This window comes from Geomonas propionica (genome assembly GCF_016458235.1).
GTDB lineage: Bacteria > Desulfobacterota > Desulfuromonadia > Geobacterales > Geobacteraceae > Geomonas > Geomonas propionica.
This window is the reverse complement of record NZ_JAEMHK010000002.1, coordinates 402,771-456,951: the sequence shown is the minus strand read 5'-3', so window position 1 is coordinate 456,951 and position 54,181 is coordinate 402,771. Positions and strand designations below refer to the sequence as shown.

General features: G+C 60.5%; 55 protein-coding genes, 2 riboswitches and 1 other annotated feature (1 of these 58 running past the window's edge). Of the genes, 39 read left to right on the top strand and 16 right to left on the bottom strand.

Annotated features, from left to right (window positions below; all coding sequences use genetic code 11):
* The coding region (locus tag JFN90_RS22140; RefSeq protein ID WP_215906678.1) for a hypothetical protein at window positions 1-263 on the top strand (263 nt) is incomplete at its 5' end.
* Between the two features lie 195 nt (window positions 264-458).
* Here JFN90_RS22140 and JFN90_RS04650 read toward each other — a convergent pair.
* The 5 genes from JFN90_RS04650 to JFN90_RS04630 all read right to left on the bottom strand — a co-directional run bounded on the left by JFN90_RS04650 (window position 459) and on the right by JFN90_RS04630 (window position 3,781).
* Entirely contained in the window at window positions 459-827 is a 369-nt protein-coding gene (locus JFN90_RS04650) for a hypothetical protein (RefSeq protein WP_199393927.1), read from the bottom strand.
* Between the two features lie 242 nt (window positions 828-1,069).
* Window positions 1,070-1,735 (bottom strand): lipid-binding SYLF domain-containing protein, encoded by a 666-nt coding sequence (locus JFN90_RS04645; protein ID WP_199393926.1) that lies wholly within the window; start codon window positions 1,733-1,735, stop codon window positions 1,070-1,072.
* Window positions 1,736-1,965: 230 nt separating this feature from the next.
* Window positions 1,966-2,042, bottom strand: a riboswitch (cyclic di-GMP riboswitch).
* 8 nt (window positions 2,043-2,050) lie between these two features.
* Window positions 2,051-2,452, bottom strand: coding sequence for a bacteriohemerythrin (locus tag JFN90_RS04640; RefSeq protein WP_199393925.1), 402 nt, complete (start codon window positions 2,450-2,452; stop codon window positions 2,051-2,053).
* A gap of 73 nt (window positions 2,453-2,525) precedes the next feature.
* A complete protein-coding gene (locus tag JFN90_RS04635) occupies window positions 2,526-3,470 on the bottom strand; it encodes a DUF4382 domain-containing protein (RefSeq protein WP_199393924.1) in 945 nt (314 codons plus the stop codon).
* Between the two features lie 32 nt (window positions 3,471-3,502).
* A complete protein-coding gene (locus JFN90_RS04630; protein WP_215906677.1) occupies window positions 3,503-3,781 on the bottom strand; it encodes a hypothetical protein in 279 nt (92 codons plus the stop codon).
* Between the two features lie 116 nt (window positions 3,782-3,897).
* A riboswitch (cyclic di-GMP riboswitch) is annotated at window positions 3,898-3,974 on the bottom strand.
* Window positions 3,975-4,192: 218 nt separating this feature from the next.
* On the opposite strand from JFN90_RS04630, the gene JFN90_RS04625 reads away from it, so the two are divergent.
* Window positions 4,193-4,564 carry a hypothetical protein gene (locus tag JFN90_RS04625; protein WP_199393923.1) on the top strand — a complete coding sequence of 124 codons (372 nt, stop codon included), beginning with the start codon at window positions 4,193-4,195 and terminating at the stop codon, window positions 4,562-4,564.
* Window positions 4,565-4,586: 22 nt separating this feature from the next.
* Here the strand turns inward: JFN90_RS04625 and JFN90_RS04620 are convergent, their stop codons facing one another.
* Window positions 4,587-5,000, bottom strand: coding sequence for a PilZ domain-containing protein (locus tag JFN90_RS04620; RefSeq protein ID WP_199393922.1), 414 nt, complete (start codon window positions 4,998-5,000; stop codon window positions 4,587-4,589).
* Between the two features lie 314 nt (window positions 5,001-5,314).
* Here JFN90_RS04620 and JFN90_RS04615 point away from each other — a divergent pair, with 314 nt between their 5' ends.
* From JFN90_RS04615 to JFN90_RS04575, 9 genes are all read left to right on the top strand, one after another.
* Complete coding sequence (locus JFN90_RS04615; RefSeq protein WP_199393921.1) at window positions 5,315-6,265, top strand: ribose-phosphate pyrophosphokinase; 951 nt, start codon at window positions 5,315-5,317, stop codon at window positions 6,263-6,265.
* 57 nt (window positions 6,266-6,322) lie between these two features.
* The gene (locus JFN90_RS04610) at window positions 6,323-6,910 is read left to right on the top strand and encodes a 50S ribosomal protein L25 (RefSeq protein ID WP_199393920.1); all 588 of its coding nucleotides are present in this window, start codon (window positions 6,323-6,325) and stop codon (window positions 6,908-6,910) included.
* 12 nt (window positions 6,911-6,922) lie between these two features.
* Entirely contained in the window at window positions 6,923-7,489 is a 567-nt protein-coding gene (gene pth, locus JFN90_RS04605) for an aminoacyl-tRNA hydrolase (protein ID WP_199393919.1), read from the top strand.
* Between the two features lie 18 nt (window positions 7,490-7,507).
* Window positions 7,508-8,602 carry a redox-regulated ATPase YchF gene (gene ychF, locus JFN90_RS04600; protein WP_199393918.1) on the top strand — a complete coding sequence of 365 codons (1,095 nt, stop codon included), beginning with the start codon at window positions 7,508-7,510 and terminating at the stop codon, window positions 8,600-8,602.
* 238 nt (window positions 8,603-8,840) lie between these two features.
* Complete coding sequence (gene rpsF / locus JFN90_RS04595) at window positions 8,841-9,242, top strand: 30S ribosomal protein S6 (RefSeq protein ID WP_199393917.1); 402 nt, start codon at window positions 8,841-8,843, stop codon at window positions 9,240-9,242.
* Between the two features lie 3 nt (window positions 9,243-9,245).
* A complete protein-coding gene (gene rpsR / locus JFN90_RS04590; protein ID WP_135871425.1) occupies window positions 9,246-9,524 on the top strand; it encodes a 30S ribosomal protein S18 in 279 nt (92 codons plus the stop codon).
* Between the two features lie 12 nt (window positions 9,525-9,536).
* Complete coding sequence (locus JFN90_RS04585; protein WP_328755335.1) at window positions 9,537-10,478, top strand: YybS family protein; 942 nt, start codon at window positions 9,537-9,539, stop codon at window positions 10,476-10,478.
* 23 nt (window positions 10,479-10,501) lie between these two features.
* Window positions 10,502-10,945 (top strand): 50S ribosomal protein L9, encoded by a 444-nt coding sequence (rplI, locus tag JFN90_RS04580; protein ID WP_199393915.1) that lies wholly within the window; start codon window positions 10,502-10,504, stop codon window positions 10,943-10,945.
* Between the two features lie 103 nt (window positions 10,946-11,048).
* Window positions 11,049-11,438 carry a hypothetical protein gene (locus tag JFN90_RS04575; protein WP_199393914.1) on the top strand — a complete coding sequence of 130 codons (390 nt, stop codon included), beginning with the start codon at window positions 11,049-11,051 and terminating at the stop codon, window positions 11,436-11,438.
* 106 nt (window positions 11,439-11,544) lie between these two features.
* Here JFN90_RS04575 and JFN90_RS04570 read toward each other — a convergent pair whose 3' ends face one another.
* The gene (locus tag JFN90_RS04570) at window positions 11,545-12,327 is read right to left on the bottom strand and encodes a DNA-binding protein (protein WP_199393913.1); all 783 of its coding nucleotides are present in this window, start codon (window positions 12,325-12,327) and stop codon (window positions 11,545-11,547) included.
* Window positions 12,328-12,596: 269 nt separating this feature from the next.
* Between JFN90_RS04570 and JFN90_RS04565 the strand changes: the two genes are divergently transcribed.
* On the top strand, window positions 12,597-13,469 hold the full coding sequence (locus JFN90_RS04565; RefSeq protein ID WP_199393912.1) for a hypothetical protein: 873 nt from the start codon (window positions 12,597-12,599) through the stop codon (window positions 13,467-13,469).
* 177 nt (window positions 13,470-13,646) lie between these two features.
* Here JFN90_RS04565 and ilvC read toward each other — a convergent pair whose 3' ends face one another.
* Window positions 13,647-15,119 (bottom strand): ketol-acid reductoisomerase, encoded by a 1,473-nt coding sequence (gene ilvC, locus JFN90_RS04560; RefSeq protein WP_199393911.1) that lies wholly within the window; start codon window positions 15,117-15,119, stop codon window positions 13,647-13,649.
* A gap of 312 nt (window positions 15,120-15,431) precedes the next feature.
* Here ilvC and ilvY point away from each other — a divergent pair, with 312 nt between their 5' ends.
* From ilvY to JFN90_RS04470, 18 genes are all read left to right on the top strand, one after another.
* Window positions 15,432-16,370 (top strand): HTH-type transcriptional activator IlvY, encoded by a 939-nt coding sequence (ilvY, locus tag JFN90_RS04555; protein ID WP_199393910.1) that lies wholly within the window; start codon window positions 15,432-15,434, stop codon window positions 16,368-16,370.
* Window positions 16,371-16,611: 241 nt separating this feature from the next.
* A complete protein-coding gene (rpsB, locus tag JFN90_RS04550; protein ID WP_199393909.1) occupies window positions 16,612-17,379 on the top strand; it encodes a 30S ribosomal protein S2 in 768 nt (255 codons plus the stop codon).
* 91 nt (window positions 17,380-17,470) lie between these two features.
* Complete coding sequence (gene tsf / locus JFN90_RS04545) at window positions 17,471-18,121, top strand: translation elongation factor Ts (RefSeq protein WP_199393908.1); 651 nt, start codon at window positions 17,471-17,473, stop codon at window positions 18,119-18,121.
* 176 nt (window positions 18,122-18,297) lie between these two features.
* Window positions 18,298-19,020: a UMP kinase gene (pyrH, locus tag JFN90_RS04540; RefSeq protein ID WP_199393907.1), complete on the top strand. Its 723-nt coding sequence runs from the start codon at window positions 18,298-18,300 to the stop codon at window positions 19,018-19,020.
* Between the two features lies 1 nt (window position 19,021).
* Window positions 19,022-19,579: a ribosome recycling factor gene (frr, locus tag JFN90_RS04535; protein WP_199393906.1), complete on the top strand. Its 558-nt coding sequence runs from the start codon at window positions 19,022-19,024 to the stop codon at window positions 19,577-19,579.
* Between the two features lie 117 nt (window positions 19,580-19,696).
* On the top strand, window positions 19,697-20,443 hold the full coding sequence (locus JFN90_RS04530) for an isoprenyl transferase (RefSeq protein WP_199393905.1): 747 nt from the start codon (window positions 19,697-19,699) through the stop codon (window positions 20,441-20,443).
* 34 nt (window positions 20,444-20,477) lie between these two features.
* Entirely contained in the window at window positions 20,478-21,266 is a 789-nt protein-coding gene (locus JFN90_RS04525) for a phosphatidate cytidylyltransferase (protein WP_199393947.1), read from the top strand.
* Window positions 21,267-21,379: 113 nt separating this feature from the next.
* Window positions 21,380-22,537 (top strand): 1-deoxy-D-xylulose-5-phosphate reductoisomerase, encoded by a 1,158-nt coding sequence (locus JFN90_RS04520; RefSeq protein ID WP_199393904.1) that lies wholly within the window; start codon window positions 21,380-21,382, stop codon window positions 22,535-22,537.
* Between the two features lie 80 nt (window positions 22,538-22,617).
* On the top strand, window positions 22,618-23,685 hold the full coding sequence (rseP, locus tag JFN90_RS04515; RefSeq protein WP_199393903.1) for an RIP metalloprotease RseP: 1,068 nt from the start codon (window positions 22,618-22,620) through the stop codon (window positions 23,683-23,685).
* 5 nt (window positions 23,686-23,690) lie between these two features.
* On the top strand, window positions 23,691-24,383 hold the full coding sequence (tsaB, locus tag JFN90_RS04510) for a tRNA (adenosine(37)-N6)-threonylcarbamoyltransferase complex dimerization subunit type 1 TsaB (protein WP_199393902.1): 693 nt from the start codon (window positions 23,691-23,693) through the stop codon (window positions 24,381-24,383).
* Between the two features lie 154 nt (window positions 24,384-24,537).
* The gene (gene ilvD, locus JFN90_RS04505; RefSeq protein WP_199393901.1) at window positions 24,538-26,199 is read left to right on the top strand and encodes a dihydroxy-acid dehydratase; all 1,662 of its coding nucleotides are present in this window, start codon (window positions 24,538-24,540) and stop codon (window positions 26,197-26,199) included.
* A gap of 153 nt (window positions 26,200-26,352) precedes the next feature.
* Window positions 26,353-28,053: a biosynthetic-type acetolactate synthase large subunit gene (ilvB, locus tag JFN90_RS04500; protein WP_199393900.1), complete on the top strand. Its 1,701-nt coding sequence runs from the start codon at window positions 26,353-26,355 to the stop codon at window positions 28,051-28,053.
* Window positions 28,054-28,078: 25 nt separating this feature from the next.
* Window positions 28,079-28,570, top strand: coding sequence for an acetolactate synthase small subunit (ilvN, locus tag JFN90_RS04495; RefSeq protein WP_199393899.1), 492 nt, complete (start codon window positions 28,079-28,081; stop codon window positions 28,568-28,570).
* Between the two features lie 150 nt (window positions 28,571-28,720).
* Window positions 28,721-29,380, top strand: a complete 660-nt coding sequence (locus tag JFN90_RS04490) for a phosphatidylserine decarboxylase family protein (protein ID WP_199393898.1) — start codon at window positions 28,721-28,723, stop codon at window positions 29,378-29,380.
* Window positions 29,381-29,412: 32 nt separating this feature from the next.
* Window positions 29,413-30,165 (top strand): CDP-diacylglycerol--serine O-phosphatidyltransferase, encoded by a 753-nt coding sequence (gene pssA, locus JFN90_RS04485; protein WP_199393946.1) that lies wholly within the window; start codon window positions 29,413-29,415, stop codon window positions 30,163-30,165.
* A 193-nt stretch (window positions 30,166-30,358) separates the two neighbouring features.
* Window positions 30,359-30,609, top strand: a binding site (T-box leader).
* A gap of 127 nt (window positions 30,610-30,736) precedes the next feature.
* Window positions 30,737-32,275 carry a 2-isopropylmalate synthase gene (locus tag JFN90_RS04480; RefSeq protein ID WP_199393945.1) on the top strand — a complete coding sequence of 513 codons (1,539 nt, stop codon included), beginning with the start codon at window positions 30,737-30,739 and terminating at the stop codon, window positions 32,273-32,275.
* Between the two features lie 322 nt (window positions 32,276-32,597).
* On the top strand, window positions 32,598-33,107 hold the full coding sequence (locus tag JFN90_RS04475; RefSeq protein ID WP_199393897.1) for a hypothetical protein: 510 nt from the start codon (window positions 32,598-32,600) through the stop codon (window positions 33,105-33,107).
* Window positions 33,107-34,930 carry an MXAN_6640 family putative metalloprotease gene (locus tag JFN90_RS04470; protein WP_199393896.1) on the top strand — a complete coding sequence of 608 codons (1,824 nt, stop codon included), beginning with the start codon at window positions 33,107-33,109 and terminating at the stop codon, window positions 34,928-34,930. Before JFN90_RS04475 ends, JFN90_RS04470 begins: the two co-directional genes overlap by 1 nt.
* Window positions 34,931-35,131: 201 nt before the next feature.
* On the opposite strand, the gene JFN90_RS04465 is transcribed toward JFN90_RS04470, so the two are convergent.
* Together JFN90_RS04465 and JFN90_RS04460 are read right to left on the bottom strand one after the other, a co-directional pair.
* Window positions 35,132-35,335 (bottom strand): cold-shock protein, encoded by a 204-nt coding sequence (locus tag JFN90_RS04465; RefSeq protein WP_199393895.1) that lies wholly within the window; start codon window positions 35,333-35,335, stop codon window positions 35,132-35,134.
* A 221-nt stretch (window positions 35,336-35,556) separates the two neighbouring features.
* Window positions 35,557-36,585 carry an LOG family protein gene (locus JFN90_RS04460; protein WP_199393894.1) on the bottom strand — a complete coding sequence of 343 codons (1,029 nt, stop codon included), beginning with the start codon at window positions 36,583-36,585 and terminating at the stop codon, window positions 35,557-35,559.
* A gap of 161 nt (window positions 36,586-36,746) precedes the next feature.
* On the opposite strand from JFN90_RS04460, the gene JFN90_RS04455 reads away from it, so the two are divergent.
* The 8 genes from JFN90_RS04455 (at window position 36,747) to JFN90_RS04420 (ending at window position 45,360) form a co-directional block, all read left to right on the top strand.
* Entirely contained in the window at window positions 36,747-38,030 is a 1,284-nt protein-coding gene (locus JFN90_RS04455) for a 3-isopropylmalate dehydratase large subunit (RefSeq protein WP_199393893.1), read from the top strand.
* A 116-nt stretch (window positions 38,031-38,146) separates the two neighbouring features.
* Complete coding sequence (locus JFN90_RS04450; RefSeq protein WP_199393892.1) at window positions 38,147-38,674, top strand: 3-isopropylmalate dehydratase small subunit; 528 nt, start codon at window positions 38,147-38,149, stop codon at window positions 38,672-38,674.
* Window positions 38,675-38,950: 276 nt separating this feature from the next.
* Window positions 38,951-40,498 (top strand): hypothetical protein, encoded by a 1,548-nt coding sequence (locus JFN90_RS04445; protein ID WP_199393891.1) that lies wholly within the window; start codon window positions 38,951-38,953, stop codon window positions 40,496-40,498.
* A complete protein-coding gene (locus tag JFN90_RS04440) occupies window positions 40,495-41,271 on the top strand; it encodes an MlaE family ABC transporter permease (protein WP_199393890.1) in 777 nt (258 codons plus the stop codon). Before JFN90_RS04445 ends, JFN90_RS04440 begins: the two co-directional genes overlap by 4 nt.
* 36 nt (window positions 41,272-41,307) lie before the next feature.
* Window positions 41,308-42,378: an MlaD family protein gene (locus tag JFN90_RS04435; RefSeq protein ID WP_199393889.1), complete on the top strand. Its 1,071-nt coding sequence runs from the start codon at window positions 41,308-41,310 to the stop codon at window positions 42,376-42,378.
* Between the two features lie 90 nt (window positions 42,379-42,468).
* Entirely contained in the window at window positions 42,469-43,341 is an 873-nt protein-coding gene (locus JFN90_RS04430; RefSeq protein ID WP_199393888.1) for a carotenoid biosynthesis protein, read from the top strand.
* A 126-nt stretch (window positions 43,342-43,467) separates the two neighbouring features.
* Window positions 43,468-43,944 (top strand): cytochrome P460 family protein, encoded by a 477-nt coding sequence (locus JFN90_RS04425; protein ID WP_199393887.1) that lies wholly within the window; start codon window positions 43,468-43,470, stop codon window positions 43,942-43,944.
* Between the two features lie 141 nt (window positions 43,945-44,085).
* Window positions 44,086-45,360, top strand: a complete 1,275-nt coding sequence (locus tag JFN90_RS04420; protein ID WP_199393886.1) for a M16 family metallopeptidase — start codon at window positions 44,086-44,088, stop codon at window positions 45,358-45,360.
* Window positions 45,361-45,485: 125 nt separating this feature from the next.
* Here the strand turns inward: JFN90_RS04420 and JFN90_RS04415 are convergent, their stop codons facing one another.
* The 5 genes from JFN90_RS04415 to JFN90_RS04395 all read right to left on the bottom strand — a co-directional run bounded on the left by JFN90_RS04415 (window position 45,486) and on the right by JFN90_RS04395 (window position 51,018).
* Window positions 45,486-45,695, bottom strand: coding sequence for a hypothetical protein (locus JFN90_RS04415; RefSeq protein ID WP_199393885.1), 210 nt, complete (start codon window positions 45,693-45,695; stop codon window positions 45,486-45,488).
* 23 nt (window positions 45,696-45,718) lie between these two features.
* Window positions 45,719-47,251 carry a phospholipase D-like domain-containing protein gene (locus JFN90_RS04410; protein ID WP_199393884.1) on the bottom strand — a complete coding sequence of 511 codons (1,533 nt, stop codon included), beginning with the start codon at window positions 47,249-47,251 and terminating at the stop codon, window positions 45,719-45,721.
* Window positions 47,248-47,988, bottom strand: a complete 741-nt coding sequence (locus JFN90_RS04405; RefSeq protein ID WP_199393883.1) for an endonuclease/exonuclease/phosphatase family protein — start codon at window positions 47,986-47,988, stop codon at window positions 47,248-47,250. Before JFN90_RS04405 ends, JFN90_RS04410 begins: the two co-directional genes overlap by 4 nt.
* A gap of 182 nt (window positions 47,989-48,170) precedes the next feature.
* Window positions 48,171-49,643 carry a leucyl aminopeptidase gene (locus JFN90_RS04400; protein ID WP_199393882.1) on the bottom strand — a complete coding sequence of 491 codons (1,473 nt, stop codon included), beginning with the start codon at window positions 49,641-49,643 and terminating at the stop codon, window positions 48,171-48,173.
* Between the two features lie 22 nt (window positions 49,644-49,665).
* On the bottom strand, window positions 49,666-51,018 hold the full coding sequence (locus tag JFN90_RS04395) for a class II 3-deoxy-7-phosphoheptulonate synthase (RefSeq protein WP_199393881.1): 1,353 nt from the start codon (window positions 51,016-51,018) through the stop codon (window positions 49,666-49,668).
* Between the two features lie 181 nt (window positions 51,019-51,199).
* On the opposite strand from JFN90_RS04395, the gene JFN90_RS04390 reads away from it, so the two are divergent.
* Complete coding sequence (locus JFN90_RS04390) at window positions 51,200-52,702, top strand: C13 family peptidase (protein WP_199393880.1); 1,503 nt, start codon at window positions 51,200-51,202, stop codon at window positions 52,700-52,702.
* Window positions 52,703-52,865: 163 nt separating this feature from the next.
* Here JFN90_RS04390 and JFN90_RS04385 read toward each other — a convergent pair whose 3' ends face one another.
* On the bottom strand, window positions 52,866-54,181 hold the 3' portion of the coding sequence (locus tag JFN90_RS04385) for a TldD/PmbA family protein (protein ID WP_199393879.1). Its footprint extends 67 nt past the window's final position; only the last 1,316 of its 1,383 coding nucleotides appear in the window; the start codon falls outside the window, past its right edge; it ends in the stop codon at window positions 52,866-52,868.

Here is a 54,181-nt window from a genome sequence, read left to right as displayed (position 1 = left end):
GCACTTTAGGTGATGACCTTCGCACTTTAGGTGATGACCTTCGCACTTTAGGTGATGACCTTCGCACTTTAGGTGATGACCTTCGCACTTTAGGTGATGACCTTCGCACTTTAGGTGATGACCTTCGCACTTTAGGTGATGACCTTTGCACTTTAGGTGATGACCTTCGCACTTTGGGTGATGACCTTCACACTTTAGGTGATGACCTTCGCACTTTAGGTGATGGCCTTCGCACTTTAGTTAGGCCTTCACCTCGATATTGAGGTAGCCCGCGCGGGAGCCGAAGTGTTGGATTGAAGGCGGCGAGGAGTAGCGCATATTTGGGGACCGGCACGATGGCGGGGGAGTCACGGCCTGAGAGGGAAATGGCCCCCGTGGAGCATGGTGGTCCTACGGGGGAGATGATCATGTACAACCATGAATCAGTTGGCTGGTAACCTGTCGAGTTTTACGTCTTGTCAGCCTGCAGCTGGCGCTACCACCGTTTTCCTGCGAAACTTTGGGGTATAGGCGTTGAAACCAGCTTGTACCAGAGACGGAATGTCCTCCTCCGTCGCCACCGACTGCAGGAAGGAAACGATCTTCCTGAACATCTCCGTGGCCACATTGCGAGCGTTGTTGCGCTTTAAGATCTCTGCGCGATTACCGGTTTTGCCTCCCTCATGCGCAGCTCCGTACGCATCCAGGGCTTGTTGGAAGGTTTCCAGGGGGATCGGGCCGTTTCTGTATAGGCCCAAAGTGCCCAACCCTCTGGCTGTGCGGTTAAGTAAGCTAAGGAATTCGGTGTCTCTTCCTCTCACCTCAGCTACGATTTTAACGTACGACATAGAGGCCTCCTTGCTGCGACAGGTTAGAGCCGGCAAACAAAGTCGCGGTCCATTTTAGTGCCGGAAGTGCCGTTGTATAGCCGGTTTCTGCTTCATTAAGCGAGAGGGGAGGTAACACCAGAATATGACTAGGGCAGGGAGCATATTAAATCTGAGAATTCTTGAGCCAATGAACGTTTTATGGGATGCCTGGCACAAAATGCCGCCCCACTGAAGGGGCGGCTTTTTAGCGGAATGGGTATTTAAAGCAGGTCGAGCAGCTGCTTTATTTCCGGGGTCCGTTTGGCGGCCTCGCCGGCAGCGATGGCCCTCGGGTCGAGGTTGCCGTAGTAGGCGCCGTTGGCCTCGTCGTCGATCATCAGCGCGGCGCCGTTAAGGGCGACACCCGCGAAGAGACCGCGACTGCGCGAATAGGAAAGGATCTCGCTTTTTAGTGTAACGTCGGTCAATCCCTCGGCGCTTCTCCCTACCGGGCCTGCGGCGACGGAAGCGTCGGCACCCAGGGTGTACTTGCCCCTGAGAACGCCGTCCACGCTCTTCTTGGTTTTGAAGACCAGGATGAGATCGGTCGACTCAGCGCCGATCTGCCACCCCAGACTGCCGCCGGCGATCTTGACGAACACGGGGTCGCTCCAGTTCCCCTTCTCGTCGCGCACGGTGAGGACTCCGGTGCCGTACCTGCCGCCGACCACGAAGCCGACTTTAATTACCTCCGGGATGATCATGACGCCCTGTGCGTTCTTCAACAGCATCGGGGGGATGCCTTCTTCGGGGATCGCCTTGATCGCCTTGACGACTTCGATGCAGTCCTCGATTTTTGTCGACTCCTTGCCGGCATAGGCCGGGGAGACTGAAACTGCCATTAGGACAGCGGCGACGGCTGCCGCCAGAAGCTTCATCGTTTTCATATGGTTTGTCCTCCTCTGTGTCGATCGATTTGAGTAAATAAAGCAGATCCCCTCTGTCTCCCCTTCACAAAGGGGAGGACGCGAGGGCTCGTTCAGGGCTGCGTGGTGACTGTTCAATGCTGCACAACTGGAAAATCGCCAATCTCATCAGCGATCCACTAACTCCCATTTTATTCCTCAGCCAAGACCGGAAGAAACAAAAAAGCCGAGTTGCCGAGTATCTGATGATATTCGGCAACCCGGCTGTCTCGGGGAGACCCTGTAGGCTTTCCGCCCCATCCTCGCGGATGGTTGAGTATTGTCGTTATGTCGTCGTCAGCCGTGTCGGGACTGGGTGCTCAGGTACCTGCCGAAATCGGCATCGGTTTCGCGTATGTGGTGGGTGACCCAGTTACAGAGAAACCAGAGGAGCTCGACGGACGCTTTGGTGTCGAGCTCCTGTTTCTTCTTCAGTTGCGAGATCTTGGTCCGGAACTGCCGGTGCTCCTCTTTGTGCGGCCCAAGCTTCGGGTATGACGAGTTCTCCATCCAACGCTCTTCGCAGCCGAAGTGCTGCATCGAATAGTCAATGAGGATCTCAAGCACGGAGGGGTCCAGTTGGTGCCCCTCCCGGAAGTGATCATAGGTTTTGTTGAGATACTGCACCAGGCTCTGGTGGTGTTGATCAATCTCCTGTATGCCGACCACATAACAGTCTTTCCATTCAATTATAGGCATACACTTCATCTCCCTCAATTTTAGTGCATCCGGTCCTCACCGGGCGGGGAGGACCGGATTGTGACTGGCGCTGCTATTGCGGAACGAGGACAATTTCCCCTAAGTCTGTTGCCTGTTGCTTCACAACCCGAACTGCGGCGGAGGAGTAGAGCACGAAGCCGTTGGCATTTATGAAGGCCTTATAGCGTGATTCTGGATCATTCGGGTCGCTGGGCGGCACGAATGCGGAGAAGGGGGCTTGCCATTTGCCGCTGGTGTAAGTCGCAAAGATCCTGCCGGCGGCAATGGGGTCTGTGTCATTGATGGTGCCTCGGCGCTTTATGGATACGGTCGCACTGCTCCAATGCTGGAATGCGTTACTGACATTGCCGATGATGGATCCGAAATCCTCGAGGACGTTGGCCATCTGAATCATCCTGATGCCGGTGGGTTTCAGGTTGTACTCGTTGCTGTTGCCGCGTTTTACTACCGCCGTATTGGGGTCGAAGTCGATCATCACTGCATTGATGACGCCGGCCTTCACATCAATGGGGCCAAGAATCTTAAGCCCCGATTGCTGAGAACTTGGGGTGGTAAGGGGAATCTTGGTATCATTCGGGTCGCTCTGCAGTGTGAGGTAGTTGACTGGATCCTGGTTGCCGTTCGGGTTCGGGTACAGGACCAGACGGATTTGGCTGTAGATCCCCACCGGCAATACGACCTCCCCGAGAGCTTGCTGGATCAAAGGTAGGGTCATAATGTCTATCTTTCGTTCGCCCGGGTTGAATTTGGCTAGAACGGGGAGAGCCGGATCATTGTCGGCGGCGTTTTCATGGCCGGCCGGCACCACCCTGATCTCTTTAATGGAAATGAACAGGTGCTTGAAGTCGTCGCTTGGCTTGTCGGTTATTGCGAGTTTCAGAGTTCCGGTGCTGGCACCGCCGCCACCGCCACCGCAACCTCCGAGGTAGACCATGATGGCGATAATGGCGCCAAGAGCGATAATGACGGATCTAAAGGCAACAGTCGTGTTTCGCATAACGCTACCCTCCCTTTTACCCTCTGATAGATTTAGTCCTTGTGGTGTTTCTTGTGCCCTTTTTTCTTGCCGTTGTCGTGGTGCTCTTTTTCGTGGTGATCCTTTTCTTTCAGGTAAACCCTATGGCGGTTTTCCACGTAGTAGGGGCGGCCGGAATCGTAATAGACGTGCACTCCCGGAGGAGCGGGCAGATACCCATTCAGGTTGATGTTGACGCCGAGGGAGCCAGCCTGCGCCGGTGTGGTTGCGGCGCCGAGTAGGCATAAAGCCGCTCCAGCCGCCACGGTGCTCAGTAACGCTCTTATGTTCATGTCAGTTCCTCCTGGTGTATCAGCCTTCTCGTCGTTCTGTCATAGCCGAGTTGGGACGGAAAGGGTGGCTGGATTTTGGGCAATAAAAAAGCCGGGACCGAATATCTATGTGATATTTCGGCGACCCGGCTGTCTCGGGGAGACCCTGTAGGCTTTCCGTCCCATCCTCGCGGATGGTTTAGTATTATCGTCTATCGTATGTGGGAGTCGGAAAATTTGGTGGAACGATAGCTCAAGGCAAGAACCCTGTCAAGGAAGGTTTTTTAAGACACGGCCGTTTCCTTTTGATTACAGGCAGGCGTTTTTGTCAAAAACACTAAAGTTTCCCGTGTAGTTGCCGAAGTCATACAGCATGGAGGCGGTCGTTGCGCCATCCGCATTTAATGATTTTGAGCTGTACCGGGAGAGGGCATGGTTAGAAGCATCCTTGAAATCGGCAACGCCAAGTACAAGATCGACAGAATCGCTTTGGGGCGCTTCAGAGACGAGGTGCGTCAAAATCGGGACAAGGAAGGTTCGGAAGTGACGGCGCCGGAACCAGGCCGGGAACTTTCGCTGGATGAGTCGCTCGATGCGGTGTTCCTGGAAGTGATGCAGTTGTACAACGAATACGCCAAAACCGAGAGCATCGATGTTCTGCTGCGTTTAAAGGATAAGCTGGAACAGGTTTCGCTGCGGTACAAGAGCCTTGCCTTGGCCGAAGAAGTGCTCAATATCAACAGCTGCCTTCCCTACGAGAGGCGCATCCCCAAGGATTCCGAAATCAGCCCCACCAAGCATTGAACCGGGCGCAGTGCGGTGGCGATCAGAAGGTCGCGACCGCCGGTTCCGGGATACTGGGGCATTGTTCCTCGGTGGCGCTACTCTCCCCCCTCAGACTTTCCCATTCCTTGATCAGCGTGTCCGGCTCCGAAGTCTGTCGCCTGAGCAATTCGAGCAGTCTCAGTTCCGAGTCGCCGGCAAACCCGATGAATTTCACACCAACCATGGAGAAGAAGCAGTGCACCACGCAGACCGTGATGGTCAGGGGCTCTTGCCCCGGCTCCAGCGGGACGGTGAGCCTGCATGATTCGTTGACAGGCACCATCAGGCACTCGTTGGCGCTGATCAGGGCGCCGCGCAGGCTGACGTTTTCCAGGCGGCAACGATATTTAATGTCATGGTGAACCAGTTCTCCGGGGGCGCTGTACGTGACCCGGTGAAAACGCCGCTGTTCCATTCTGGTGATCCTCCTCGCACACATCCGTGTTGTTCGGCAGGGTTCTTATCGTCCACGATGCATAATAACTATAGTGATTTTTGTCAACAATGGGTTGCGGCGCAGGTTTTTGTCGTCAGGACCGCACTATCCCGGCATAGGGCGTCGCTGCCGGCAGGGAGGGGGGCTCTCGTGGTAGCTTTTCGATTGACTTCACGGGGCAACTATTGTATTAAGTAGCGTTTCCTGGGTTTTGGACGCAGGCTGCCCGTTGTCGCGACCACTGCACGTGCAGCCAATTTATAAAAGAAAAAACTAAGAGGACCGGTGCATAGATGGAAAACAAGATCAGGGTGTTCAGCGGTAACTCCAATCCGGTTCTGGCCGAAAAGATCTGTGACTGCCTCAGGGTTCCCTTGGGCAAGGCCAAGGTGAGGACCTTCTCCGACGGCGAGATCATGGTCGAAATCGGCGAGAACGTGCGCGGTCGTGACATCTACGTGGTGCAGTCCACCTGCTGCCCGACCAACAACAATCTGATGGAACTGCTCATCATGATCGATGCCCTGAAAAGGGCGTCTGCGGCGACCATCACCACCGTGATCCCCTACTACGGCTACGCACGCCAGGACCGCAAGGCTGCCCCGAGGACGCCGATCACCTCGAAGCTGGTGGCTGACCTGATCACCACCGCCGGCGCCGACCGCGTTGTGACTATCGACCTGCACGCAGGCCAGATCCAGGGCTTCTTCAACATCCCGGTGGACAACCTCTACGCTGCGCCGGTTCTCCTGGCCCACCTGAAGAGCCGCTTCGCCGACGACCTCGACACCCTGGTTATGGTATCGCCGGACGCAGGCGGCACCGAGCGTGCCCGTGCCTTCGCCAAGAGGCTCGGCTGCACCCTGGCCGTGATCGACAAGCGCCGCACCGGGCCGAACGTGGCGGAGGTCATGCACCTGATCGGCGACGTGAAGGGCAAGAACGCCATCATCCTGGACGACATGATCGACACCGCCGGCACCCTGACCCATGCTGCCCAGGCTCTGAAAGATCACGGCGCCGCCAACGTCTACGCCTGCGCCACCCACGGTGTTCTCTCCGGGCCGGCGATCGAGAGGATCAACAACTCCGTCATCGAGAAGGTGGTCATCACCGACACCGTTCCGCTGGGCGAGAAGGCAGAACAAACCGACAAGCTCAGGGTGCTTTCCGTAGCAGACCTCCTGGCCGAGGCGATCCGCCGCATCCACGAGGACGAATCCGTCAGCTCCCTTTTCGTGTAGTACTAAAATAAAACTGTCATTGGAAGATCAAATACCAAGATTGACATCGGAGGATGTATGAGTAAGCAGGTGCTGAATGTTGAACTGAGGGAAAAAACCGGTAAGGGTATCTGCCGTCGTCTGCGTGCCGCCAGCCGCGTTCCGGCCGTCGTGTACGGCAAGGGGATGGAGCCGATCTGCATCTCGCTCGGCCTGAAGGACCTTACCGAAGCTATCGCCGGCGAAGGCGGCCGCAACCACATCCTGACCCTGCAGGGCGTGCCGGCACTGGAAGGCGCTAACGTCATCGTGGCCGACCTGCTGCGCGACTCCCTTAAGAACCACGCACGTCACGTTGACCTGCACAAGATCAACCTCGCCGACAAGGTGAAGGTACAGGTCAAGCTGAACCTGGTCGGCACCCCGACTGGCGTCAAGGCAGGCGGCTTCCTCGATTTCGCCATGCACACCGTCGAGGTCGAGTGCCTCCCGGTTCACATTCCGGCGCACATCAACGTCGACGTCGTCGAACTCGCCATCGGCCACTCCATCCACGTGGGCGACATCAGCGCCCCGATCGGCACCGCCATCCTGAGCGACCCGAAGGCTCCGGTGGTCAGCATCCTCGGCCGCAAGGCTGCTACCGAGGAAGAGGCCGCCGCCTAGTCCAGGATCGTTATGGCAGCAAAATTGATCGTAGGGCTCGGCAACCCCGGGCCCAAGTACACATGGACCCGCCACAACGCGGGTTTCATGGTTTTAGACCGCTTGGCCAGCCAGTCCAACATCGCCGTCACCAGGAAGGCCTTTTCCGGCCTTGCCGGTGACGGCAACTGGGCGGGCGAGCGGGTCTATCTCCTCAAACCGCAGACCTTCATGAACCTGTCCGGCCGCTCGGTGGCCGAGGCGCTCCGCTTCTACAAGCTGTCCCTGTCTGATCTCATCGTGATCCACGACGATCTGGATATCCCGTTCGGCAAGGTGCGACTCAAGGAAGGTGGCGGTCACGGAGGCCACAACGGCCTGCGCTCGCTGGGGCAGGAGCTCGGCTCCAACGCCTTCGCCCGGGTGCGCGTCGGCATCGGCCGTCCCCTGCACGGCGACGTGGTGAACTTCGTCCTCACCAACTTCGCCAAAGAGGAGATGAACGAGCTGCTGGAAGTCCTGGATACCTCCCTGGACGCCATGGAAATGGCGATCAAGGAGGGGATGCCCAAGGCGATGAGCATCTTCAACGCGAAGTAACGACCAAAAGGAAATAGCATGGGTTTCAACTGCGGCATTGTCGGTCTCCCCAATGTGGGAAAGTCCACCATCTTCAACGCGCTCACCTCGGCCGGTGCCGAGTCCGCCAACTACCCCTTCTGCACCATCGATCCCAACGTCGGCATCGTGTCGGTACCCGATCCGCGCATGGACCAGTTGGCCGAGATCGTGCACCCGGAGCGGATGCAGCCGACCACCATCGAGTTCCTCGATATCGCGGGCCTCGTCAAGGGCGCGAGCCAGGGGGAGGGGCTTGGTAACAAGTTCCTGGGGCATATCCGCTCGGTCGATGCGATCCTGCACGTGGTGCGCTGCTTCGACAACGAGAACGTGGTCCACGTAAGCGGCAGCGTGTCGCCGGTGCGCGATATCGAGGTGATCCAGACCGAGTTGGCCCTCGCCGACCTCGACACCGTCGAGAAGCGGATCCTGCGCACCGAGAAACAGGCGAGAAGCGGCGACAAGAAGGCGAAGGAAGACGTGGAGTTCTGCCAGAAGGTGAAGTCGACGCTGGAGAAGGGGCTTTCGCCGCGCGACCTGGCCGAGACCGATGACGAGAAGCTGATCCTGCGCGACATGCACCTCATGACCGCCAAGCCGGTGCTGTACGTCGCCAATGTGGCCGAGGACGACCTCGATGGGAAACACCCCTACGTCGAGGAAGTGCGCCAGTTGGCTGCCAAGGAAGGCAACGGCGTGGTCTTTATCTGCGGCTCCATCGAGGCTGAGATTTCCGAGCTCGCGGGCGAGGAGAAGCAGGCATTCCTGGAGGAGATGGGGCTCGCCGAATCCGGCCTGGACCGCCTGATCCGCTCCGGATACGAACTGCTCGGGCTCATCACCTATTTCACCGCGGGCGTCAAGGAAGTGCGCGCCTGGACCATCACCAAGGGGACCAAGGCTCCCGGCGCAGCAGGCGTGATCCACTCGGACTTCGAGAAGGGCTTCATCCGCGCCGAAGTGATCGCTTACAACGACTACATCGCCTCCGGCGGCGAGTCCGGCGCCAAGGAAAAGGGGCTGATGCGCTTGGAAGGGAAAGAGTACGTGGTGCAGGACGGCGACGTCATGCATTTCCGCTTCAACGTCTAGTGTCGATGGGGTAGGGCGAATGATTATTCGCCCCTACAACGGCAGCGGTATCCAACCGGACTGTCACAGAGCATCTTTCCACTGTAGGGGCGAATAAATATTCGCCCGACTCTGGAACTTTTGCTTGTCAAATTTTCATAAGTATAGTAAGAAGTAGCGTTCACCAGAACGGCCCTAGGGCCGTATCTCCTTGCTCCGGGTTGGACCGGGGCTAAATTAACCGTGAGGAGGCTTAACAATGAGCAGGATGTACGAGACGATTTACATCGTCCAGCCGGACCTCGGTGATGAAGAGATCAAAGCTCTTTCCACCAAGGTGCAGGACGTAATCGCCAGCATGAACGGCGATTTCAAGAGACTTGAAGACTGGGGCACCAGGAAACTGGCTTACCCGATCAACAAGAACCCCCGTGGCCGTTACTTTTACCTCCGTTTCGACGCAGATGCCCCGCTGATCGCTGAGCTGGAGCGTCGTCTGCGCCTTGACGACAAGGTGATCAGGTACCAGAGCGTGAAGCTCGAGCAGGAAGTGGTTGCACCGGCAGCCGCTCCGGCCAAAAGTGCCGAGGAAGGGACCGAGGAAGTAGCTGTCGCTGCTACCGAGGCTCCGGCCGAAACGACTACTACGGTGGAGGAATAAAAGATGGCAGACGAAAGAGCACCCCAGAGAACCAGCAGCGGGCCGAGGAAGAAGCGTCCGTTCCAGCGTCGTAAAGTCTGCCGTTTCTGCGCAGACAAGCAGGTATCTATCGACTACAAAGATCCCCGTACCCTCCGTTACTTCGTATCGGAGCGCGGCAAGATCATCCCGCGCCGCATTTCCGGCAACTGCTCCAAGCACCAGAGGGAAATCACCGAGGCGATCAAGCGCGCCAGGAACATCGCGCTGCTTCCGATTGCCGGCAGCCACGCAACCGCCTAGGTGCCGCTGACGGTGAACCCGTTGCAGGGGAAGATTTTCGATGTGATCAAGGGGAGCGTCGCCACGGTGACGCTCTTCCTTGCTTTCGTCTATCTCCCCGTGGTCGGCACCATCCCCGGGCTGTTCGCTTCGGCCCCGGCCGCGTTCTACGCGGTGAAGCGGGGGAGGGGAATCGGGCTGGCGGTAGTCCTTGCCAGTTGCGCTATTCTTCTCGGTATCGGTGACCCCGCCGCGACGGCCATTTATCTACTACAGGCCGGTGTGCTTTCCCTGGCGCTTGCCGAGTTCCTGCTCAGGAACAAGGGGGGAGCACGCTCCGTCATCTACTCGGTGGCGGTGACTATAACGGTCCTGTTGGTGGCTGCGGTCGTGTACGGCATGGCCACCGGGGCCGACCTGCACGCGAAGATCAGCAAAGGCGTGCAGACGAGCATCACCCAGACCGCACAGATCTACCAGAAGGCGGGCGTCAAGGGCGATGAGCTCAAGGCGCTGCAGGACTCGATGCACCAGGCCGGACAAGTGGTGATCACCATTTATCCCGCGCTGGTCACCGTGGCCTACGGCATGATCGCCTGCATGAACCTGATGCTCCTCGCCGGGCTGGCGGCGCGCCTGCGCATGCCGGTGTACGTCGGGGATTTCAAGCAGTACAAGAACCCGGAGCCGCTGGTCTGGCTCTTGATCGCAGCCGGTTTCGGCACCCTGGTGCCGGAAACCATCATGCACCTCGCTTCCCTGAACGTGCTGATCGTTCTGGGCGCCGTCTACGCGGCGCAGGGGTTCGCGATCACCAGCTTTTTCTTTAAAAAGCTCCAGGTTCCGGTCTTTATCAGACTTTTGGCAAGCCTGCTCCTGATCTTTCAGCCCATGATGGTGCTGGCGGTGGCGGCGCTGGGCGTATTTGATCTCTGGGCGGACTTCAGGTCCCCCAATAAACAGGAAAACCTGTAACTAACCAGGCTAGGAGGCATCACATGAAGGTCATTCTCAAAGAAAACGTAGAGCATCTCGGCAACATCGGTGACATCGTGAAAGTAGCACCGGGCTACGCAAGGAACTTCCTGCTCCCGAAAGGCTTCGCCATCGAGGCCACCGAGAAGAACGCCAAGGCTCTCGAGCACGCCAAGCGTCACCTCGAGTACAAGAAAAACAAGGTCCTCGAAGCTGCCAAGCTGGTCGCAGCCAAGATCGAAGGGCTTACCCTTGCCATCGCCCACCAGGCGGGTGCTGACGACAAGCTCTTCGGCGCTGTCACCAACATCGAACTGGCCGAGCAGCTCAAAGCCAACGGCGTGGAAGTCGACCGCAAGCGCATCGTCCTTGCCGAGCCGATCAAGCACCTGGGCGAGTTCGCCGCTGCCGTGAAGCTTCACCCGGAAGTGGTCGCTACCCTCAAAGTCGTGATCACCAAGGCCTAAGCTTTGCTGCAAAGCTGCCAGGTTTTGTAATAATAAAGGGCCGCGCTCCCCAGGGAGCGCGGCCCTTTTACGTTTGGCGGGTGATCGCTGCCCGGGGGGAACCGTGAACATCGAGAAACATCACAAGCAGGAGATCGCCACGCGACAAGTGGAGACGGCGCTCCTACTGTACTTCGCGCAGAAGGATCTTTTCAGCGTCATCACCCTTGCCGGCGCCGCCGAGGAGATATTCGGACAGTTGCTTCGGCTGCGCGAGCCCGGCGAGAAGCAAAGCCCCTTCAGGTCGGTTCAGGAGCTGCTGCGGCCCGGCAAGTCGCGGGCGCGCGAGGAGGTGTCCGCCGGGCACGAGACCGACCTGTACGTGCACATGGATCTGCGGCACGAGGCGGAGTTCCTGCTGGGGCGCGCGATAGACGACTACTTCGCGCTGACGGGCAAGTTGAGCGGCAACATGAGGAAGTTCAACGAGGACGTTAGGAGTAGGAGAGGGTAGTGATGGCGGCTTCCCCCACCCCCTGACCCCCTCACCCCTTCGCGAACCAGCGCTACGGGGCGCTGGCCCGCAAGGGGAGGGGACCACGAGATGGATGGCAAGCCTCTTACTTTTTGAACTTGGCGTCCTGAACCAGAACGTTGTAGCGGTAGCCGGATCCGAAGTCGAGGTTGTTGTAGAGGGTACCGGAAACAGTTACCACATCGCCTTCGTTGGGAAGGTCCTTCGAAGTAATCACCAGGTCGTTGGTCTTCTTCGCGCTCGATCCGGTGCCGTCCGCCAGATGGATCCAGTTCCTCTTCATGATTTTCTGCGACACCCTCACCACGCGACCGCGCACCACCACCGGCTTTTTCTCAAGCTTTTTGCTCTTGGCATAGATCTCCGCGATAGTGTAGGAGTTGGGCCCCTTGGCCCTGGTCACCTTCTGGTTTTTGGCGGCAGGTGCGGGAGCCGGCTTCGCCGTCGCCGCGGCTGCGGCCGGTGCGGCCTTGGCCGCCGGTGCTCCCTGCTGCGGCGGGACTCCCTGGTGCACCGCCTTGATGGCCGACGGACTCATTTCTATCTTCTCCGCGTTGGCAAGGCCGCCCGAGAAGATCACCTTGTCGAATTTGCGGTTCAGCCCCTTGCTGGTGAAGTTCTTCATCTCGAAGCCCGGCATAAGCGCCAACTGCTGCCCGACCTTTACCTTCGTGAGCGGGATGGCAACCCACACTTTCTCTGATCCGTTCTGCAGGTTCACATAGGTATATCCGCCGCCGTCCATGGTTTCCAGCACCTTGCCGGAAAGAGGTATGGCCTTGGGCTTGGTGTCTGCCGCGCCGGCGTACGGGGCGGTCAGTACGGCGAAGACCATCAACAGAGAGAAAAGAGTTACAAGACGTTTCATTTAATGACTCCTTGAAGGGATCGTTTTGCTCCCGGCAGACTACTTTTTTCCCGTACGAATGACAAGGGATTTTTAGAAAACGCCGGCCCCTATCCTCCTCACGCCCGGGCAGGGTTGCAGCCCAAGATAATCCCGTTATATTTGTGAGATCACATTAAAGGTGTTTGGCTGTACGACCGCGGCGGTCGGTCCCGCAGGGGCGAAAGCAACGGCGGCGCGGCGTTACGTGGGGCGCACGATCCAATGGGCGGGCGCGAAAGGGGGCGTACATGAACAAGAAAGTGGGTGTGCTGCTTGTGCATGGTATGGGGACTTTGGCGGATGACTTCGCGCACGACATGGTCTATGAGCTCCGTGAAAGGATCTCGGGGCGCGGCCTGAACCGGGACGAGATTGCCTGGCAGGGGGTGTACTGGGCTCCGCTGCTGTCCGCCCGGGAGCACCAGATCTGGGTCGATCTGGCGGCGAACAACGATCTCAACTGGGCCAAGCTGCGTAAGTTCTTCCTGAACGCCTTCGGCACCATGAGTTCCTACCATTCGTCGGGCAACCGTCCCGACAGTCTCTATCACAGGATCCACGGCGTGGTGCACCAGGGGCTTCAGCAGTTACGTACCAAGCTCGGCGATCAGGACAAGCCTCTCATCATCGTGGCGCATTCGGTGGGCTCGGTGTTCATGTCCAACTACATATGGGACCGGCAAAAGGGGTACGACCAGGAACGCTACGGGAGCACGCCCTTCGAGCGCATGGAGACCGTGACCGGCCTGGTCACGCTGGGGAGCAACATCCCTTTGTTTTGCGTGGACAAGGAAAACCTCTCCTGTATCGAGTTCCCCCCTCCGACCCTTGCGGAGCCGCTCAGGAAGAAGGCTAAGTGGCTGAACCTCTACGATAGCGACGACGTGCTCGGCTGGCCCTTAAAACCGCTCAGTCCCAGCTACTCGGCCACGGTGTCAGAGGATATCGAAGTCAGCGTCGGCAACATCCTGACCTCCTGGAATCCGGCCAACCATTCCGCCTATTGGAGCGACGAGAACGTTATCAAGCCCTTGGTTTATCTCTTAAGCACCATCCTGGACGCGACCCATGCGCCGCCTGCCGTGACCCCCGAGGCGCAGTCGGTTACTGTTGGGCAATAACAGGCAAGAAGCAAATCCCCCTGTCCCCCCTTCGCAAAGGGGGGGGACGCTTCAGCGGATGCAGCGCTTCGTGGCATATGCACCTCTGGATCCTAGGTTTCGCATAACATCATAAGATGCACAAAAAAAGGCGCTCGTTTGAGCGCCTTTTGCTTTCTGCCTTTTTCTTCAGAAGTATTACACGATCTTCTGCATCCCTTTCATCGCGGCGCGGAGTTCGGCGCCTACTTCCTCGACTAGGTGGTTGCGGATCTCGGCGTTGACGGCGACCAGCAGCTGGTTGTCGACACTGTTGTCCTTGACGTCGAGCCCTTTGCCGATCACGTCGGTGCCGACCTTGCTCATGAAGTCGCCCAGCAGGGGCACGCAGGCGTGGGAGAAGAGGTAGCAGCCATACTCGGCGGTGTCGGAGATGACGCGGTTCATCTCGTACAGCTTTTTCCTGGCGATGGTGTTGGCGATGAGCGGGGTCTCGTGCAGCGACTCGTAGTAGGCGCTCTCCGGTTCGATGCCGGTCTGGACCATGGTCTCGAAGGCAAGCTCGACGCCGGCCTTCACCATGGCGACCATGAGGATCGCCTTGTCGAAGTACTCCTGCTCGGAGATGTCGCCGGCCGCCTCGGTCTTCTCGAAAGGGGTCTGGCCGGTCTGCTCGCGCCAGGTGAGGAGCTTCACGTCGTCGTTGGCCCAGTCCTCCATCATGGTGCGGGAGAACTCTCCGCTCATGATGTCGTCCATGTGCTTCTGGAACAGCGGACGCATGATGTCCTTCAGTTCCGAGGCCAGCTTGAAGGCGACCAGCTTGGCCGGGTTGGAGAGACGATCCATCATGTTGGTGATGCCGCCGTGCTTGAGGGCCTCGGTGATGGTCTCCCAGCCGTACTGGATCAGCTTCACCGCGTAGGGGGCGGCGATGCCGTTCTGGGTCATCTTGTCGAAACAGAGGAGCGCGCCCGCCTGCAGCATGCCGCAGAGGATGGTCTGCTCGCCCATCAGGTCGGATTTTACCTCGGCGACGAAGGAGGATTCGAGCACACCGGCGCGGTCGCCGCCCTGAGCGGAGGCGATCGCCTTGGCGATCTCAAGGCCGTCGCCATTGGGATCGTTCTCGCCGTGAACGGCGATCAGGGTCGGCACGCCGAAACCGCGCTTGTACTCGGCGCGTACTTCGGAGCCCGGGCATTTCGGAGCGATCATGACGACGGTCAGGTCCTTGCGGATCTGGGTGCCTTCCTCGACGATGTTGAAGCCGTGAGCGTAGCTGAATACGGCACCCTGCTTCATGAACGGGATGACGGTCGCCACGACATTGCTGTGCTGCTTGTCCGGGGCGAGGTTCATGACGATGTCGGCGGTGGGAAGCAGCTCCTCGTAGGAGCCGACCTTGAAGCCGTTGTCCACGGCGTTCTGGTAGGACTGGCGCTTCTGCTCGATGGCTTCTTTGCGGAGGGTGTAGGAAACGTCGAGACCACTGTCACGCATGTTGAGGCCCTGGTTGAGCCCCTGTGCGCCGCAGCCCACGATGACGATCTTCTTGCCTTTTACGTACTCGCAGCCGTTGGCGAACTCGGAAGCGTCCATGAAGCGGCAGGTGCCCAGTTCCTGAAGCTGGCGACGCAGCGGCAGGGTGTTGAAGTAGTTCTGTCCCATCGTTTCCTCCTGAAATATATAGTGTGGTGTGGTTGGTGGCGATTGGTGTGAAAGTCTGGCGAATGTATACCAAATTTCACATTGCGTAAATTGATTTGTTGTGCATATTGTGTTGCGTGTGGCGCAATGTGATCCCTCCACGCAGTTCGGAAGAGGGCGGTCCTGGGCCGGGTGAAGGGCTATGGCCTGGGGGCAGCCTGACTATTGCGGGGGTATCCTTGGCGCGGTAATGGGGGGCGAATGATTATTCGCCCAGCTCCGGTGGCCCTGCGGCTTCTAGTGCCTCATCTATATGACGAAAGGACTTACTGCATGGACCTGCGGGAATTGGAAATATTTCTTACTGTGGCGGAACTGAAACATTTCGGGCGGGCGAGCCAGGCGTGCAACCTGAGCCCTTCGGCACTTACCCGCACCATCCAGCGCATGGAAGAAGAGCTGGAGCAGCCGCTTTTCCTGCGTGACAACCGGACGGTGACCCTGTCGCCGGCGGGTGAACGGCTGAAGGCCTACGCACGCCTTTGCCTGAACGAATGGCAGGGACTGCGCTCCTCGATGAAAAACGAACAGACCGTCGCCGGGTCCCTATCTATATATGCGTCGATCACGGCGGTCTACAGCCTTCTTCCGCAACTGCTGGAGTCGTACCGGGAGAAGTACCCGGAGGTGCAACTTGAGCTGAGAACCGGCGCGGCGGAACAGGCGGTGGCGCAGGTGCAAAGCGGCGAGATCGATCTTGCCGTGGCCGCCTTTCCGGACGGGCCGCGCTCGAACATCCAGTTCCTTCCCATTGTCACCATCCCGCTTATCTTCATAGCGCCGCGCCAATCTGGCGCCGTGGAGCTTCCGGTCAAGGGGGAGCGTCTGGACCTTTCCCGCGCGCCGCTCGTGCTGCCGCAGACGGGGCTTTCGCGCAGGCGGCTGGACCAGTGGCTCAAGGAGCACCGCATCACCCCCAACATCACCTCCGAGGTTTCCGGTAACGAGGCGATCATCGCCATGGTGCGACTGGGGTGCGGCATCGGCATCGTGCCGCAGTTAGTTCTTGAGCGCAGCCCGTTTCGGGACGAGGTGGTCGTGGTGGAGAACGCTCCCGATCTGAAGCCCTACGAGGTCGGCCTTTGCACCAGCAAGAGAAACCTGCAGCGGCCGAGCGTCAAGGCGTTCTGGCAACTGGCAGAGCAAGAACAAAAAACAGTTAACAGGGATGGAGGGGATGAAAGGGAGAAAAGAAAAGGCAGTCGTTCGTGACTGTGAGAGTGTCGTTTTGGGGTTATCTCTTTTATCCGTTTTTATCCCTGTTAGAGCTGTTGGCTTTGCGTCTTTGCGCCTTTGCGTGAGGCAGTTTTCGCCCTTGCCTTCGTTTCTCCCCTGTGCTATATAAGTTTGCTGTTTAAAATTCGCACGCCATTGCAGTCCTTGCCGGTGGTGCCCGCCCAGCGGGTTCCGGTATCGATGGATGGCGGAGGGAAAACCAAAAGGAGAAGCAAAAATGTCGAACATCACCATGAAAGAACTGCTGGAAGCCGGCGTCCACTTCGGACACCAGACCAAGAGATGGAACCCGAAAATGAAGCCGTACATCTTCGGCGCTCGTAACGGGATCTACATCATCGACCTGCAGAAGACCGTAAGGCTCTTCAAAAACGCCTACAGCTTCGTCACCGACGCGGCCCAGTCTGGCGAGACCATCCTCTTCGTCGGCACCAAGAAGCAGGCTCAGGACTCCGTGGCTGAAGAGGCACTGCGTTGCGGGCAGTTCTTCGTCAACGACCGTTGGCTGGGCGGCATGCTCACCAACTTCTCTACCGTCAAGCAGAGCATCGACCGTCTCAAGCGTCTCGACGCCATGATCGCTGACGGCACCATCGAGGCTTACACCAAGAAAGAGCAGCTCAAGCTTGCCAAGGAGCGCGAGAAGCTCGAGAAGACCCTGGGCGGCATCAAAGGCATGGGCAAGGTCCCGGGCGTGCTGTTCGTGGTTGACCCGAAAAACGAAGAGATCGCCGTCAGCGAAGCCAAGAAACTCGGCATCCCGGTCGTCGCTATCGTCGACACCAACTGCGACCCGGATGACATCAACTACGTCATCCCGGGCAACGACGACGCTATCCGCGCTATTCGCCTCTTGACCAGCAAGATGGCTGACGCGGTTCTCGAGGGTGCTCAGGCTCGCAACGCCCGTCTCCAGACCGGCGCTGAGGAAGAGTTCTCCACCGAGGGCGAGGAAGTGGCTGAAGAGGTTACCGCAGAGGCCTAAGCCTCCCCATCCGCGGCAACCGCAACACCTTTCATAAAAACAAGACTAAGAAGCCCGCGCCGCCAAGGCGCGGGTGACTGTGGAGGATAACGTGAGCATTACAGCTGCACAGGTAAACGAACTCAGGAAAGTAACCGGCGCCGGCCTCATGGACTGCAAGAAGGCCCTGACCGAAACCAACGGCGATCACGAGAAGGCGATCGACTACCTGCGTACCAAGGGTCTGGCTGCCGCCTCCAAGAAGGCTGGCCGCGCCGCCACCGAGGGCCTGGTCGGCTCCTACATCCACGCCGGCGGCAAGATCGGCGTCCTGGTAGAAGTCAACTGCGAGACCGACTTCGTCGCCAAGAACGAGAACTTCCAGGCTTTCGTAAAGGACATCGCGATGCACATCGCCGCAGCCTCCCCGCTGTATGTCCGCCGCGAAGAAGTACCGGAAGAGCTCATCGAGCGCGAGAAGGCAATCTACCGCGAGAAGGCCAAAGAGAGCGGCAAGCCGGCGGCCATCATCGAGAAGATCCTCGACGGCCAGATCAACAAGTTCTTCGCCGACATCTGCCTCATGGAGCAGGCCTACGTTAAGGACCCGGACAAGACCATCCAGACCTTCCTCAACGAGACCATCTCTTCCATCGGCGAGAACATGAGCATCCGCCGCTTCGCCAAGTTCGTGCTGGGCGAAGGGCTCGCCAAGAAGGAGAACGATTTCGCGGCAGAGGTCGCCGCGGCGGCCGGCGTGTAACACGTTCCAAACGGAGCCGGCCATGAAAATGGGCGGCTCTTTTTTTATCTGCAGCAAGGCAAAAGGCGCTGCGCGGGAGGTTCTCGCCCCGGCGGGCGCACCGCACGCGGTACACCGCTGCGGAACCTGTTCTGCGTAAGGGCTTTTTGCCGTCAAGAAAAGGCAAGGTGACTACGATGGCAGAACCGTATTACAAAAGAGTACTTCTCAAGCTTTCCGGCGAGGCCCTGGGGGGCGAGCAGGGGTACGGCATCGACCCCAACACCATCACCGCCATCGCCCGCGAGGTGAAGCAGGTGGTGGAACTCGGCGTCGAGCTGTGCCTCGTCATCGGCGGCGGCAACATCTTCCGCGGCGTCGCAGCCTCCTCAAAGGGGATGGACCGCGCCAGCGCCGACTACATGGGGATGCTCGCCACCATGATCAACTCCCTAGCCATGCAGGACGCCCTGGAGAAGGTCGGTGTCGATACCCGCGTCCAGTCCGCGATTGGCATGGCCGAGGTCGCCGAGCCCTACATCCGCCGGCGTGCCATCAGGCATCTGGAGAAGGGGAGAGTTGTTATCTTCGGTGCCGGCACCGGCAACCCCTACTTCACCACCGACACTGCGGCGAGCCTGCGCGCCATGGAGATCGGCGCGGACGTGATCCTCAAGGGGACCAAGGTGGACGGCGTCTACTCCGCCGACCCCAACAAGGACAAGAGCGCCACCAAGTACGACACGCTCAGCTATCTGGAGGTCCTCAGGAAGGGGCTCCAGGTGATGGACGCTACGGCGATCTCGCTGTGCATGGACAACAGCCTTCCGATCATCGTGTTCGACGTGACGACTGACGGCAATGTCGTGCGGGTCGTCAACGGCGAGCCGATCGGCACCCTCGTCAAAGAAGGAGAATAGCATGATCAAGGATGTCATCGCCGATATGAACGTCCACATGGACAAGACCATAGACTCCCTCAGGAAGGAGTACCAGAAGGTCCGCACCGGTCGCGCCAGCACCGCGCTTCTGGACGATATCAAGGTGGATTCCTACGGTACACTTTCGCCGCTGAACCAGGTGGCCTCCCTCGCGATTCCCGAGGCGCGCACCATAACCATCCAGCCCTGGGACAGCAAGATGATCGGCCCCATCGAGAAGGCGATCCTGAACGCCAACCTGGGACTCACCCCGGCCAACGACGGCAAGTTGATCCGCCTGGTCCTCCCGCCGCTCACCGAGGAGCGCAGGAAGGACATCGCCAAGCAGTTGAAGCGCGACGCCGAGGAGTCCAAGGTGGCCCTGAGGAACATCCGCCGCGACGCCATCGACAAGCTGAAGAAGCTCGAGAAGGACAAGCAGATCTCGGAGGATGAGCTGAAGCGCGCCGAGAAGGACGTCCAGGACTCCACCAACAAGTACGTCGCCAAATGCGACGAGGTGCTGGCCCACAAGGAAAAAGAGGTAATGGAGGTCTGACGGACCGACAGGTCAGGGGGGAGCTTGCGCTCCCCCTTGAGCGTCCCCGTTCGTCCGCCAACGCTCCCTCAAGTGAAACCCCCGATCCAAAGGGGATTTTTTGTTTTCAGGATGCTCATGGACCACAGCTTAGACCCGAAGAAACTCCCGAAGCACCTCGCCGTCATCATGGACGGCAACGGCCGCTGGGCCAAGCAGCGCATGCTGCGCAGGATCGTTGGGCATCAAAAAGGTGTTGAGACCGTTCGGGTCATCGTCGAGGAGTGTTCGCGCCTGGGGATCGGCTACCTGACCCTGTTCGCCTTCTCCGCCGAGAATTGGCTGCGGCCGAAGACCGAGGTCAAGGCGCTCATGGCGCTGTTGAAGCAGTACATCCGCAGCGAGACCGTCCGGATGATGCAGAACAACATCCGCTTCAACGTCATCGGTAACCGCGGCGACCTCCCCGAGGACGTGAACCGGGAGATCCAGGCCACCATCGACAAAACCGCCGGCAACAGCGGCATGCTGCTCACCCTGGCGCTCTCCTACGGCAGCCGTCAGGAGATCGTGGCGGCAGCGCAGAGGTTGGCCAGCGAGGTTGCGGCAGGAAGGCTCGCTCCCGAAGAGATCGACGAGAGCTCCTTCACCGGGTCCCTCTTTACCGCCGGCATTCCGGACCCGGACCTCCTGATCAGGACCAGCGGGGAGATGCGCATCAGCAACTTCCTGCTCTGGCAGCTTGCCTACGCCGAGCTTTACTTCACCGAGGTCAACTGGCCCGATTTCGACAAGCACGAGCTGGCGCGGGCCTTCCGCGACTACCAGTCCAGAGAGCGCAGGTTCGGCATGACCAGCGAGCAACTGGTAGAGACGCCGTCCTAGTCCATTTCCGGGGCCTGCCCCGAAGGAGTCCGCCATCAAACGACTAGCCACCGCAGCGGTCCTGCTGCCCCTCGTGATTCTTTTCATCCTGAAGGCCTCGGTGTTCCAGTTCTCCCTGCTGGTGTCCCTGCTTGCCCTTCTGGGGCTGGACGAGTTCTACCGCATGGCGCTGCCGCAACGTCGCGGCGAGGGGAGGGCAGCCACGGTTGCCGGCGCCGGCGCCGTCTTTGCCGTCTTCTCCGCGAACCCCGCGTTGCCGCTGTTCACCCTGACCGCCCTCGTGCTCGGCTTCACCCTGGTCGCCCTGTTCCGGCTCAAGGACGTGAAAAAGGCCGCGCCCGACGTGGCCCTCGTGCTGATGGGCTTTCTTTACGTGCCGCTGCTATTGGCGCACCTGGTGCTGGTGAGAACTCTCCCCAACGGCGTCTCTTGGCTGTTCCTGATCATGGTGATCGTGATGGCGGGCGACAGCGCCGCCTACTACGTCGGCTCCGCGCTCGGCAAGCATCGCCTTTACCCTGCGGTGAGCCCCAAGAAGAGCGTCGAGGGGGCGCTCGGGGGGCTGTGCGGGAGCGTCATCGGCGCGGTGATCGCCAAGTTCACCTTCTTCCCGGAACTCTCCCTGGGCGACTGCTTCGCCGCGGCGCTCCTTCTCGGTGTGCTGGGGCAATTGGGCGACCTGTTCGAATCGCTTATCAAGAGAAGCTGCGGCGTGAAGGACTCCGGCTCCATCATCCCCGGCCACGGCGGCGTCCTGGACCGGCTCGATTCGATTTTGTTCGCGGCTCCGGCAGCTTACTACTACGCTTTTTTCCTATTTTAGGGGCGGGCGCCGCGCCTGCCGTTGCCACAGACCGCGCTGGAGCGGGCAGCACGACAAAAATATCCGCTAGTTAGCCTGTCGCACCACTTGACTTGAGACATCTGCGAGGGAAAATGAAAAACCTTACAATTTTGGGCTCGACAGGATCGATCGGGGTAAGCACCCTTGAGGTCGTCGCCGCGCACCCGGACAAGTTCCGCGTGGTGGCGCTCACCGCGGGGTCCAACCTGGAACTTCTGAAGCAGCAGATCGAAACCTTCAAGCCCGACCTCGTCTCGGTGCTGACCGCCGACAAGGCCAAGGCGCTGAGCCGCTCCCTGAGCGGTAAAAAACCCCAGATCATGCACGGCGTGGAAGGACTCATCGCGGCCGCCACGGCAGCCGACACCACCATGGTGGTCGCGGCCATCGTGGGCGCCGCAGGGCTCGTTCCGACCGCGGCGGCCATCATGGCCGGCAAGGACGTGGCGCTGGCCAACAAGGAGACCCTGGTCACGGCGGGGCACCTGATCATGAAGATGGTGCGCGAGAAGGATGTGCGACTGTATCCGGTCGATTCCGAGCATTGCGCCGTCTTTCAGTCCATGGCAGGCCATCGCATCGAGGACATCGCCCGGGTCATCCTCACCGCCTCCGGGGGACCCTTCCTCAACTGGGGCAAGGAGAAACTCGCCGGCGCTACCGTGGCCGACGCGTTGAACCACCCCAACTGGAGCATGGGGAAGAAGATCACGGTGGACTCCGCCAGCATGATGAACAAAGGGCTCGAGGTGATCGAGGCGCGCTGGCTTTTCGACATCCCGGTGGAGCGGATCGCGGTGAACATCCATCCGCAGAGCATCGTCCACTCTATGGTTGAGTACATAGACGGCAGCGTCATGGCGCAACTCGGCGTACCCGACATGAAGGGACCCATCGCCTACGCGCTCACCTATCCCGGGCGCGTCGCCTCCGGGGTAAAACCGCTTGATCTCACGGCGCTGTCGGGGCTCACCTTCTTTAAACCCGACACCGACCGTTTCCCGGCGCTGAAACTCGCCTACGACGCGGTGCGGGCGGGCGAGAGCATGCCCGCGGTGATGAACGCGGCTAACGAGATCGCCGTCGACAGCTTCTTGAGCGGCAGGATCGGCTTCATGGCCATCGCCGACACCATCGCCAGGGTGATGGACCTGCATACCCCCCGGTCCCTGCACTCGATCGAAGAGGTGCTGGAAGCCGACCGCTGGGGGAGAAGGACCGCCAAAGAAGTACTCGGCTGCACCGATTAACCTTTTACCGCCTCGTCCGTCACCTTTAGCCATTGGGCCGCGGCGCGGGGCGTACCCGACCACACCGACAGAGGGACCATATGAGCATATTCTGGGCCATCATCGCCCTCGGGGCGCTGATCTTCATACATGAGCTGGGGCACTTCCTGTTCGCCAAGACCTTCAAGGTCGGAGTCGAGAAATTCTCCCTGGGCTTTGGCCCTAAACTGCTCAGCAAGCAGGTGGGGGAGACCGAGTACCTCCTCTCCGCGCTTCCCCTGGGCGGCTACGTCAAGATGGTGGGGGAGGGGGAGGACGTGGAGGTCTCCGAGGAGGACCGCAAGCGCTCCTTCGCCGACAAGCCGGTGCTGCAGCGCATCGTCATCGTCGCCGCCGGGCCGATCTTCAACCTGCTCTTCGCCTACGTCATCTTCATCGTCATCTACCTGTTCCTCGGGGTTCCCTCCGTTACCACCAAGGTGGGCGAGGTGCTCCCGGACAAGCCGGCGGCCCGGGCCGGGATCAAGACCGGCGACGCTATCAAGAGCGTGAACGGCAGGCCCGTCGCCCGCTGGGACGAGTTCGCCAAGATCATCTTCGACGGCAAGGCGGTACCGGTGCAGCTCGAGGTGCAACGCGGCAGCTCGCTGCTTAAGTTCACCATGGTCCCCGAGACCACCACCAGCAAGAACCTCCTGGGCGAGATGGTGACCCGGCCGGTGATCGGCGTGGTCGCCGCCGGCGAGACCGTCACCGACCATTTCCCCCCCGGCGAAGCCGTCGTCAAGGGGAGCGCCCAGTGCTGGAACGTGATCGAGTTGACCGTGCTTTCCCTGGTGCGCCTGGTGGAACGCGCCATTCCGCTGGACAACATCGGCGGGCCGATCATGATCGTCAAGATGGCCGGCGAGCAGGCCGCGGCGGGAGGGGTGAGCTTCCTCGCTTTCGTGGCGCTGTTGTCGGTGAACCTGGGTGTGCTAAACCTTTTGCCGGTGCCAATCCTGGACGGGGGGCACCTGGCCTTCTTCGTCATCGAGCTGGTGACCGGTAAGCCGCTCAGCAAAAGAACCCGCGAGATTGCACAGCAGGTCGGGCTCGTGCTCCTGATCAGCCTGATGATGCTGGCCTTCTACAACGACATCGCGCGCATGATCGCGAGCAAGGCGTAAACCACGTGAAGATCCTCACCGTCGATACCTCCAGCAGCTGCTCCTCGGTCTCCTTGAGCGACGGGGCGACCCTTTTGGGCGAATGCCTTTTGGGCGAAGACCGCAGCAACTCGGGGCGCCTGATGGACTCCATCTCGAGCCTGCTCTCTGCCGCCCGGCTCACCCCCGACGGCCTGGACTGCTTCGCCGTTTCCTTGGGACCCGGTTCCTTCACCGGGGTTCGGGTCGGCATCGCCACGGTGAAAGGGCTCGCCCTCGCCACCGGCAAGCCGGTGGTCGGTTTCTCCTCGCTCGCCATGCTGGCCATGAATCTCCCCTACAGCTCCGAGCAGGTCGCCCCGATGTTCGACGCCCGGAAAGGTGAGGTGTACGGCGCGCTCTACCGTTGCGGCGCCCTTCCTGACGCGGTGATTCCTGACACGGTGCTCTCTCCCCGGGACTTTCTCGCCCTGGTGACCCATCCCACCATCTTCGTCGGCGACGGCGCCGTCCGATACCGCGAGTTGATCCAGGAGGCCCTGGGTAACCTCGCCATCTTCCCCCCCTGGCACGCCAACCTGCCGCGCGCCTGCGCCGGCGCGGTGATAGCCCGCGAAGCCGCCCGTGAGGGAAAATTCACCCCGCTCGCCGACCTGAACCCCACCTACCTGCGCGCCTCCGAGGCCGAGATCGCCAAGCGAAAGCGCGAGTCTCTTTAACGCCGTTTTAGTGAGTTGACAGCTTGGTTTTAATGTATTATCGTGTCCCTTCCTACCGTTTCCGGTAACTGCTCTCAACTACTAAGCTTTTGGTAAGACCAACAGCCGGTTTCGCGATCCTGAACAAGGTTCCCGCCGGCGCAGGGAGAACTGCATGCGTAGCGACATGATTACACAAGGGCTGGAGCGCACCCCGCACCGCGCGCTTTTAAAAGGAACCGGCCTGCCGCAGAGCGAGATGGGGAAACCCTTCATCGGCATCGCCACCAGCTTCACCGACCTGATCCCGGGCCACGTGGGAATGCGCGACCTCGAGCGTTTCATCGAGAAAGGGGTCCACACCGGCGGCGGCTATTCCTTCTTCTTCGGCATTCCCGGCGTCTGCGACGGCATCTCCATGGGGCACAAGGGGATGCACTACTCGCTCCCCACCCGCGAGCTGATCGCGGACATGGTCGAGTCCGTGGCTGAGGCGCACCGCCTGGACGGCCTCGTGCTTTTGACCAACTGCGACAAGATCACCCCGGGCATGCTCATGGCGGCAGCCCGCCTGGACATCCCCTGCATCGTGGTCACCGCAGGCCCCATGATGAGCGGCCGCGGCGACGCGGGCAGGAAATACTCCTTCGTCACCGACACCTTCGAGGCGATGGCCCGCTACAAGGCCGGCGTGATCGACGACCAGGAACTCGCCCGCTGCGAGGAGAACGCCTGCCCGGGCATGGGCTCCTGCCAGGGGCTCTTCACCGCCAACACCATGGCCATCCTCACCGAGACCATGGGGATGAGCCTGCCGCGCTGCGGCACCGCGCTCGCCGTCTCCGCGCTCAAGCGCCGCATCGCCTTCGCCTCCGGCGAGCGCATCGTGGACCTGGTGCGCGAGAACGTCACCCCGCGCTCCATCATGACCCGCGAGGCCTTCGAGAACGCGATCCGCGTCGACCTGGCGCTGGGCGGCTCCTCCAACACCGTGCTGCACCTGCTCGCCATCGCCCACGAGGCCGGCGTGGAGCTGCCGCTTGAGACCTTCGACATCCTCTCCAAGACCACTCCGCAGATCGCGTCCATGAACCCGGCGGGCGAGCACTTCATGGAGGACCTCGATGCCGCAGGCGGCGTGGCCGGCGTCATGAAGCAGCTGGGCGACAAGATCCACGACTGCCCGACCCTGATGGGCCTTTCCACCAAGGAGATCGCGGCGAGCCTGAAAGCTGTCGACGACAGCGTGATCCACCCGGTGGATGCGCCGGTCAAGAAGGAGGGGGGCATCGCCGTCCTCTTCGGCAACATCGCCCCTGAGGGCGCCGTGGTCAAGCAGTCCGGCGTGGGCGAGAAGATGATGCAGTTCACCGGTACCGCGCGCTGCTTCGATTCCGAGGACATCGCCATGGCGGCTATCATGAACGGCCAGATCAAGAGCGGCGACATGGTGGTGATCCGCTACGAGGGCCCCAAGGGCGGCCCCGGCATGAGGGAGATGCTGGCGCCCACCGCGGCCATCATGGGCCTGGGCCTGGGCGACTCGGTGGCGCTCATCACCGACGGCCGCTTCTCCGGCGGCACCCGCGGCCCCTGCATCGGCCACATCTCGCCCGAGGCGGCCGTGGGCGGTCCCATCGCCCTGGTTGAAGACGGCGACAAGATCGAACTCGACATTCCGTCCCGTTCCCTGAAGCTCCTCGTGAGCGACGAGGAACTGGCCAATCGGCGCGCCCGTTGGGTGGCGCCCGAGCCCAAGATCAAGAAGGGTTGGCTCGCCCGCTATGCGAAGGTGGTCACTTCCGCCCACACCGGCGCCATTACCACCGCTGAATAAAACCCCGACCCCCTTTACCAAGGGGCAGAGGGAGGCCCTCCTTTCACCGGGGAGGGTCGGCCTCAGGGGAACTTCATTACTAGGGATTCGGCGCTTACCAAGCGCGGGATCGATCAATAGCGGCAGGGTTCTGCCGCAGCATGGGGGTACAACATGAAGATGAACGGAGCACGCATCCTGCTGGAGTGTCTCAAACGGGAGGGGATCGACACGATCTTCGGCTATCCCGGTGGGACGGTCATCAACCTCTACGACGAGCTTTTCTCCTTCAAGGAGATCAGGCACATCCTGCCCAGGCACGAGCAGGCGGGCGTCCACGCCGCCGACGGCTACGCCCGCGCCACCGGCAAGGTAGGCGTCGCCATCGCCACCTCGGGGCCCGGCGCCACCAACACCATCACCGGCATCGCCACCGCCTACATGGACTCCATCCCGATGGTGATCATCACCGGGCAGGTCCCCACCGCGCTGATCGGCAACGACGCCTTCCAGGAAGCCGACATCATCGGCATCACCCGTCCCTGCACCAAGCACAACTTCCTGGTCAAAGACGTCAAAGACCTCGCCACCATCATGAAGAAGGCGTTCTACATCGCCCGCACCGGCCGCCCCGGCCCGGTCGTGGTCGATCTCCCCAAGGACGTCCAGATCGCCCAGACCGAGTTCGAGTATCCCGAAACCGTGGAAATCCGCGGCTACAAGCCGACCGTGGAAGGGCACCCGAAGCAGATCGAGAAGGCGGTCGCCATGATCATGCAGGCGAAGAAGCCGGTGATCTACGTGGGGGGAGGCGTCATCCTCGCCAACGCCGCCGGCGAACTGGTCGCGGTCGCCAAACGCCTGGGCATCCCGGTCACCACGACCCTCATGGGGCTGGGCGCCTACCCGGAGAACGACTCCCATTCCCTGGGGCTTCTCGGCATGCACGGCACCTACTACGCCAACATGGCGGTGTCGCACTGCGACATGCTGATCGCCATCGGCGCCAGGTTCGATGACCGCGTCACCGGCAAGATCGCCTCCTTCGCACCCCACGCGAAGATCGTTCACGTCGACGTCGACCCGACCTCCATCAAGAAGAACGTCCGCGTCGACCTCCCCATCGTGGGCGACGTGCGCGACGTGCTCCAGAAGATGCTCAAGGTCGCGGATGAGATCGGCCAGGACGCCAATGCCTGCCAGGCGACGCTCGCCCCCTGGATCGCCGAGATCGACGAGTGGAAGCAGAAGCATCCGATGACCTACAAGCAGTCCACCTCGGTGATCAAACCGCAGTACGTGATCCAGAGGCTGCGCGCCCTTTCCGACCCGGACGCCATTGTGGCCACCGACGTCGGCCAGCACCAGATGTGGACCGCGCAGTTCTTCGGCTTCACCGCCCCGAGGACGCTCCTCTCCTCCGGCGGCTTGGGCACCATGGGCTTCGGCCTTCCCGCCGCCATGGGTGCGCAGGCCGGCTTCCCCGATCGCCAGGTGATCGTGGTCTGCGGCGACGGCGGCTTCCAGATGAACATGCAGGAACTCGCCACCATCGTGCAGAACCGGCTCAACGTAAAGATCGTCATTCTCAACAACAACTTCCTGGGTATGGTACGCCAGTGGCAGGAACTCTTCTTCGACAAGCGCTACTCCTCGACCTGCATGGAACTTCCCATCGACTTCATCAAGCTCGCCGAGGCCTTCGGCGCCACCGGCCTGCAGGCCACCAAGGTGGAAGAGGTCGACGAGGTCATCAAGAAAGGGTTCGCCACCGACGGCCCCGTACTGATGGAGTTCAAGGTCGCACGCGAGGAAAAGGTGCTGCCGATGGTCCCGGCCGGCGCTTCGCTGACCGAGATGGTTCTTGCCAGCTAATTTGCCAATGCCTTAGGAGGGTAATATGAGACATACCATTGCAGTTCTGGTCGAGAACGAGTTCGGCGTTCTCTCCCGCGTGGTCGGACTTTTTTCCGGGCGCGGCTTCAACATAGATTCGCTTACCGTGGCACCCACCAACGACGAGGCCCTTTCCCGCATCACGCTGGTGACCCGCGGCGACGAGCAGATCATCGAGCAGATCACCAAGCAGCTCAACAAGCTGATCGACGTGATCAAGGTGATCGACTTCGAGCCGGAGCACGCGATCGAGCGCGAGATGGTGCTGGTCAAGGTCTCCGCCGAGGATCAAAGCCGTGCTGAAGTGCTCAGGATCGCGGACATTTTCCGCGCCAAGGTCATCGACGTGACCCCGAAGTCCTACACCCTGGAGGCCACCGGCGCTCCGGCCAAGGTGAGCGCCATGGTCGAACTGCTGCGCCCCCTGGGACTTAAGGAGCTGGTCAGCACCGGCCCGGTCGTAATCGGGCGCGGCGCCAAGGCTTGGAAGGGGTAGCAGCTTCTTTTCATTGCAAGAAAGGCCGTTTTCGGGCATACTCCCGCTTTGGTGCGCAGGGGTCCGGAAACGGCCTTTTTCCGTCCCGGTCCCGCGAGGAGCCCCACCGGCTCCGCTTCTTTCGCACGACTACTTTACAAGAGGTACTAGATGCGCAACACAAATACCCCCGTCGCAGTCGAGGGGTACCCGTTCATCGCCGGTTTCGCCGCAGTCGCGGCCCTGCTGGCGCTGCTTGGCCAGTTCCTGCATTTCGGCTTTTTCATCCCCGCGGCGCTTTTCCTGCTGCTCGCCCTGTTCTCCATCTTCTTCTTCAGAAACCCGGAGCGCACCACCCCCGCTGGTGAAAACGTAGTGGTGGCTCCCGCCGACGGCGAGGTGATCTTCCTCGGCAAGGTGACCGAGCCGCATACCGGCGCCGAGATGGAGAAGATCAGCATCTTCATGTCCGTCTTCAGCGTGCACATCAACCGCGCTCCCCTGACCAGCAAGGTGGTCGACTCCTTCTACAACAAGGGGAAGTTTTACGACGTGCGCGACGAGCGCGCGACCTTCGAGAACGAGCAGCAGGGGCTGGTGCTGGAATCCGCGACCGGTTTAAGGATGGTGGTGGTGCAGGTTGCCGGGTTGATCGCGCGCCGCATCATCTGCTACGCCAAGGTGGGGGATCAGCTGACCCGCGGGCGCCGCTACGGACTGATCCGGTTCGGCTCCCGCTTGGACGTGTACTTGCCGCTGGGGACGCGGATCGACGTGGCCATGAACCAGATGACCGTTGCCGGTGAAACCGTATTGGGGATGCTGCCGTGAACGAAGAGAAACCGAAAGTAGAAAGGGAAGGGATGCGCAAGGGGATCTACATCCTCCCCAACCTGTTCACCGCCGGGAGCCTGTTCGCCGGCTTTTACTGCATGGTGTCCACCGTCAACGGTGACTATCGGACCGCCGCGCTCTGGATCCTGGCCTCCTCCATCTTCGACGGTCTCGACGGCAAGGTAGCGCGCCTGACCGGTACCGCGAGCAAGTTCGGCGTCGAGTTCGACTCGCTGGCGGACGTGGTTTCCTTCGGGGCGGCGCCGGGGCTACTCATGTACTGCTGGGCCTTGAGGCCCTTCGGGCGCCTGGGGTGGCTGGCCGGTTTCCTGTTCCTGGCCTGCGCGGCGCTCAGGCTTGCGCGCTTCAACGTCCAGGTGGAGACAGTGGAGAGCAAGCGCTTCGTCGGTCTCCCCACGCCCGCCGCGGCCAGCATGGTCTCGGCTATGATCCTTTTCTTCTACCATATGGGATGGCCCGCTTCGTACAACAAGGTCGCAATACTGGTACTGATCTACTTCCTGGCCCTGCTCATGGTGTCCAACGTCAAGTACTACTCCTTCAAGGACCCGAGCCTGATCAAGCGGCAGCCCTTTGCCCTCCTGGTGCTGGCGGTGCTGCTTTTGATCGTAATTGCCGCCGAACCGGTGATCATGCTCTTCACCATCTTCATCTGCTACATCCTCTCCGGCCCCATCGGCTTCGTGGTCACCTACCCGCGCCGGCGCCGCCTGGAGCGCGCCATGCACCGCGGCCACGAGGGGATGAAGAAGAACCAGTAAAGCAGGTTCTACGTTCTGGGTTCTACGCTCTACGTTTCAGCCGGACTTCGTGCCGGGACATCAAATAGCGGTTTCGTGGGCTCAAAAGATGACGGCGTTGCCATAGCGGCAACGCCGTTTTAGTAGCGACTGCACGAAAATAAAACAAAAAGCGCTTGACAGAGGTCGGCGCCTTTTCTATTATCACCCGAAACTAAAGGCAGTGATGAGGAGTAGTAGCCTTACCCTTCCCCTACAGAGAGCCGGTGGTTGGTGCAAACCGGTGAGGAAGCAGGTGAACTCGCCTTGGAGCCGTCGCGGTGAAGACCGTCGTTCTATTTTTCCGATAGGGGGCGACTGGTGTAGCTGCGGACGTTGACCCGCGTAAAGGGCGCAAGAGGTCCGTCTTGAGACGGATGAATGAGGGTGGTACCGCGGAAGCTTTCAGAAGCCTTCGCCCCTTACTGGGGCGGAGGCTTTTTTTATTTCGGCCTGCTGGTTATTGCCACCCCGTCTGTTTTAATTAGCAGGCGGGGTAGGGCAGGCTAACGAGGCAGCATAACCACACAAGGGGGAAGCGCAAGTGAACAACATGGAACCGAAGACCATCAAGATCTTTGACACCACACTCAGAGACGGGGAGCAGTCCCCGGGCGCCAGCATGAACATCGAGGAGAAACTCCGCCTTGCCAAGCAGCTCCAGAAACTGAACGTGGACGTCATCGAGGCGGGTTTCCCGATCGCCTCCGAAGGGGATTTTGAGGCGGTGAAAAAGGTGGCCCAGACCATCAAGGGGCCGGAGATCGCCGGCCTTTGCCGCGCCGGTTTCAAGGACATCGATCGCGCCTGGGAGGCCCTGAAGTACGCCGAGGACAAGGGGCGCATCCATACCTTCATCGCCACCTCCGACATCCACATGAAGTACAAGCTGCAGATGACCCCGGCCCAGGTGCTGGAGGCGGCGGTGAAAGGGGTGAAGCGTGCCCGCTCCTACACCGGCAACGTCGAGTTCTCCTGCGAGGACGCCGTCCGCACCGATCTCAAATTCCTGGCCGAAGTGGTGGGCGCCGTCATCGACGCGGGCGCCACCGTGGTCAACATCCCTGACACCGTGGGCTACACCATCCCCTTCGAGTACTTCAACATCATCAAGTACCTGAAGGACAACGTGAAGAACATCGAAGACGCCGTCATCTCGGTACACTGCCACAACGACCTCGGGCTTTCGGTGGCCAACTCCATCGCCGCCGTCCAGGCGGGCGCCGGACAGGTCGAGTGCACCATCAACGGCATCGGCGAGCGCGCCGGCAACTGCTCGCTGGAAGAGTTCGTCATGGCCATCAGGACCCGCGGCGACATCCTCCCCTTTAAGACCAACGTGGTCACCGAGCAGCTCACCCCGGCCAGCCGCCTGTTGACCCAGGTGACCGGCATCGCCGTGCAACAGAACAAGGCCATCGTCGGCGCCAACGCCTTCGCCCACGAGGCGGGTATCCACCAGCACGGCATGCTGATGGACAAGTCGACCTACGAGATCATGACGCCGGAGTCGGTGGGGCTTAAGGCGAGCGCCCTGGTGCTCGGCAAGCACTCCGGCCGCCACGCCTTCAAGAAGAGGCTGGAAGAGTTGGGTCACGAACTGGACGAGGACGCGCTGAACAAGGCCTTCACCCGCTTCAAGGCCCTCGCCGACCTGAAGAAGGAGGTTTACGACGAGGACCTGGACGCCATCGTCGCCGACCAGACCAAGAAGATCGACGAGAAGTACAAGCTCGCCCACATCACCGTGACCTGCGGTTCCTTCGCCGTTGCCACCGCGACCGTGCAGATGGAGATCGACGGCATGCAGGTGCGGACGGCTGAGCTCGGCGACGGCCCGGTCGACGCGACCCTGAAGGCGATCAGGAAACTCGCCAAGCGCGACGCGCAGCTTCTGCAGTACAACGTGGGCTCCATCACCGGCGGCACCGACGCCCTCGGTGAGGTAACCGTGCGCATCACCGAAGGGGAGCGCACCCCCGTCATTGGCCGCGGTTCCTCCACCGACATCATCGAGGCGTCCGCCAAGGCCTACATCGACGCCCTGAACCGGCTCTACTTCGCCACCGACCGCGACGTAGAATCACTTTAAAATCTGAAACCCGGAACACAGAGGACACTGAGGAACACAGAGGACACAGAGGGAACAGCTTGAGGGATTGAAACCCGCCTTCGGTTTTTCTCTGTGTACTCTGTGGACCTCCGGGGCCTCTGTGGTAAGGCTTTTGCCCCGCACTTGCAGTTGACACTGTGAGGGCGGGGCTTTTTTCTTACGCCCTGCGGCATTGGTTATGCCTGCCCTTCGTTTCCCTTTACATTTTTTTACTGTAATTGTTCTTATGACTGTGTAATCTTAAGACTCACTCCTCCCTAAACCTTTAACGACTCCATCCACTCAATAACAGGTGACTACCATGTCCAGTGGCCTCCGGTTCTGCCTTGTCGCTCTGACCTTAGCTATGACCTGTCTGGCAGCCCATGCCTTCGCGAAGAAGCCTTTAGATCTGTGGGCCTTCTTTCATTTCAATGGCACTGCCTTCGTCGCTGGAAAGCCGGCGCCGTTGTCACCCTTTGTCGCGGTGAGGGACGGTTTCATGCCGGTGGTTGAAACCAATGAAGAGCGGGTCATGGAGGTACAGCTGCCCGAGGGAAGCGGCGCGCTGGTCGGTATCTGCTACGTGCAATCGTACGGCGGCAAGTTGAAGCCCGCAGGAGGGTTCCACGCGGTCCCGATGTTGGAGGTCCCGGTCACCTCGGCTGCAGGCAAACCTGTGACGCCGGTGCAGACTGACACTTCCGGGTATTTCATGATTGCCCTTCCTGCTGGGAGCTACCTGGTCGGTAATCAGCGGGTCGAGGTGAAGGTAGAAAACGGCAAAACAAGCTTCATCCCCCTGCGTGTGGGGAAAAGGATGGTTGACTAGTGGCTAAGTTTATTTCTTTGTGTGCGCTTTGCGTCTCGCTGCTCATTCCTGCAATTGCCTCTGCAGCCGCTTTAGATGATTATTATCTGTCCAGGTTCGGCGAAAAACGGACATATGCCTCGGCGGTCGCGGTGCTGGCTGCACCGCAGACTCCTCAAGTTGAACGTTGTCGTACCGAGCTCATACGCAGTCTCAAACGGGATTTCACGCACCTTGAAGCAGCAACCCAAAAGGTTCTCGCACCGTACGTTAGCAGGCCGGTCCTCTCCGGACAGTTATCATCTGCAGCCGCGCCCACATATAAATTGCCGAACGGGCACTTCACTGTCCACTACACTACTACTGGGGCCGATGCCCCGGACCTGACGGATCTTGATGGGGACCAAGTGCCTGATTGGGTTGAAAAGGTCGCTTCCGTCTTCGAGGACGTTTACTCTAAAGAAGTTGTCGAAATGGGGTACAAAGCTCCGCCTGTATCAACGTATGATGTTTATCTTCGGGACCTCATTACTCGAGACGATTTAGGTAATATAACCAATGCAGTCTACGGTTACACGACACATGATGTTGAACCAATTCTTCCGAATGTGTCGGTATCAAGCTACATAGAAATAGATAAAGCATTCTCAGATCCAATTCTGACCCAATCGGGTATGTTTCAGCCCGATCAGATGCTGATGGTCACGGCTGCGCATGAGTATCAGCATGCTATTCAATACGGATATAATTTGTACTTTGAATTTTGGTACGCAGAAATTACCTCGACTTGGATGGAAGATGAAGTGTTTGATTCCGTTAACCAACTGTACGGATACTTGGGCAGCTATTTATACTACGATAAGACTTCCGTTGCCCTTAATGCTGTTAGGGACGGCGCGAGTGAGTATGGCAGGTGGATATTCAACCGCTCTCTGGCTGAGGAGCATAACACGCCAGTCCTCATCCGCCGCATCTGGGAGAGATTGGCTGGTGTTACACCGGTGAATGCTTCTACCGATATCAACATGGTTTCGATGATCGAGGCTACCCTTCATGATTCGTATAACAGTTCGTTTTCTGCCGAGTTCTCGGCATTCCTGAAAAAGCTATACAAGCGTGAGTGGCCGACACGCCCAGCTGATTTGGCACGTATTGTTCTACCCACGATGTTGGATCCATTGGCGTCACAGATTGTCACGTTGCCTCGGTACAGTTTTGCCTTCTACCGCTTCGTGCCGTCCAACCAGGCCTTGGCCATCACATTGAAAAAGACGAGCGGGGTTGAAACGACGCTGTTCAAAAAAATAAACGGTGTCGTGACCGAAATCCCCCTTGATGCAGGAGCCAGCAGCTATACTGTGAGCGACTTCGCCGCCATGAACCCTTTAACGGACGAAGTGGTGCTGTTGGTTGCCAACACGACTGTTCTGGATGGTCACCAGGTCAGTTTCAGTACTGACGGCAGCACCTTGGCAGTTACCGAGCCCAAGGTGGCTGCCGCGGCTGGAGGTGGCGGAGGGTGCTTCATCGCTACCGCCGCTTACGGGAGCTACCTGCACCCGAAGGTCGCTGAACTCCGGGCCTTCCGCGACCAGTACCTCTTGACCAATGCGCCGGGCCGGCTGTTCGTGTCGGCTTATTACCGCCTGAGCCCGCCGATTGCCGACGTGATTGCGCGGCACGAGTGGATGAAGAGCGGGGTGCGCGGCCTGCTGCTGCCGCTCATCTTTGCGGTGGAACACCCGATGGCGGCGTTGGGGCTGCTGCTGGTGGTGGTGGGGGCATCCCTGCGCTGGGGCATGCTGGTGCTCAAGGGGAGAGGGCGGGAGGCGGCTGCCGCTTAGGGGGATCCCTCACCCCTGCCCCTCTCCCATAGGGCGAGGGGAGAACAACGGGGGGCGCTTTTGAAGAGGCGGGCGAATGTTTATTCGCCCCTACAGGTCTTGCCTGACAAGAAGTGTGAGTTTAAAGAGTGTCGGGTTTAACGACAAAAAAAGGCCCCGCCGGGATTCCGGCGGGGCCTTTTTGACGCTTGAGGCTAACTATTAGCCTATCTTTTTGACGTTCGCAGCCTGCAGACCTTTCGGCCCGTTGGTCACGTCAAAGGAGACCGATTCCCCTTCAGCCAGGGACTTGAAGCCTTCCCCGGTGATTGCGGAGAAGTGCACGAACACGTCCTCGCCGTTCTCCTGCTCGATGAAGCCGAATCCTTTCGCGTCGTTGAACCATTTAACCTTGCCCTGTGCCATTGTCCTGCCTCCTTTTTCTAACCTCCGGGACTCTGCCGGATCTACGTTTGATGCTGCAATTTCCGGAAGGTTCTTTGGCTGGAAATGGCTCAAAGTGGTGGGAACCCTTTGGCTTTTCGGCGCGGCAAACTTCCAGAACTAGCTGCTGCAATAAAAATTAACATCGTGTAATAACCTTGTCAAGAAAATATTTACAAAACGTTTTTTTCAAAGAGCCTCTACTAAAAGGTGTTTAACCTCCTAATGAAGGCAATGAGCAGCCCGTAGTGCTGGTGGTGGAACCGAAGCGAGATGCGCGGCAGATCAAGCAGATCCGGTTCGTCTGCCTCCTCCGGGCGGGCACTAATGAGTTCGATGCGGCTTCCTTCTAATCTCAATTCCGGGAATTCGTTTTCCAGCATTTCGATCTGTTCGGGCGTGAGAACCTTGGTGAGCCGGATGATCAGGTCGCCATTGACGAAACGAATAGAATGATAGTTGGTGTAGAAGTCGTCGATGACCTGGACGGCTTCTTCGTAGCTTTTGGTGATGGTGAAGATGGAGAAGTCTTCGGCGGAAATGAAGCCCATAACCAGCAGCCTTTCCTTGATAAAGCGGAAGAAGTGTTCCCAGTATCCTTCCTCGTCGTCGACCAGAACCAGCGGTTTGGGGCTGGTCTTGCCGGTTTGGACCAGGGTGAACACCTCCATGGCTTCGTCCAGCGTCCCGAAGCCTCCCGGGAACACGGCGATGGCGTCGGATTCCTTTACGAAGGCCACCTTGCGGTTGAAGAAGTACTTGTAGGTGATGAGCCTCGGGTTCTTCAGCATGATCGGGTTGGCGCTCTGCTCGAAGGGGAGCTTGATGTTGGCGGCAAAGGATGCCTCGCTCCCGGCCCCTTCGTTGCCCGCCTGCATGATGCCGCCGCCACCGCCGGTGATGATCATGTACCCCTTGTCCGCCAGCAGCCGGCTGAACTTGATGCACTTTTGGTACATCTCTTCCTCGGGGCTGGTGCGCGCCGAGCCGAAGATGGTGACCTTCTTCTTGTTGCGGTAGGGCGCGAAGACCGTGGTGGTGTAGCGCATCTCCTTCATGGTGTTGCTTAAAAGCTTCAGGTCCGCCAGGTAACTCGTGTCCTGTCCCGCCTTGAGAGCTGCGATAATCATCTCGCGCGTCTGTTCGGGGTGGTGCACCCCTCCGGCCTTCTGCATCAGATCATCAATCATCTGGTCGATTTCACTGTTTGTTCTGTTGAAACGAAGTTGCATAAGGGACTCCCTGTTGGATTGAGGGGGCCATTATAGCACGGGTGTATCTACAGGCAAATGTTTAATAACATTGAACAATTATTAGTTTGATTTGTTGTCGTTATTTTATTATCTTGGCTGCTGTGAAAAACCATTCCAACCTTTATAAGGAAGCGCAATTTATGGGTATGACTACGGCTCAAAAGATATTCGCGGCCCATCTGGTTGATGAGCCTTTTGCAGGAACCAAGGTGCTCGGCATCGACGTGGTGATGTGCCACGAGATCACCACCCCCATCGCCATCGCCGACCTCATGGCACGCGGCAAGGACCGGGTCTTTGACACCACCAAGATCAAAGCCGTTATCGACCACGTCACCCCGAGCAAGGACTCCAAGACGGCCACCCAGGCCAAGATGCTCAGGGACTGGGCGCGCCGCCACGATATCAAGGACTTCTTCGACATCGGCGCCAACGGCGTCTGCCACGCGCTGTTCCCGGAGAAGGGGTTCATCCGCCCCGGCAACACCGTGATCATGGGTGACTCCCACACCTGCACCCACGGCGCTTTCGGCGCCTTTGCAGCCGGCGTCGGCACCACCGACCTGGAGGTGGGGATACTGAAGGGAGTCTGCGCCTTCCGCGAGCCGAAGACCATCAGGATCAACCTGAACGGCACCCTCCCCAAAGGGGTGTACGCGAAGGACGCCATCCTGCGCGTCATCGGCGAGCTGACCGTGAACGGCGCCACCGACCGGGTCATCGAGTTCGGCGGCCCCATCGTTGACGGCATGACCATGGAGTCCAGGATGACCCTGTGCAACATGGCCATCGAGGCGGGCGGCACCTCCGGCATCTGCGCCCCGGACCGCGTCACCGTGGAGTACCTCTGGCCCTTCATCTCCGACTCCTTCGCTTCCAAGGAAGCGGCGGTCGCCGAGTACAGCAAGTGGGTCTCCGACGCCGACGCCGAGTATGACAAGGTGATCGATCTCGACCTCTCCAACCTGACCCCGCTCTGCACTTTCGGCTACAAGCCGGACCAGGTGAAGAGCATCGACGAAATGGCCGGCCAGCCGGTGGACCAGGTCTACCTCGGTTCTTGCACCAACGGCCGCCTCGAGGACCTGAGGGTCGCGGCCCAAATCCTCAAGGGAAAGAAGATCGCGCCGAATGTGCGCGCCATCCTGTCGCCGGCAACCCCGCAGATCTACAAGGATGCTGTGGCCGAGGGGCTGATCCAGATCTTCATGGACGCCGGCTTCTGCGTCACCAACCCGACCTGCGGCGCCTGCCTCGGCATGAGCAACGGCGTCCTGGCCGAGGGCGAGGTCTGCGCCTCCACCACCAACCGCAACTTCATGGGCAGGATGGGCAAGGGGGGCATGGTGCACCTGCTCTCGCCGGCGACCGCCGCCGCCTCCGCCATCGAAGGCAAGCTTGCCGACCCGCGCAAGTACTTGTAAGCAAATGACAGTGGTAATTGACAATTGACAACGACGCGTGTCATTGCCATTGAACAGCGACCATTGCAAACTGACAACGAAAATGCGGGAGCTCCCGCTAGACTAGGAGATCACATATGAAAACATTTGGTGGCCCGGCCCTTTTTCTGGACCGTAGCGACATAAACACCGACGAGATCATCCCGGCCAAGTACCTGACCGAAATCACCAAGGAGGACCTCAAGCCGTACCTCCTGGAGGACCTCAAACTCCCGGGCTTCGACCCCAAGAGCGACAAAACCTTCGGCGCCGGCGCCGTGGTGACCCGCGCCAACTTCGGCTGCGGCTCCTCCCGTGAGCACGCCCCCTGGGTCTTCGAGGTGAACGGCATCAACGTGGTCATCGCCCAGTCCTTCGCCAGGATCTTCCGCCAGAACATGTTCAACTGCGGCATGGCGGCCATCGAGCTCTCCCCGGAGAAGATCGACCAGCTCTTCAGCTACGCCGGCGCGGCCGACGTGGCCATCGAAGTGGACGTGGCTAACACCACCCTCACCATCAAGGGGGGAGGACGGGAAGAGTCGATGCAGTTTGAAATCTCTCCGTTTGACAAGGCGCTGGTTCTTGCCGGCGGCTGGGTTGACTACGCGGATAGCAAGTACTGATCGGTAACGCAGTCACAGTACATCATCATATAGCGAGGCAGGAGACAAACGTTTCCTGCCTCGCTGTTTTTCGTTTCAATGCTGGACATTTGCCGAAGAAGTGGCATAACTTTCGCGTGGCGTTTTTGATTGAGGCTGCAGGAGCCCAAATTGTCTAGAAGCTCCTGCTCAAGATTCATTGCTGTCTGCCATCCAGACTATATTTTGATTGACTATGTCTGTTTGCAGCAGTTACTATCCGAAATCCAACACAATAAGTAAGTTTGTAAGAGGTACATGACACGTTCCACGCTGTCCATAACTGCGTCGTCGGCTCTGCTATTCCTGGCAACGGTGGCCTGCGCCGAGCCCCAGCCGGTGCCAAAGCCTGAATCACCGGCTGAGCAGAAGGCTGAGCAGAAGGCTGAGCAGAAGGCTGAGCAGAAGGCTGAGCCGGCGCCTGAGCAGAAAGGGACCATCTTCACCCTGTGGCCCCTGATCGACTACCGCGAGAGCCCGAAGGAGCGCTTCAGCAACCTCGCCATCCTCGGGCCGCTGTTCAAGTACCAGAAAAACGGCGACGACAGGGACATCGCCCTGCGTCCCCTGTTCTACACGACCAGTCACGCCAAGGAGCAGGCCTCCTCTTCCTATTACCTCTATCCGGTGGCAACCCAGGAAAAGACCCCCGAGGCGGACAACTTCGAGGTGCTGCAGCTCTTCAGGACCTCCAGTTACCGGAAGCAGGAAACGGAGCCGGAACGGGAAAAGTCGACCATGCTCTTTCCGTTCTACATCTCCGGCGACTCGCAGCGCCACGGCCACTACCGCGCCTTTTTCCCGGTCTACGGTAATATCTACGACCGGTTCTGGCGCGACGAGTACCACTTCGTGATGTTCCCGCTTTACGGCAGCACGGTGAAGAAGGGGACTACCACCAGGCACTACCTCTGGCCCTTCTTCGCCACCACCTCGGGTGAGAACGAATCGGGCTTCGACGTCTTCCCGCTCTACGGAGAGTCGCACAAGACCGGCGTCTACGAAAAGCGTTTCGTGCTCTGGCCCTTCTACACCTCGGAGAGCACCGGACTCAACACAGAGAACCCGACGCGGAGGAAGTTCATCTTCCCGCTCTACGCCTCCACCGACTCGCCCAAAAAGACCTCGCGCAGCTACCTCTGGCCTTTCTTCGGCTACACCGAGGACCGCGGCAAGAAGCAGGAGGAGGTGGACTACTTCTGGCCTTTCTTCACCAAGGTGCGCGGCGAAAAGAAAAACAGCGACAGCTTCCTCCCGTTCTACTCCCACGAGACCTTCGCCGGCGGCGAGAAGAGCTGGTACCTGTGGCCGCTGTACAGGCACGAGGAGCTGAAGTCGGAAAACTTCACGCAGGACCAGGACCGGATACTGTTCTTCCTGTACCGCGATAACCACGAGCTCTGGCCCAAAGAGGGCAACGAGCGGCGCCGCACCGCCATGTGGCCGTTGTTTTTGTATCGGCAATCCCCCGAGGGGGTCTCTTCCTTCTCCTTCCCCGCGCCGGTCGAGCCGATCCTCGACAAGGAAGGGATCGAGAAGGATTGGGCGCCCTTGTGGCGCATCTACCAGAGACGCTGGGACCAAGGGGGCAACTCGACGTCCACCCTGCTCTGGAACCTGTTCTGGCATGAACGGCGCGGCAACGACCTCGCCTACGAGTTCTTCCCGTTCATCTCCTACCGCGACGCGGCCAAGGAGAGGGAACTGAAATTCCTGAAGGGGCTGGTAAGCCTGAAGCGCGATGGCGGGCAAGAGGAGTTGAGCCTCTTCTGGCTCCCCTTCGGACTGAAATGGGGGGATAAGTGAGCCAAGTTTTTGAACCGCTAGGCAAGAGGGTGCTCTACTTCTACCAGGTGCTGGGGGAGATGACCATCCTCATGGGCAAGGTCGTGTATTTCATACGCGAGGCGCCCCGCAATATCCCCAGCATCCTGACCCAGATGGCCGTCATCGGCTGGGACACACTGCCGGTCGCCTCGGTAATGGCCTTTTTCGTAGGGATGGTGCTCGCCCTGCAGACCGGTGTGGAGCTGCAGAAGTACGGCGGGCAGAACATCATCGGCGCCATCGTCGGCCACTCCATGGTGCGCGAACTGGGGCCGGTCATGACCAGCTTTCTCGTTGCCGGGCGCTGCGGTTCCGCTATGGCGGCCGAGCTGGGGGTTATGACCGTGTACGAGGAAATCGACGCGCTGAAAACGCTCGACATCGACCCGGTCCGTTATCTCGCCATGCCGCGCTTCATCGCCTGCATCATCTGCGTGCCGGCCCTGGTGCTCTACTCGGACCTGATCGGCATCATCGGCGGCGCGTTGATCAGTAACCTGCACCCGCAGATCTTCGTTTCTTACGCGACCTACTACGACAGCCTCACCGCCGCCCTGAAGATGAAGGAGATCGGCATCGGTCTCACCAAGTCCATGTGCTTTGGGGGCATCATCGCCCTGGTCTGCTGCTACGTCGGCTTCGCCACTTCCGGCGGCGCCAGGGGGATCGGTCAGTCCACCACCAGGTCCGTCGTGCTCTCGTTCATGCTTATCCTGGTCGCCGATTACATCCTGACCAGGCTGCTCATGTAGCACTTTTACGTTTTCCGTTTCCGGAGGAAGAGATATATGGCTCTGTCAGTTGAGAAAAAAGTCGGCATGTTCTTCGTGTTCGGCCTCATCATCCTGGGCGTGCTGCTCGAGGTCGGGGAGAAGTGGAACCCCTTCGAAAAGAAGATCATGTACAAGACCTACCTCACCAGCATCACCGGCCTTAAGGTGGGCGACCCGGTCCGCCTGGCGGGTGTCGATGTCGGTCGCATCACCAAGATCATCGTCTTGAACGACAAGATCGAGATCGACTTCGAGGTGAAACCGGATACCCGCATCAAGGTGGATACGGTTGCGGGCCTGAGGCTCACCAACCTTTTGGGCGGGCAGTTCCTGGGTCTTTCCTTCGGCTCGCCCAACGCGGCGTTGCTCCCCGAGGGGGGGACGGTCAAGGGCAAGGATGTCGCCAATATCGATATCATCGTGGATAACCTCTCCGACGTGGTGAAGGACACCAAGGTTCTGATCAACAACCTGAACAAGAACCAGGAGGATGTGCTGAAGAAGGTTTCGGGCATGCTGGATGAGAACCGCGGCAACCTGAGGGACGCCCTCTCCAACATCAGCAGCATCACCGGCAAGATGGACCGCGGTGAAGGCTCGCTGGCCATGCTCCTGAATGACCGCAAGCTCTACGACGATGCCTCAAGCGCGGTGAACAGCCTCAAGGTGGTCTCTACCAAGATCGAGAAGGGGGAGGGGACGCTCGGCAAGCTGGTCAACGACGAAACCGTCTATAACGACGCTTCCGCACTGATCAAGGACCTCCGCAGCGGCGTGAAGGACCTGAACGCCGGCATGAAGGACGTGAAGGACATCACCGCCAAGATCAACAAGGGTGAGGGGACCCTGGGCAAGCTGGTGTACGACGAAAGTCTCTATACCGAGCTGCGCGACGCCTCCAAGAACGTGAAGGAGATCACCCAGAAGATCAACTCCGGCCAGGGTACCATAGGCAAGCTTGTCAACGAGGACCAGCTCTACCGCGACACCACGGCGACCCTCAAGAAGGCGGAGCGCGCCATGGAGGGGCTGGGGGACACCGGCCCGATTTCGGTGCTCGGCTCCATCGTCGGGACCCTGTTTTAAGAAGACAACCAAACGTGCTGGCGGCGTGGGGGCGGAACAATTCGCCCCCACGTTTGCGTGGCGCCCCCTTTTATCAAGGAGCTCTCCGGCATGACCCACATCCTCGATATCGCCGTGGGGACCTTCACCATGCGTCCCTACGTCTTCGCCTTTTTCGCCGTGTATCTGGTGGCGGCGGTACTGCACCTCGGGTGGAAGAAGACCATCTTGTTCACGGTGTGCGGCTACCTCATCGCCTTCGCTTCAGAGTTCTCCTCCATCAACAACGGCTTTCCCTACGGCTGGTACTACTACGTGGAAGCGACCCGCGACCGCGAACTCTGGATCGCCGGCGTCCCCTTCTTCGACTCGCTCTCCTACGTTTTTTTGACTTACTGCAGCTACGCCACCGCCCTGTTGGTGCTGGCCCCGGCCAAGCGGGTCAAGGGGGACCTGGTGCTCCTGGAGACCAGCCGCATCAGGCGCTCCTTCGCCGTTTTGCTGCTCGGTTCGTTGTTCCAGGTGTTCCTCGACATCGTCACCGACCCCGTGGCGTTGCAGGGGAGCCGCTGGTTCCTGGGCCGGATCTACGGCTACCGGGAAGTCGGCACCCATTTCGGCATCCCGATGTCCAACTACTTCGGGTGGTGGCTGGTGAGCGCACTCCTGATCCTTGCGCTGCAGTTGATCGACCGCTTCGGCTCCGGGGAAGATCGCCCGGCCGGGGTGGGCGCGGCGCCGTACCGCTCTTTGTACGGACCCTTTCTCTACCTCTGCGTGATCGCCTTCAACCTGGGGGTCACCTTCTACATCGGGGAAAACCTGATGGGGCTTACCGGGATTTTCATCTTTACGCTGCCGGTGGTGATGACACTGGTGCTTTTCCGGCAGAAGCTGGACCGCTACCACAAGGACGAACTCGCCGCCCATCTCGCCGATTACCCCTGGTCTCCGGCGGCCTCGGGGCATAACGGCCGTATCTAATGCTGATGAAAAATATCCAATGCTGCTTTGAAGGAGATGCCGCCCTATGGTATCCCTGTAGGGGCGAATAATCATTCGCCCATCCTTCCGCGCAACGACCGACCACTATTCATATGGAGGCATGACATGAAAAAAGTAATTTCCATCCTCACCCTCGCTACCCTCTTCGGTGCCGTCGGCGCAGCCTGCGCCGCCGAACAGGGCAAGCTCCCCAGAAACTACGAGAACTGGGACAAGAGCAAGGCCCGCGTCATCACCGACAAGAAATCTATGTTTTACGGCATCCACTACATCTACGTGAACAAGAAGGCCATGCCCACCTACAAGACCGGCGGCGCAAACTACCCAGAGGGGAGCCGCTTCATCGCGGTCAACTACACCATCAAGGACGAGGGTGGCAAGCAGGTGCCGGGCAAGAAAAGCATGATCGTCATGATGCAGCGGGACAAGAAGGCCCAGGAGACCGGCGGCTGGCATTTCGTCGGCTTCACCCCCGACGGCAAGCCCTCCGGCCTGGACGGCAAGCGCGACTGCTTCAGCTGCCATGAAAAGGACGCCAAGGATCGCGGCTTCGTCCTCTCCCGTTACGCCGATTTCAAGTAACACTCAGTTTTCCCTTTGCCTCAAAACGCGCCTGCCGGGTCACCGACAGGCGTATTTTTTCACTGACTGTTTTCCTTAAGGCGCCGTGTTATAATTCCTGACATTCAAACCGAAACGATTCCACTGCTTTAAGGAGCTTATATGTTCACTTCGTCGACTCCCCCCAAGCTTCGCCTCACTACGCTCCCCAACGGGGTGCGGGTAGTCAGCCAGCAGATCCCGGGTATGCAGAGCGCCGCCATCGGCATCCGCATCGACAGCAGTACCCGGAACGAGGAACCCGATACCGGCGGTGCCTCCCACTTCATCGAGCATCTCCTGTTCAAGGGGACCCCGACCCGTACCGCCGACCAGATCACCGACGAGTTCAACAGCATCGGTGCCCGGGCCAACGCCTACACGAGCCAGGAGGAGGTATTCTACTACGCCGTCTCCCTAGCTTCCATCATCCCGGCCACCTTCGACATCCTGGCCGACATGTTCGTCCACTCCTCCCTGCCTGAAGATGAGGTGGAGAAGGAGCGCGGCGTGGTGCTGCAGGAAATACTGATGAACCAGGACAACCCGGGCCGGTTCATCTACAACCAGTTCCACCAGGGCTTCTGGCAGGGACACCCGCTGGGGAGCCCGATCCTCGGGACCGCGGAAACCATCGGCGCGATCTCCCGGGAGCGCCTGTTGGAGCACAAACGGGCCAACTACCTGACCGGCGCCACCATCGTCTCGGTGGCCGGCAACGTGGACCACGACCAGATCGCGGACCAGGCGGCCCGCCTCCTAGGGGAACTTCCGACCGGGCAGCCGCAAGGGAAAAAGGCCGCTGCCGACTACCAGGTCTCCGTGGGACAGCACGTGCACTACACGCGCCCCATGGAACAAACCCACTTCTACATGGGCTATCCGCTTCCGCCCGCGGGCAACGAGCACCGGCACAAGCTCGCCGTTTTTAACCAGATCCTGGGTAGCGGCATGAACTCGCGCCTGTTCCGCGAGGTGCGCGAACGCAGAAGCCTCGCCTACACGGTCTACTCCATGATGTCCTCCTACACCGATTCCGCCGGCCTCATGATCTACGCCGGAACCGGCCCGGAGCGCGCCCAGGAGGCGGTAGACGTCTGCCACGCCGAGGTGCTGAGGTTCTGCGAGGAAAAGGTGACCGATGATGTCTTGGTGGCCGCCAAGGAGCAGATCCGTTGCGCGCGGCTCATGGCCCTGGACGACTGCGAGACCCAGGTGCGCAGGATTTCCAACACCACCTCCCTTCTGGGGGCGCCGGAGCCGATCGAGTCGTCGTTGGAGGGAATCGCCGCGGTCAGCGTCGACGAGGTGCGGGAAGTGGCACAGTTGCTCTTTACAAATGTGATGCCGCGGGTCGAATCGGTGGGGCCGGGCGAGGGTCCGGGACTGCCCCGCTAGAGAAACACAGTGGCACTACAGAAATGACCGGGCCTGCTCCGCTAGGGGCAGCAGCTGACACCGTAGAAATGGAAAGGGGCGAGATGACTCGCCCCTTTTTTTTGCGTCTGCCTGAAACCGGATGGTTAACTCATCTCGTCGCTGTCCCCGCTCAGGTGCGGGAAGTGCTCGTGGTGTATCTCGTGTTTCAGCCCCTCGATGGTACCGCAGGTGGCACAGAGGTATTTTTCGCTTTTATCGCTGTACACATTACGTTCACAGGACGAACTCCAAACCCTGACGCCGCAGGAATGATCATCCGTCTCGACTCCCGTCTCTTTCCTTTCGTCTGTCATGTCGGTCGCCTCCTTTCCGTTTCTTAAAGCCCGATGATCATCTGGCTTAATTTAAATATACCCCTTGCGAAGGAACCAAGCTCTGATTTTGTGAGGCTCTCGAAGATAAGCTCGTTGCCGACGGGGTGCTCCGGGTCGACCACCCGCTGGATCGGCTCCAGGACGTCGGGCAGGTCGCTGTTCTCGAAGGTGGTGTCCGGCTGGTAGCGGCAAAGGCGCGCGTCGTGGTCGTCGGCTAGGCATTCCAGGTGCCGGGTCAGGTTCTCCACGTTCTCGAAGCGCCAGTCCTCGCCGCATCCCAACAGACCCGCGTGCTCGGCGAGGAGCGAAGCGCGCAAGGCCCGGATCGCCGCGGTCATTTCCTCCTCGCGCCTTCCCGGTTCCGTTTCCCAGGCCACGTTCAGTTCCGTGTCGAGCCCCATGCTGCGGTTGGTGGCGTTGGCCGAGCCAATGGTGAGGAAGCGGTCGTCGATCAGGAGCAGCTTACTGTGGATGAAGGTCATCTTGCGGTTGCCGTGGTCCATCTCCGCGGAGGAGTAGACGCTCAGGGTGTGGCCGGTTTTTTCCGCGACCTGCTGCAGGGTGCGGATCATGCGCATTTGGGGGAGCCCCAGGAACAGCTCCTCGGTGAGCGGCAGCCGGTCCGGGAGTATCATGATGATCTGCAGGGGAGGGCGGTCCGCCATGCTCATCCGGGCGACCAGCGACCAGAACACTACTTGGGAACTGAAGTACTGGTTTTCCAGGTAGATGAGGTGCTGCGCGGACATAATGGCGTCGACGAAGAGGTGCCGTATTTCATGGACCTCGCGCTGTTCGGTGAGCGGCGTGCGCGCCGCGGTGCGGCAGACTGCCACCCGGGAGGTGGGGAGGGGAAAGGCCCCGGCCGGGAGGGTAGGCGTCAAAGCCCCCGCATGCGGCAGCTTCAGCTCGCCGCCGCCCGAGTCGCGCCAGCGCTGCCGGAACAGCTCGAGCAGGATCCCGACCACGGCTCCGGTGTGGTAGGTCTGAATGTCGTGGTAAGAGCCGTACTTGGTGCCGTCGACGTCGACCCGGTCCGGGTTGTCCTTCATGTGGAGTCGGTCGTCCCAGCGCGAGGAGCAGATGTCCATCCCCCCGAGGTAGGCGATGGCGCCGTCGGCTATGACGAATTTCTGGTGGTGGGTGGCGCCGGTCGCGTGGACGCTGTCGAAACGGAACTGCACCCGCTTGTTGGTGGTCCAGTTGAAGATGATGTCCTGGAACCACTCACGCTCCAGGGAGAACACCGCGCTGAAGTCCCAGGCGAGGATGTAAATGTGCAGGCGCGGGTTCACCTGACAGAGACGCTCCAGGAACTTCAGGAACCTGGTGTCTCCCCCCGAGACGTGTTCGTCGTCGCCACGCAGCAGACGCACCTCCGAGTCGAATTGCCAGCCGGCGAGGAGGAGGTAGCTCCGGGCCGCCAGGGCGGTGTGGTAGAAGGCGCGATAGTAATCCTCCGCGTCGACCAGCACCCCGGTTTCATCGACCTGGTAGATGCCCATGCAATTGGTGCGGGGCTTCAGAATGTTCATGGCAACTCCAGCGTGACGACCAGCGGCAGGTGGTCCGAGGCGACCCGGGTGAGCGGGGTACGCGGCACCCAGACCTGGCGCACCTTGAGCTCGCGCGAGACGAACATGTGGTCGATGCGCATGAACGGAAGCTGGGCGGGCCAAGTGCCGCGGGGGAGACGCCCCTTGAGGCCCCGCTGCACATCGTGCAGTTGCCGGGTCAACAGCCGGTACACCTGTGAGCCCGCCATGGCGTTGAAGTCGCCGCACAGCACTACCGGATGGCTGCATTCCGGATGCTCCAGCCATTCATGGCCCGTCATCGCCCGGGCCTGCTGCACCCGTTCGCCCCGATTGAGCCCGAAATGGGTCACGAGCACCTGGATCAGGTGGCCGCGCAGCGTCACCTCCGCCCAGACTGCGCCGCGACGCTCGAAAGAGGGGCGCAGGGGATCGATGGGTACCGCTCCCGCCTTGATCAGCCGCACATCGCCGCGGCTGAGGATTGCGTTGCCGTAGCCCCCTTCCTTCATGTGGATGGAGGAGTGGAAATGAAACGACATCTCAAGGGTCATGGCGATGAGGTGGGCCTGGTCGATCATCTGGGTGCGCGGCAGCCCGGCGTCGAGTTCCTGCAGCGCCACGATATCCGGGTTGCACCGATCGATGACCTCGGCGATGCGCAGGGGAGACAGCTTACGATCGGTTCCGATGCAACTGTGGACGTTGTAGGTCATCACGGAGAATGTCTTGGGCATGGGGGGCTCCCTGGCCCGGTTTATTAAAAAACTTTTATAGATTAGCGGGCACGCGGGGGATGTCAATGAGGCGGGCAGGCTGAAGCTGGGGGGAGAGGCTAGTGGCTAGTGGTGAGGCGGTGAGGCGGTGAGGCGGGGCGACGTGATCCCCCTCCCACTACGGGAGGGGGAAGGATAGGCGGTTACCGCGCCTGCAGGAACTCAAGTAGCAGGCGGACGCCGACGCCGGTGGCGCCCTTGGGACCGTAGGGACGGGCCTTGTCGTTCCAGGCTGTGCCGGCAATGTCCAGGTGGGCCCAGCGGGTATCGCCCACGAACTGCTTCAGGAACCACCCGGCGCTGATGGCGCCACCATCCCTGCTTCCGGCATTCTTCAGGTCGGCGACGTCGCTCTTCATGACCTCACCGTACTCCTCCCAAAGGGGCAGCGGCCAGGCCCGCTCGCCGGTCTCGTCGCCGGCCCGCTTCAGGGCGTCCACCAGGCGCTGGTCGTTCCCCATCAGGCCGCTCGCCTCGTGTCCCAGGGCAACCACGCAGGCGCCGGTGAGGGTGGCCAAGTCGATCATGGCGGCGGGCTTGAACTGCTCGCGGGCGAAGTGGAGCGCGTCGCACAGGATCAGACGCCCCTCAGCGTCGGTGTTGGTGATTTCGATGGTGGTCCCGGACAAGGATGTCAGGATGTCGCCCGGCTTGAAGGCGTTGCCGTCGGGCATGTTCTCGGCGGTCGGAATGATTCCAACCAGGTTCACCGGAAGTTTCAACCGCGCCGCCGCTTCCAGGGTTCCGAGCACCGCCGCGCTTCCGGCCATGTCGGTTTTCATCGCCTCCATGCCGGCACCGGGCTTGATCGAGATGCCGCCGGAGTCGAAGGTGATCCCCTTGCCGACCAAGGCCACCGGGCGACCCTTGCCGCCGCGGTACTGCAGCACGATCAGGCGCGGCGTCACGGCCGCCCCTTTGCCGACGCCTATTAGGGCGTTCATCCCCATCTGCTCCAACTCAGCCAGTTCGTAGACCCGGCACTCCAGCCCGTTGCGCTGAGCTAACTCCAGGGCGGCCTCGGCGAGGTAGGCGGGGGTCACCACGTTGCCGGGATGGGACACCAGGTCGCGTGCCAGCATTACGCCGTCGCAGGCGATCTGCGCCCGTTCCAGCGCCTGGCGCCCAACCTGTTCCTGCTCGGCGGGGAGCAGCACGGTCATGGTGTCGAAGCGGAAGCGCTCGTCCTTATCCTTGGTCTTGTATTGCTCGAAGCGGTAACTGCCGAGGAGCATGCCCACGGCGGTGCTCTCGACTGCGTCGGGCCGGGCGTCCGCGAGGTGCAGCGCGCTGCTGAAGGAGGAAACTCGGGCGCCGCGCAGTGCGGAGATGGCGTTGCCGGCTCCCTGGCGCAGCCGCTCGGCGCTCAGGTCCTTTTTCTTCCCCAGCCCCACAAGCACCAGGCGTTCGGCGGGGAGTTTCCCCAGCGTATGCAGAAGCCGGGCGGACCCGTTTTTCCCGGTGAATTCACGGCTCTCGGCCAGGCGCCCCAGCAGGCCGCCGAGGGCTGTGTCGCAGTCGTGGTACAACTGGTCCTTGTCGTCCTCGAAACAGCCAAGGACCAGGGCGGAAGTGGCGTGCCGCAGCGGATGGACAGAGCTGATTTCGACGTTCATGGCAAACCTCGTTTGGGTTAGGTTACTTGCACGGGTGCAGCATCTCGGCCAGTTCGAAGGCGAGCTCCACGCTTTGCTCCGCGTTCAGGCGCGGATCGCAGTTGGTCTGGTAGTTCTGGTGCAGGTGCTTGTCCAAAAGCTGCCGGCTCCCGCCGGTGCACTCGGTGACATGATCGCCGGTCAGCTCCAGGTGCACCCCGCCCGCCACGGTCCCCTCGGCCTTGTGGATCTCCCAGAAGGTCTTGATCTCGCGCAGGACATCTTCGAATTTCCTCGACTTTTGGCCGAATTCGTTCTGGTAGGTGTTGCCGTGCATGGGATCGCAGCTCCAGACTACCCGGTACCCCTCGCGGCTAATCTCGCGCAGCAGCTTGGGCAGGTAGTTAGCCACCTTGTCGGCGCCGAAGCGGGTGATCAGCGTGAGGCGCCCCGCCTCGTTGTCCGGGTTGAGCCGCTCCACGATGGCCTTGATGTTGTCGAGGTCGTAATTGGGGCCGATCTTCATCCCCAGCGGGTTCTTCACGCCGCGCAGGAACTCGATGTGGGCCCCTTCCAGCTGGCGGGTGCGATCGCCGATCCAGAGCATGTGGCCGCTGCAGTCATACCATCCTCCGGTGGTGGAATCCATCCGGGTGAGGGCCTCCTCGTAGTCGAGCAGCAGCGCCTCGTGCGAGGTGTACAGGGTCACCTGGTTCAACTGCGGCGTGTGCTGCGGGTCCAGGCCGATGGCGGTCATGAAGTTGATGGTTTTCCAGATCTGGCGCACCAGGTCCTCGTACTTCTGCCCGGCGGGAAGTGCGTCCAGAGAGGCGCGGTGCCAGGCCTGCACCCGGTCCAGCGCCGCGTAGCCGCCGAGGGTGAAGGAGCGCACCAGGTTCAGCGTTGCGGCGGCCCGGTAGTACCCCTCCAGCATGCGGCGCGGGTCCGGCGTCCTCGCCTCCAGGGTCGGTTCCGGGCTGTTCACCATATCGCCGCGGTAGCTGGGCATTTCAACCCCGTTCACGAGCTCGGTGTCGGAGGAGCGCGGCTTGGCATACTGCCCGGCCATGCGCCCGATCTTGATGACCCGCTTCTCGCCGGCGTAGGCAACTACCACCGACATCTGCAGGATTACCTTCAGCAATTCCCGGATGTCAGGACCGGTGCAGCGCGAGAAATCCTCGGCGCAGTCGCCGCACTGCAGTACGAAGGCGTTACCCACAACGGCTTCAGCAAGCTGTGATTTCAGTGTCTGGCACTCGCCGGCGAAGACCAGCGGCGGCAGCTGCGACAGCGTTTTCAGGGACTCGTCGAGAGCGGGACCGGCCGGCCACACCGGCTGCTGCAGGGCGGGAAAAGAGCGCCAGCTCGATTTGCTCCATTTAGTGGTAGGCATGCTGAAACCTCGTTCATGGTGAGAATAGGGGATCCGGTGGGCAAGCATGCACGCGAGCCGCCGAACGCGTTGCAATGGTAGCAGGATTAAGGCGATTGAAAAACTAAAAAGTTAATAAAATCAATGAAGGCCATGTTAAACACTCTTCCAAACCGGCGCTGTCGTGGTATGATGCACGACCATGAGTGAGGAACGCACCACCGACATGACACCGGACCGCCCCATCGAACCACCTGCCGAAGCTGTGCCCGACCCCGCTTCCGGAAGAGAGGAGTGCATCGCCGAACCTGGCTCCCCCCGCGAGCCGCTGACGGTGAAAAGCGCCCTGGCGCGCCTCGGCGCTGAGCTCTATGGCGGCCTGCGTGGCGCGCTCTTTCTGCGCTCGGGCTTTGAAAGGCTCGACTCGACCCCGGCCAACCTGGTGCTGCTGGTCTGCGCCGACATGGTTTTCAACCTGCTGGTTTCCTTGCTGCTGGTCGGGCGCGGCGGAAGTCTCTCCTACTCCTCGTTGCCCTATTTTCTTTTTTACCTCCCCCTGTTCCTGCTCTTCGGACTGGCGGCCCGGCGCATGCTGCAACGGCCATCAGCCCTCGCCGGCGTCACCTGCGCCCTGGTCGCCATCAGCATCCCCATCGAGGTCAGCCATGGGATCCTGGAGTGGCTCGCCCAGTGGCGCCCTTTCGAATGGTTCTCGGACCACCTAGCGGCGCCGCACTATTACCGTTTCTTCGGCTGGTGGGTGGCGGCGGCGGTCGTATTCCTGCTCCGTCTGGATGGCCACCGTGGCTGGAGACGTTGCCTCGGGCTCGCCTTGCTGTTCCTGGTGCTGCTGGTGCCGCCGCTCTATTTCTACCAGCGCGGCGACCTGTGGGTAAGCAATGAAGGGGGCAACGAGAGCGGGGAACTCTCCCTCACCGACCAGGTGCTCGCGGCCCAGAACCATCTCCTTGATGACCAACTGGGCGCCCTCCTCCCCGGACGACACGGCCGCAGCGACCTCTACTTCATCGGCTTTGCCGGCGATGCCTCCCAGGACGTCTTCCTCAAGGAACTCAGCGTGACCCGACAGCTCTTCGATACCCGCTTCGGGACGGCGGGCCGGTCCGTGCTGTTGGCCAACAACCCGCAGAGCGCCACCACGCTTCCCTTCGCCACCGTCGGCAACCTGGAGCGCGCCCTGGTGCGGGTGGGAGAGGTGATGAACCGCGACGAGGACGTGCTCTTTCTCTATCTCAGTTCACACGGGTCGCGGGATCAGGAACTGGAGGTGAGCAACGCTCCCCTGGAACTTAAGCAGGTGACGCCGGAATCCCTGCGGCGCATGATGCAGAAATCCGGGATCAAGTACAAGGTCGTGGTGGTTTCCGCGTGCTTCTCGGGAGGGTTCATTCAGCCTCTGCAGGATAACGACAGCCTGCTGATAACGGCGGCGGATGCGACCCACGAGTCCTTCGGCTGTGGCTTCGGGGAGAACTACACCTGGTTCGGCGAGGCCTTCGTCGGCGACGCGCTCAGAGGCACCTTCAGTTTCACTGACGCCTTCGAGAAGAGCCGCGACACCATCAGGAAATGGGAAGAAGAGCGGGGCGAGACCCCCTCCAACCCGCAGATTTGGGCGGGAAAGGAGATCTGGCCGGTGCTGAAGAGGCTGCAAAAGGAATTGGAACAGTGGCAAGCAAAGTAGGGGGAGTGGGGCGGATCAGTGGGGCTGTTCCCTCGCCCTCCGGGAGAGGGTGCCCGCAGGGCGGGTGAGGGACGGTTGCTCCCAATCTCCTCACCCTGACCCTCTCCCAAGGGGAGTGGGGATGTAACCTCAGTGGCCGAGGATCAACCCTCGGCCTCTTTTATTATCGTGCGCCGCCGACGGTGATGGCGGGGATGAGGAGCGTCGGCTGGGCGTCGGAGACCGGCACCCCTTGGCCGTCCTTGCCGCAGGTGCCGATGCCGAAACCCAAGTCGCTACCCACCATGGCAATCTGCCTAAGTACCTCGGGGCCGTTCCCCGCCAGGGTCGCCCCCCGGACCGGCTCCGCGATGGCGCCGTTCTCGATCAGGTATCCCTCGGTAACCTCGAAGACGAAGTCCCCGTTCACCGTGTTGACCTGTCCCCCTCCCATGCGCTTGACGAAGAGGCCGTTAGGCACGCTCCTCAGGATTTCACCGGGATCGCTTACGCCCGGCGCGATCAAGGTGTTGGTCATTCGCACGATGGGGCGGTTACGGTAGGACTCGCGCCGGCCGTTGCCGGTGGAGGCGCCCCCCGCCTTCAGGGCCGAGAGCCGGTCGTACAGGTATCCCTTGAGGATGCCGTTTTCCACCAGCACGGTCTTCTGGGCCGGCGTCCCCTCGCTGTCGAAGCCGAAGGAGCCGCGCGCGTAGGGGATGGTGGCGTCGTCGATGACCGTGATCAGTTCCGAGGCGACCTGCTCGCCGATCCTCCCCCGGTACACCGAACTCCCCGCCTGCACCAGGTCCGCCTCCAAACCGTGGCCGATCGCCTCGTGCACCATGGTTCCCCCCGCCTCGCTGGAGAGCACCACCGGGAACTGCCCAGCCGGAGACTTGCGCGCCCCGAGCATCATCACCCCGCGCTGCGCCGCTTTCAGAGCCAACTCCTCGGGCGGGAACTCGTCGAAGAGCTCGAAGCCCCGGGCGGCCCCCACCGGCTCGTAACCGGTTTGGGTCACCTTACCGTCCTGTGCCACGACCTGGGTCATGAAGACGGTGGAGCAGGAATTCTCCTCGTGGAACTCCCCCAGGGAGTTGACGTTCTGGGTCTTGACCCGGGTATCGCGGTAGACCGCCAGCACCTGACGGATGCGGGGATCGAAGCCGCGCGCGGCCCGGTCGGCACGCCCCACCAGCGCGACCTTCTGCGCCAGTTCCACCTGGTCGGGCGGGATCGCCACCGCGTACCCCTGAGCCGATTTGCGGACACAGAGGTTGAAATCGGGGTGGGGGACACCGCTGCGCACACCGCGGCTCACCGTCTCGGCGAGCTCCAGCAGGGAGTCCTGGCTTAGCTGGTTGGTGTAGGCGTAGGCGGTCGAGAAGCCGGAAATGACGCGGATCCCGATGCCGCGGTCCGTCGCCGACAGCACCCGTTCCACCTTGCCGTCCTCGCAAGTGACCGAGGTGTAAGCGCCGTCCTCGTAGTAAATGT

Bases quoted from the DNA above. Each gene is read 5' to 3' on its own strand.
- JFN90_RS04650 (WP_199393927.1), bottom strand. From the start codon at position 827: ATGTCGTACGTTAAAATCGTAGCTGAGGTGAGAGGAAGAGACACCGAA.
- JFN90_RS04645 (WP_199393926.1), bottom strand. From the start codon at position 1,735: ATGAAAACGATGAAGCTTCTGGCGGCAGCCGTCGCCGCTGTCCTAATG.
- JFN90_RS04640 (WP_199393925.1), bottom strand. From the start codon at position 2,452: ATGCCTATAATTGAATGGAAAGACTGTTATGTGGTCGGCATACAGGAG.
- JFN90_RS04635 (WP_199393924.1), bottom strand. From the start codon at position 3,470: ATGCGAAACACGACTGTTGCCTTTAGATCCGTCATTATCGCTCTTGGC.
- JFN90_RS04630 (WP_215906677.1), bottom strand. From the start codon at position 3,781: ATGAACATAAGAGCGTTACTGAGCACCGTGGCGGCTGGAGCGGCTTTA.
- JFN90_RS04625 (WP_199393923.1), top strand. From the start codon at position 4,193: ATGGTTAGAAGCATCCTTGAAATCGGCAACGCCAAGTACAAGATCGAC.
- JFN90_RS04620 (WP_199393922.1), bottom strand. From the start codon at position 5,000: ATGGAACAGCGGCGTTTTCACCGGGTCACGTACAGCGCCCCCGGAGAA.
- JFN90_RS04615 (WP_199393921.1), top strand. From the start codon at position 5,315: ATGGAAAACAAGATCAGGGTGTTCAGCGGTAACTCCAATCCGGTTCTG.
- JFN90_RS04610 (WP_199393920.1), top strand. From the start codon at position 6,323: ATGAGTAAGCAGGTGCTGAATGTTGAACTGAGGGAAAAAACCGGTAAG.
- pth (WP_199393919.1), top strand. From the start codon at position 6,923: ATGGCAGCAAAATTGATCGTAGGGCTCGGCAACCCCGGGCCCAAGTAC.
- ychF (WP_199393918.1), top strand. From the start codon at position 7,508: ATGGGTTTCAACTGCGGCATTGTCGGTCTCCCCAATGTGGGAAAGTCC.
- rpsF (WP_199393917.1), top strand. From the start codon at position 8,841: ATGAGCAGGATGTACGAGACGATTTACATCGTCCAGCCGGACCTCGGT.
- rpsR (WP_135871425.1), top strand. From the start codon at position 9,246: ATGGCAGACGAAAGAGCACCCCAGAGAACCAGCAGCGGGCCGAGGAAG.
- rplI (WP_199393915.1), top strand. From the start codon at position 10,502: ATGAAGGTCATTCTCAAAGAAAACGTAGAGCATCTCGGCAACATCGGT.
- JFN90_RS04570 (WP_199393913.1), bottom strand. From the start codon at position 12,327: ATGAAACGTCTTGTAACTCTTTTCTCTCTGTTGATGGTCTTCGCCGTA.
- JFN90_RS04565 (WP_199393912.1), top strand. From the start codon at position 12,597: ATGAACAAGAAAGTGGGTGTGCTGCTTGTGCATGGTATGGGGACTTTG.
- ilvC (WP_199393911.1), bottom strand. From the start codon at position 15,119: ATGGGACAGAACTACTTCAACACCCTGCCGCTGCGTCGCCAGCTTCAG.
- ilvY (WP_199393910.1), top strand. From the start codon at position 15,432: ATGGACCTGCGGGAATTGGAAATATTTCTTACTGTGGCGGAACTGAAA.
- rpsB (WP_199393909.1), top strand. From the start codon at position 16,612: ATGTCGAACATCACCATGAAAGAACTGCTGGAAGCCGGCGTCCACTTC.
- pyrH (WP_199393907.1), top strand. From the start codon at position 18,298: ATGGCAGAACCGTATTACAAAAGAGTACTTCTCAAGCTTTCCGGCGAG.
- frr (WP_199393906.1), top strand. From the start codon at position 19,022: ATGATCAAGGATGTCATCGCCGATATGAACGTCCACATGGACAAGACC.
- JFN90_RS04530 (WP_199393905.1), top strand. From the start codon at position 19,697: ATGGACCACAGCTTAGACCCGAAGAAACTCCCGAAGCACCTCGCCGTC.
- JFN90_RS04520 (WP_199393904.1), top strand. From the start codon at position 21,380: ATGAAAAACCTTACAATTTTGGGCTCGACAGGATCGATCGGGGTAAGC.
- rseP (WP_199393903.1), top strand. From the start codon at position 22,618: ATGAGCATATTCTGGGCCATCATCGCCCTCGGGGCGCTGATCTTCATA.
- ilvD (WP_199393901.1), top strand. From the start codon at position 24,538: ATGCGTAGCGACATGATTACACAAGGGCTGGAGCGCACCCCGCACCGC.
- ilvB (WP_199393900.1), top strand. From the start codon at position 26,353: ATGAAGATGAACGGAGCACGCATCCTGCTGGAGTGTCTCAAACGGGAG.
- ilvN (WP_199393899.1), top strand. From the start codon at position 28,079: ATGAGACATACCATTGCAGTTCTGGTCGAGAACGAGTTCGGCGTTCTC.
- JFN90_RS04490 (WP_199393898.1), top strand. From the start codon at position 28,721: ATGCGCAACACAAATACCCCCGTCGCAGTCGAGGGGTACCCGTTCATC.
- pssA (WP_199393946.1), top strand. From the start codon at position 29,413: ATGCGCAAGGGGATCTACATCCTCCCCAACCTGTTCACCGCCGGGAGC.
- JFN90_RS04480 (WP_199393945.1), top strand. From the start codon at position 30,737: ATGGAACCGAAGACCATCAAGATCTTTGACACCACACTCAGAGACGGG.
- JFN90_RS04475 (WP_199393897.1), top strand. From the start codon at position 32,598: ATGTCCAGTGGCCTCCGGTTCTGCCTTGTCGCTCTGACCTTAGCTATG.
- JFN90_RS04465 (WP_199393895.1), bottom strand. From the start codon at position 35,335: ATGGCACAGGGCAAGGTTAAATGGTTCAACGACGCGAAAGGATTCGGC.
- JFN90_RS04460 (WP_199393894.1), bottom strand. From the start codon at position 36,585: ATGCAACTTCGTTTCAACAGAACAAACAGTGAAATCGACCAGATGATT.
- JFN90_RS04455 (WP_199393893.1), top strand. From the start codon at position 36,747: ATGGGTATGACTACGGCTCAAAAGATATTCGCGGCCCATCTGGTTGAT.
- JFN90_RS04450 (WP_199393892.1), top strand. From the start codon at position 38,147: ATGAAAACATTTGGTGGCCCGGCCCTTTTTCTGGACCGTAGCGACATA.
- JFN90_RS04445 (WP_199393891.1), top strand. From the start codon at position 38,951: ATGACACGTTCCACGCTGTCCATAACTGCGTCGTCGGCTCTGCTATTC.
- JFN90_RS04435 (WP_199393889.1), top strand. From the start codon at position 41,308: ATGGCTCTGTCAGTTGAGAAAAAAGTCGGCATGTTCTTCGTGTTCGGC.
- JFN90_RS04430 (WP_199393888.1), top strand. From the start codon at position 42,469: ATGACCCACATCCTCGATATCGCCGTGGGGACCTTCACCATGCGTCCC.
- JFN90_RS04425 (WP_199393887.1), top strand. From the start codon at position 43,468: ATGAAAAAAGTAATTTCCATCCTCACCCTCGCTACCCTCTTCGGTGCC.
- JFN90_RS04420 (WP_199393886.1), top strand. From the start codon at position 44,086: ATGTTCACTTCGTCGACTCCCCCCAAGCTTCGCCTCACTACGCTCCCC.
- JFN90_RS04415 (WP_199393885.1), bottom strand. From the start codon at position 45,695: ATGACAGACGAAAGGAAAGAGACGGGAGTCGAGACGGATGATCATTCC.
- JFN90_RS04410 (WP_199393884.1), bottom strand. From the start codon at position 47,251: ATGAACATTCTGAAGCCCCGCACCAATTGCATGGGCATCTACCAGGTC.
- JFN90_RS04405 (WP_199393883.1), bottom strand. From the start codon at position 47,988: ATGCCCAAGACATTCTCCGTGATGACCTACAACGTCCACAGTTGCATC.
- JFN90_RS04400 (WP_199393882.1), bottom strand. From the start codon at position 49,643: ATGAACGTCGAAATCAGCTCTGTCCATCCGCTGCGGCACGCCACTTCC.
- JFN90_RS04395 (WP_199393881.1), bottom strand. From the start codon at position 51,018: ATGCCTACCACTAAATGGAGCAAATCGAGCTGGCGCTCTTTTCCCGCC.
- JFN90_RS04390 (WP_199393880.1), top strand. From the start codon at position 51,200: ATGAGTGAGGAACGCACCACCGACATGACACCGGACCGCCCCATCGAA.